A 56,165-nucleotide genomic window follows, 5' to 3' on the forward strand; every position below is an offset into this window, starting at 1 on the left:
ACCGGCCTGATGGCCCGTCTCAAGATCGCTGCTTGTTTTAGCAAGTGATGATTTCATAGCAGTCGCGTAAATACCATCATCGCCTTCATGCTGCCGCCTCAACGAAATCAGGCGGGGACACCGATTTCGCTTTGGTTAGATGGCGGCAACAAGGGAGCGCCAGCGGGCGTTGCCCAGACGAGCGTTCAAGCGATGGCTTGTATGAAACCGAGGAAATGCTGTGAGACGGAAAATAAACCGCCGAGCAGCCGCCAGATCGGTTGGGCTAATCTCAAATCGTCAAATGCGTGCAAGATCATGGGCCTCACCGCGGGACATGGGTTCAAAGACGCTGGACTTGCGTGGCTCGGATCACGATTTCCTCCTGATCGAAACGAGCCTCAAGCTGTTTTCGGTATGCCGCCCACCAAGTTCGGTCGAGACTTTCAGTCATGACTTCGGCAACAACGATGACGTCATGCTCAACCTCTCCATCGTCTTCCCACAAGCCTTCCGCGGGTGAATTCACATATAAGGTAACGCCGCCAAATTTTGCGGCGAGTTCATCACGGACAGTGCCAACGCTCACCAAGCTAGGGCGCTCGCGCGGGACTGGAAGAAGAAGTTCGATCACGTAGGGCATGGCGCGCCAACTCTGAGCGGCCCGGATTGTTCCGGACCGGTCAACCCAATTGCGATGTGCCATCCGTCGATCGCGCGCTTTAAATGAACCGTGGACATCCTTCGGAGGGCGCAGGCGGACCACGCCTCTCCACTACGAGGAACACACTGCGCCGGCCGGCGTTCCTAGAGTCCGGAGCATGCTGGATTCCGCCGTCGGAAGGGATCGTTGTGTGAACCACTGTCAACGACATCGCGACGCCAAAATTCGTAAGGTCACTGCGGAGGCAAATACGAGAACTTTACATGAGCACGATGAAACAGCATGACCTCTTTGGTGCAGTCCAACCGTCCCTGCCGGACGGATTTCGCTATTCGCCGGATGTGGTCCCCGACGATCTGCAGCAGTCCATCCTGGAAAAGATGCTACAACTGCCGTTCAAGGCTTTCGATTTCCACGGATTCGAAGGCAAACGCAGGACGGTCTCCTACGGCTGGAAATACGAGTTTGATACACAGCGTGTCCGAAAGAGCGAAGATATTCCGCTATTTCTTTTGCCGCTTCGCAAAATCGTATCTGCATTTGCTGGCCTCGACCCCGATCGGTTGGAACAGACTTTGGTAACCGAATATAGTCCCGGAGCTCCGATCGGCTGGCACAGGGATAAATTCGTCTTCGGTCGGGTCGTCGGAGTCTCGCTGCTATCTGCATGCACTTTCCGGCTAAGACGGCGGCAGGGCAGCAAGTGGCAGCGTAGCTCGATCACGCTCGAACCGCGATCGGCCTATGTGATGGCGGGCGAAGCCAGAACCGTGTGGGAGCATTCCATCCCGCCAGTCGCAGAGCTGCGCTATTCGATAACATTCCGTGAACTGAGCCCAGTAACCTGAGGGGGCGTCGCTCATTGTCGCCCAACCTGTTGTCAGCCCATTTGTTCCCGGGAACCTTGATCGCTTCAGCCGATAAAAAAGGGCCGGAAATCCATCCGGGTTCGATGTGAAACTAACGTGATGGCGCTGATCAGGGTTGTTCTCGACAGCATCGCGTGGATGTCAACGGCATCGCGAATGGTGTGAGCGGAGAATGGAGCCATCGTCGTTTCCCGAGGTCGGCAATGACGTCCAACATTCGAGTAATCCCGGTCGGGGCCAATAGGATGAGAATGGGATGATGACCACCGCATTTGGAGACGCACTAAAAGACTGCTTGGTCATCGGGGGCGGTCCGGCTGGCCTCACCGCGGCGATTTATCTGGCGCGCTACCATCTTTCGGTGACGGTCTTCCACGATAATTCCAGCCGGGCTTCCATCATCCCTATGTCACACAACCACGCCGGATTCCCGTGCGGCGTCAGCGGCACTGAGCTGCTGGCGAGAATGAATGCCCAGGCTCAGCTCTATGGGGCAGCCATTCGATGCCGCAAGATCACAGCGCTGCATAAAGTCGACAACCTGTTCGTGGCAGAATTCGAGAACGGCAGCATCCGCTCTCGGGCCGTACTCCTGGCAACAGGAGTCGTCAACCGACCGCCTGCGATGCCACAGGCAACTCATGATGAAGCCGTGGCTCGCGGCCTTCTGCGCTACTGCCCCGTCTGTGACGGTTATGAGGTGACAGACAAGCCCGTTGGTGTTCTCGGAACTGGAACCAAGGGGTTCAAGGAGGCCGTTTTCCTTCGAAGTTATACGAAGGATCTCACTCTGATATCGCCCGAGGGCGTACATGATCTGTCCGAAGCCGAGACGTCGTCCTTGGCCCACCTCGGAATAAGAATGGAGGTCGGCCCCATAGCCTCGAGCGATCTGGACAATGATATGATGCGCATCACGACGCCCACGGAAACCTATTCCTTCGCTTCCTTATATGCGGCTCTCGGATCCGACATATGTTCGGAACTGGCATCACAAGTTGGTGCCAGGCTATCGGAAGAAGGGTGCGTTACCGTCGATAGTCACCAGAGGACCACAGTGCGAGGATTTTACGCGGCAGGAGACGTCGTCGCCGGTCTTGACCAGATCAGCAACGCCATGGGGCAGGCCGGGGTTGCTGCTACGGCCATCCGCAACGACCTTGGTGAGCAAGCACCCCTGGTGCGTTGTTAACCTTCGGAAACATGACTCCGGCGCATTGACAGCAGGTAAAAAGTGACGTTGCGAGGAAGTTTGCGCTACCGCCAATCGCGTGGCGGATCGGCTGCGCCGGTTCGGGAAAGGGCAGCTCAGAGTCCGACCATCCAATGGCGCTTCCCCGGCGGCGAACCTGGGCTCGCTCGCGGGTTGGGCATCAGCATGGCGGCGGTAAAGGCGCTGATCCAAGTGTGGTAAAGACTCGTTCGCCAGTTTGGACCATGCCTATATCCCAGCACCGGTTGCACGTCGCAGGGGCCGGTGGCCATGGGTGAAGCGCACTGATCTTCTTTCGCTTTGGAGCACGCGTCCCCTTGGTACGCGATCGATTCCTTAGATTTTTAGAAAATCGGGGAACAGAACAGTGATCTGGATGTTGGAGGGCCGCAACGTAACCGACGAAGGAAATGAAAAATGAATATCAAGCTCATCGTCGCGTCTCTGCTAGCGGCTGGAATGGCCACGGGCGCTTTTGCTCAGTCCGGCATGGGAGCTGGGACCATGATGGAACCCAATGCCGTCGGTACCGATGGGGGTGCCAATGTCCAGACAATGCAGCCAATGACCTCCGATCCAACCCCCACCGGCAGCACGACCAACGGATCAATGGGGGCGACCACGCCGGGCGGTTGCAGCGGCGGAAGTGATCCTGCTAGCTCAACCGCTTCGGGCTCCGTCCAGACTCAGGGTGGCTTGAGCGACGCGACCCCACAAGGTCAGGCTTGCGCTCAGTAAGCAGATAGATTTTCCAAAGAGCGAAGAGGCGGCCGGCGTAGGGTGGAGCCTGTGGCAGCACCCTACGCCACCTCAGCGATTACTCGTAGCGTCCGGACCGAATGATGACGTTCGCCGCGCTGGAGGGCAAACAGCGCCTGGGAGAGCTGGCCGACCATGCCGGAATCCGGCGCTAACTGACTATCATCCCGCGCAGCACCGTCGTTGTGGCTCACTTTCGTCATGACAGTACGGCCCGGGGTTCGAGAAAAGCCTCGAGCCCGAAAACACCGAATTCTCGCCCGAAGCCCGACTGTTTAAAGCCGCCGAAGGGTGCCAGCGGATCATGCGGCGCGTCGTTGATGAACACGCGCCCTGCTTCGATCTGGTTTGCGATGCGTTTCGCCCGCTCGATATCGGAGGAAAAAACGTGCGCCTGCAGGCCGTACTCGGTGTCGTTCGCAATGGAGATGGCGTCTGCTTCGTCGTGGTAAGAGATCAGCGAGAGGACCGGCCCAAAGATCTCCTCGCGAGCGATGCGCATATCGTTGCGAACGCCGGTAAAGATCGTTGGCTGTACGAACCAGCCGCGGTGCAGCCCTTCCGGACGTCCTTCGCCGCCTGCCAGCAGTCTGGCGCCTTCCTCCTGTCCCAAACGGATATAGCTTTGTACGCGATCCCACTGCTTCTGGCTCACCATCGGGCCTACCTGGACCTGTTCGTCGGCGGGATTTCCAGCCCTGAAGCGCCTGACCGCGTGGCTGAGACGCTCCTCGATTTCGCCAAACCTGCTTTGAGGAGCGAGGATGCGGGTGCCGGCAATGCAGGCCTGCCCGCTGTTGCGGAATCCCGCCGCCAGCACCTGCGGGATGGCGATATCAAGATCGGCATCATCCAGAATGATGCTGGGGCTCTTGCCGCCGAGTTCCATCGTGACCCTTTTCATGGTGGGCGCTGCGGCCTGAACGATGCTGCGGCCAGTGGCCGTGGAACCAGTGAAGGTTATCTTCGACACGTCGGGGTGGGTCGTTAGCGCCGCGCCGACGACGTTTCCATACCCGGTAACGATATTGAAGATGCCATTGGAAAGACCGGCAGCATGCAGGCATTCAGTGATCACCTGCGTCTGGAGGGCGCTCATTTCGGATGGCTTGATCACCATGGTTGCGCCCGCTGCAATTGCGGCGGAGAGCTTGCCGCAGATAAAACTGTAATTGCTGTTCCAGGGCGTGATCGCCACCGCAACCCCCGAGGGCCGCATCTCCACGTCGGCGCTCCCGGCGCGGCGTCGGAATTCATAATCCTTGAGCGTTCTCGCCATGTCCAGAAAGACGGTACCTGCTCGTGGAGCGGAAAAGTCGATGAAACACGATGGCGCGCCGTATTCTTCGCGCATGGCGCAAGTGAGATCGTCGGTACGGGCTGACACGGCGGCATACAGCCGGTTCAGCATGTCGATCCGCTCTTCCTTGGTTGTATGTGAGAAGGCCGGGAAGGCGCGTTTGGCGGCGGCAACCGCGCGGTTTGCATCGACTGCGTCTGCAAGCCGCACAGTTCCGATCTGCTCCTCGGTTGCCGGATTGAAAAGCGGCGCCCATTGGTCGCCAGTGGGCTTGACGAACGCGCCGTCGATATAGATCCGATCGATGATATGCATGTTTCTTTTCCTTTGATGACTTCCCGGTAAAAGTGCCATGCGATAAGTGTTGCGAGTAGTAGGACAAAATCGGATGAGTTGATGAGCTGGATCGTGCAATGAGGGCAAGCCTGATCGAGCTTGAAGCGTTTGCCGGCGTCGCGCGTCATCGTGGATTCCGGGCTGCCGCGCGCGAGCTGGGGATGTCGTCATCGGCTTTAAGCCATGCGATCGCCGCGCTTGAGGAGCGCCTCGCCGTCAGGCTCTTTAACCGCACTACGCGGAGTGTCGCCTTGTCCGCGGCCGGAGAGCAATTCCTGTCTGAAATCGAACCGGCCCTGCAGACGCTCGAGAAAGCGATCGAGAATGTCGGCGAACACTCGGACCGGCCCACCGGGAGACTCCGGCTGAACATGGCGCCGGGTGCGGCGCGCATTCTGCTGCAGCCGATTATTCTTGAATATAGCTGCCGATATCCGGACGTCGATATCGAGGTCGTGACCGAGAATGCACTTGTCGACGTCATTGGCAAAGGTTTCGATGCGGGCATTCGTCTCACCGAGGCGATCTCACCGGACATGGTCGCCGTTCCGATCATTCCGGAAATGCGGTCTTTCGTCGTCGGATCCCCGCGCTATTTCGATGGTCGTCCAAAACCAATCGTCCCGGGCGATCTGGCCGGGCACGTCTGTATCCAAATGCGCATGACGAGCGGGAGACTCTATCGCTGGGAGTTTGAGAAACACGGCGAAACACGAGTGATTGATGTCACTGGTCACCTTACATTCGATGGGTCTGACCTTATCTTGGAGGCAGCTCTTGCCGGCTTCGGGCTCGCCTATCTGGGTGAACACGCGCTTGCGCCACATATTGCTTCAGGTAATCTCATACCCGTTTTGGAAGACTGGTCTCCCCATTATCCGGGGCTCAGCCTCTATTTCTCCCAACGCCGACACATGCCAGCCAAACTGCGTGTCCTCATCGAGCTAATCCGCCAGCGCGCGACTAGCGACAACTGATAACGACGGTGTCTGGCCTGTCGTGAATCGGCTCGTCACCGCCGACAAGGTCGACAGCGAGATCGATGTCATGCGTAAGCAGCTCGAAATGCTGGTTCTGATAGTCGATCACTTCAACTGCGCCGGGCGACCGTACATGCGGCAGGCTTTTCGTCGCGGCCGTGGCTCAGACGAGCAGCCTGCCTGATCATCGGATTGAATCCGCTGGCGATTTTGTTTGCCTTGCACCGTTGCGCCAGTCCGCTTGGTTGCCGATGAGGCGTCGGTACCAGCAATGGCCTGCACCAATTTTTTGCACCCATGGCATTTTTGAACTTTACAAATAATAAATAATCTGTGAAGTAGTGCACAACTTCACAGATTTGGAATGATCCTTTGAACCCGACACGCTTTGCCACCCGGCTAAATTCGTTCGCCTCCGCTTCCCATATCGCATGGCCCGGCCAGTCGTCGAAGCCCTCCGTCATGCAGATGGCCGAGCGCGCCGCCCAGGTGAAGGGCCTTACCGACCTCGATCTCAATTATCCGGATCACATGAACGAAGATCCGGCAGAACTGGCTCGAAAACTTGGCGATATCGGCCTTTCGATCAACGGCTTCGCTATGCGCTACTACAGCAACCCCGCCTTCAAACTTGGTGCTTTCACCCATCCCGACGAAACGGTCCGCCGTGAAGCGATCGACCTGACGAAGAAGGGCATCGATGCAGCGCGCGAAGCCGGTTCCAATCTGATGACCATCTGGCTTGGGCAAGATGGCTTCGATTATGCCTTTCAGGCGAACTACGCGAAGATGTGGCAACACGAAGTCGATGGAATCCGTGAAGTTTGCGCCCATGATCCGGATTGCCTGATCTCGATTGAGTACAAGCCGAACGAGCCGCGGTCCTACAGCCTGATGCCGGATGCGGCCACGACTTTGCTCGCTATCAAGGAGGTCGGCGCTGCCAATCTTGGCGTCACGCTCGACTTCGCCCATGTCCTCTATGCCGACGAGCAGCCCGCCTTTGCGGCAGCACTGATTGCCCGTCACAGCCGCGTGCTCGGCGTCCATCTCAACGACGGCTACGCCAAGCGCGATGACGGTCTGATGGTCGGCGCGGTGCACACGCTGCAAACGATCGAGCTACTCCGCCAGATACGCCGGGATGGTTACGACGGCGCGATCTATTTCGACACGTTCCCCGATATGACCGGCCTCGATCCGGTTCACGAATGCGAGGTCAACATCCAGACCGTACAACGGATGTTGAAGGTCGTCGACCGCCTCGAGCAGGACAATCGCCTCGCGAGCGCGATTGACCGACAGGACGCCGTATCCACGCAGGCCATCGTTCAGGAGCTGATGTTCGGCGCGGAGCACTGAACCACCCCAACTTTCCGGGAGGAAAACATGAAGACAATTCTTGCTGCGGCTCTCGCCGCAACCCTTTGCGCTGGCATCGCGTCAGCGCAGGAACTGAAGCCGCTCAATTCGGATTCAGAAGCGGACCGCATGGACTGGTCCGATCTCGACGCTAAACTCGGTGCGCTGCCGAAGCTGCCCGAAGGCCTCAAGGTCGGCGGCGTCTCCAAGACGCTCACCAATGAATATTGGCGCTCGCTCGGCGAAGGCTATCAGAAGTTCGCCGACAAGGTCGGCGTGACCGTCGCCTATCAGGCGGCGCAAAGCGAGGGCGACCAGCTCGGCCAGTTGACGATCGCCGAGGGCATGGTCACTCAGGGCTATAAGGTGTTGCTGGTCTCGCCGCAGACCGATGCCAACCTGCAGCCGGTCATCGAACAGGCGAAAGCCGCCAACGTACCGGTCGTCAACGTCAACGATGCGGTGATCCCGCAGGCCGAGCACTATGTCGGCAACGTCCAGCGTGACAACGGCGTTCGGGTCGCCAAGTGGTTCATGGAAAACCGCGCCAATGGCGGCAAGGTCGCGATCATCGAGGGCCAGGCCGGTGTCTATGCTGCCGTGCAGCGCACCGATGGCTTTAAGAGCACGATCGAACAGGGCGGCAAGTTCACGGTGATCGCCAGCGTTCCGGGCAACTGGGATCGCCAGATGTCCTATGACGCCGCAACCAACATTCTCCAGCAGCATCCTGATCTCGTCGGCTTCTACTGCAACAATGACGGCATGGCGCTTGGTGTTGTCGAGGCGGTGAAGGCCGCCGGCCTGCAGGACAAGGTCGTCGTCTTCGGTACCGACGGCATTTCCGATGCCTACAAGTCGATCGAAGCCGGCGAACTCACGGGCACCGTAGACAGCTTCCCGGTCCTGACGGGCGAGGTGGCGATGGAAGTCGCGTTGCGGCTCGTCTCCGGTCAGAAGCTGCCGCGCGTGGTCGCAACCCCGCAGGCCCTGATCACCAAGGACAACATCAAGGACTACCAGGGCGGCGACGTTCGCTCGGTGCTGATGAAGGCCGCAGGAAAGTAAACGCCTCCCAAGGCAGGATGGCCGGCCCAGCCGGCCGTCCGCACCTCAAAGGTTGGACTGTCATGGCACCTCCCAGACTGGCTTTCGAAGGCATCTCCAAGGTTTTCCCGGGCGTCAAGGCATTGTCCGACGTTTCGTTCAGCGTCGCCCCGGGTGAAATCCACGCGCTGCTCGGCGAGAATGGCGCAGGCAAGTCCACCCTGCTGCGCATTCTGTCCGGTGTCTTCCGTGCAACGGAAGGCGAAGTCAAAGTCGACGGCACGGTGCACCACTTCCGCAAGCCCGACAGCGCTCGCCAGGCAGGGATCGCCATGATCCACCAGGAACTTCAGCAAGTGCCGCATCTCAGCGTTGCCCAGAACATGTTCCTCGGCCATTCCCTGACCCGTTTCGGCGGCATGATCGTCAATCGCCGTGAGCAGGAACGGCGCGCGGCCGAGGCGCTTGCGATGATCGATCCGTCCATCGATCCGGCGGTTCCCATCTCGACGTTGAAGGTCGCCCAGCGGCAGGTCGTCGAGATCGCCAGAGCGCTTCTCGACAAGGCGAAGATCATCGCCATGGATGAACCCACCTCGAGCCTGACGCCGAGCGAATTCGAGAGGCTCGCCGAGATTATCGAGCGGTTGGCAGCGAGCGGCGTCTCGATCATTTACGTATCCCACAAGATGGACGAGGTCTTCCGGGTCTGCCAGCGCGCTACGGTGATGCGCGACGGCAAGGTCGTGGGCGTCGGCATCGATCTGAAAACGACCTCACCCGACGACGTCATCGCGATGATGGTTGGCCGCGAGCTGCTGACTGAAGAGCATCATTCCCACACCACAGATACCGTGAGTGTCGAGGTCCGCAATCTTTCGACGCACCGTATCCGCGACGTCTCGTTCGACCTTCACAAGGGTGAAGTCCTCGGCGTCGCAGGGCTCGTCGGCTCGGGCCGCACCGAACTCCTGCGCGCACTTTCCGGCGCGGACAAGCTTATCTCCGGCACGGTCAACGTCGATGGAAAGGCGTTGACGCTGTCCAATCCGCGTGCGGCGATCGCTGCCGGCATCGGGCTGCTACCCGAGGAGCGCAAACGCGAAGGCATCATTCCAGGCCGGTCCGTCAGCATGAACATGGCGCTGCCCTCGATGAACCGCTTCTCGAAAGCCGGGATCATCAACCATCGGAAACTCAAGCGGACGGCGGAAGACCTGCTCAAGCGCGTCAACCTGCGACCCTTCCAGCTCGACCGGCAGATCAGACTGTTTTCCGGCGGCAACCAGCAGAAGGCGATCATCGCACGCTGGCTGGCGGCCGGATCGCGCATCCTGCTGTTCGACGAGCCGACGCGCGGCATCGATGTCGGCGCGAAATCCGAAATCTATCACCTGATCGAAGATCTCGCTCACGAGGGACATTCGATTATCGTCGTCTCCTCCGAGCTTCCCGAGGTGATGCGGGTCTCCGACCGCGTGCTCGTCATGCGCGACGGCGCTGTTGTGGCTGAACTCGGCCACGAAGACCTCTCCGAAGAAACCATCGTTTCCCACGCCGTTGGGAAGGCCGACAACCGCCGTGGTGCGGCATGACCTACAGGAACATATCCATGTCTGACACGACCCAGAATGCCGGGGCGCCCACTTCCAAACTGTTCGGATCGTTCTCGGTACGCGATGCGGGCACCCTCATTGGATTGATCGCCATCGTCGTCATCTTCGGATTGCTGGCACCCGACTTTCTTTCGCAGAGAAACCTGCTCAACATCCTTCAGCAGTCGAGTATCAACGCCTGCCTGGCACTCGGCATGACGCTCGTCATCATCTCCGGTGGCATCGACCTCTCGGTCGGCCCGACGGCCGCGATCTCTGCCGTGATTACGGCCACGATGCTTGTCGCCGGCGTTCCCGTTCCGCTCGCCATCCTGGCCGGCCTCGCGATCGGCGCTATCTGCGGTCTCATCAACGGCGTACTCGTGGCCTATGCGGGCCTTCAGCCCTTCATCGTCACGCTCGGCACTCTCAGCACCTATCGCGCCATTGCGCTGATTTACACGGGCGGCAACCCGGTTCTCGGTGTGCCCGCGGGCTTCCGTTCGCTGTTCAACGGCTCCCTGCTCGGCCTTCCCATTCCGGTTATCATGGTCGCCGTCGTCGCCCTGCTCGCCTGGGTGCTGCTCAAGAAGACACCGCTTGGCGAATACCTGCTCGCTGTCGGCGGCAATGAAGAAGCGGCCTATGTCGCCGGCGTACCGATCGCCATCACTAAGATCACCGCCTATGTGATTTCGGGCGTCCTCGCTGCCCTGGCCTCGATGATCCTGGTCGGCCGCTTGGGTGCCGCCGAACCGATCCTCGGCAATCTCTGGGAACTCGACGCGATCGCGGCCGCCGCAATTGGTGGGGCCTCTCTGATGGGCGGCAAGGGCAGCGTCATCGGCACGATCCTCGGTGCGATCATCCTCGGCGCAATGCGCAATGGATTGACGCTGATGAATGTCCAGGCCTTCTACCAACTTCTGGCCACTGGTCTTATTATCCTGGTCGCGATGATGATCGATCGCGTCACAAGGGGTAGAGGATGAATTCTGCAAATGATCCCAAGGCGGTAGGCCCGCGCATCCGCATGATGATGCCGCAGCTCACCCCTTTGGAGGCGCGTGTCGTGGAGACGGTGTTCGGATTGAGGGATTTTTCCGAGGACACCGCTCTCAAGGATCTGGCGGCGGAAGCGGGAGTGTCCGAGGCCATGGTGGTCAAGATCACCAAGAAGCTCGGCTTCAGCGGCTATCGCGATTTCCGCACTGCAGTGTCGAATTACAACAGGCTTCCTACCGCTGAAATGCATCAGGAATTGTCAGCCGATGACAGTTCGAGGGAGATCATTCAGAAGGTCTTCCGGACGTCGATAAATGCGCTGGAGGAGACTCTCGCGATCCTGGACGTCGACGGTTTCGACCGCGCCGCCGATATACTCGCCAAGGCGGGGCAACGTGATTTCTACGGGGTTGGTGGTTCGGCACAGATTGCCAGGGACGTGGCTCACAAGTTCCTGAGGATCGGCGTGCGGGCCAATGTCCAGGACGATTCGCACATGATGCTGATGTCGGCGTCGCTGCTCGGAGCCGACGACATCGCGATCGGTTTCTCCCATTCCGGGAACACGACCGCTGTCATCGACGCCATCCAGCTCGCGCGGAAGTCGGGGGCGCGAACGATCGCCGTCACGAATTACGGTGGATCGCCGCTTGCGCAGATCGCCGACATCGTTCTGTGTTCCACCGCGCAAGGATCGCCTCTGATGGGCGAGAACGCCGCAGCCCGGATTGCCCAGCTCAACATCCTCGACGCGCTCTTCATGGCCGTCGCGCAGCGAAACTATCAGACGGCGGAGAAAAATCTCGAGAAGACGATGTCCGCCGTCGCATCCAAACGCAAGGACAGGCTTCCATGAGTTCCGCATCACCCTCCGTCGTCGTCTTCGGCAGCCTGCACTATGACATCATGGTGCACGGCCCGGCACGTCCTCGGAAGGGTGAAACCGTGACGGGGGATCACTGGCACCCGAAATGCGGCGGCAAGGGTGGCAATCAGGCAGTCTCGGCAGCGAAGACAGGGATACCGACGTCGATGATTGGTGCGGTCGCGGACGACGATTTCGGCCATGCCCTCACCGACAACCTGGCCCGCAGCAAGGTCGATCATCGCTTCGTCAAGAAAGTGACCGGGGTCGGTAGCGGCATGAGCGTCGCAATCTTCGACAGTGAAGGCGACTACGGCGCGGTCATCGTTTCCGGTAGCAATCTGATGTTGGGACAAGTGGATGTGGATGCAGCTTCGAAGGCGTTCGTCGACGGAGCGCTGCTGGTCCTGCAGAATGAGGTGCCTGATCACGCCAACGTCTCGGCGGCCAAGGCCATGAAGGTCGCGGGCGGAACAGTGGTTCTCAACGCCGCGCCCGCGCGACCTCTCTCGGCCGATTTGCAGCAACTGGTCGATGTCCTGGTGGTCAACGCCATCGAGGCCGAGCAGTTGGCCGAGCTTCCAGTTGTCGACACACTCGAGGGTGCCGCGAATGCCGCGAAACTGCTCGCGGCGAAATTCCCCGTCGTGGTCGTGACGGCGGGCGGCGATGGTGTCGCCTGCGCGACCCGGGAAGGTGATGCGTTCTCGATCGAGGCGATCAAGGTGGAACTGGTGAGCACCCATGGTGCCGGCGACGAATTCACCGGCGTTCTCGCCTCAGAACTCGCGCGTGGAAGTGGAATTCGTGCCGCAATCGAGGCCGCGAACCATGCGGCGGCGGTTCTGGTGAGCACGCCACGGGCAAACTGAAATCGTCTCGGCGAACATTGGCTTCGCGTCGGTCATTTCGGGGACATGCCGGATGTCGATTGGCATCGATCCACTTGTTCCGCGGGCTGATCTGCGCGCTTTCGCTCCATCCGCACGACAACGCTACCGCCATCGGCAGTCCGGCGCGCGCCAAGCGCCTTGACCGAAAAGAGCGCGTAGATGATCAGCGGAAGGCAGGCGAGATAGGATGTCCTGATGCCTGCATATTCGGCAATTAAACCGAGCAGAGGCGGCGCCAGGAAGAAGACGACGAAGGTCATCTGGCCGAGAGCGGCGACGTTGAGATATGCCGCGCGATCGGTACGCTGGGCGGCCGCCGAGACGGCGAGGGGGTAGACCGCGCTGCAGCCGGCGCCCATCAAGGCGAAGCCCGCCAGTGCGACATAGGAATGCGGTGCGCCCCCGACGGCGCAGATGCCAATCGCCGAAAGAACAAGCAGCATCGTGGCGACGGCGCGCGCACCAAACCGATCGACCAGCGGATCAACGAACAGGCGCGCCAGCGCCATGCAAAAGGTAAAGAGTGTCAATCCCAGTCCGCCGATGAAGGGCTCGACTGAAAACACGTCGCGCATATAGATCGCCGACCAGTCGATCCCGGCACCTTCGACGAGGAAGGCGGCGATGCCGATGACACAGAGCGGCATTAGTCCCCAGGTAGGAAGCGCTACCGGCGGCGCCTTGCCCTCGTCCTCCGTAATCCGCGCTGGCGCATTGCGCATGCCGGCGATCGCCCAGATGCCGATGACGAGGACCGCGACAAAGGTCACGGCGAGATGTAGCTGCATCGAAATACCGGCTTGGCGGACGACCGAAGAGACAAGCGCCGTGACGAAGAAGCCGAGGCTCCAGAAGCCATGGGCTCTGTTCATCACGCCGCGTCCCAGCTGCGCTTCGATGCGGTCGATCTCGACATTGAGATTGATCTCCAGCGCCCCGGCGAGCAGCCCTTCGACGAAAAGCAAACAGAACACGGCCGGCGCAGCGCCGATCCATGGCACGAGCGACAGCAGCGCAGATGTGCCGAGAACTGTAATGAACGCCGTCGTCCGCGCGCCGAGCCGGGCGATCAAGGGCGAAGACAAAGTCAACGAAATCAAGGCGCCGATCGCAGCCCCTATCAACGTCAACCCGAGCTCAGACTTATCGACGCCAAGCGCATCCTGCAAATCCGGCATCCTCGACAGCAGCGCCCCCAGCGACACGGCGAAGAGAAAGAAGCAGACATAGATCCGCTGTTGCGGCGCAATTTTCATGATGCAACTCCGGGGATTGACGCTTCGAAGCAGACGAGCGCTTTTAGATCTGTGATGAATACCTCACATGGCCGGAGATCAGAACTTGTTTCTGAGCGGATGCGACGGAGCACGCGGTTTGCCAGACATTCTTCGTGATCACTCGCCCGGTCGACTGCTCGATCCGGCGAAGGATATAGAAACTCGCAACTGACCGCGGCAGGCGTGCGCCCTGGATCCAGGAGAGGAGGCTGTCGAATGTCTCGTTCCATCGGAGGACGGCGCGGTCGAGCTGCCAATAGCTGTCGCCGAACCGGCGCATATGATAGAGCATCGCCTGTCGGGAACACATTGTTGCACTGGAGATAGGAAATCGACACGAAGACCGTGAGCGACGCAGCCGGCCGCATTATCGACCTCTATCGTCGCCATGCTGATGCGTGGACAGCGGCGCGCGGCACGGCACTGTTGGAGCGTGCATGGATCGACCGGTTTGCAGAGATGCTGCCACGAATGGCGGCGGTGCTCGATATTGGTTGTGGCTCAGGTGACCCAATCGCTCGGTACCTTGCTGGCGGAGGTCATCTGATTACAGGCGTGGACAGTTCGCCAGAAATGATCTCCATATTCCGGACCAATCTTCCCGGCGAGACAGCGCAAGTGGGGGATATGCGCTCCCTGAAACTGGATCGGAGATATGGCGGGCTGATCGCTTGGGACAGCCTGTTTCACCTTGCTCCTTCCGATCAGCGCATGATCTTCTCCATCTTCCGCGACCATGCTGAACCGGAAGCACCATTGCTGTTCACGAGTGGTCCCGCCTTCGGCGAAGTTATCGGCACGCTGGAGGGGGAACCTCTCTATCATGCCAGCCTCGATCCCGACGAATACCGCATGCTGCTCGACCGGAATGGCTTTGACGTTGTTGCCCATGTTGCGGAAGACCCAGATTGTGGCGGGCGCACGGTCTGGCTGGCGCGTCAGCGCTATGCGTAAAGCGTCGCGGAAATCCCAAGATCGCCCTGTCACTTTCTGCACCAACTGGAACAGCTGGGCGGGCCGGCAACAGATGGCCACCCGGAGCATACTCAGGCATATTCTGCGTTTTGCGAAGGCCGCCTTAATCCGGTAGAGAGCGGGGCGCCCGTCTCGATTGCCGCCGGCGCGATCAAGCTAGCCCCAGATTCGAACGACTCAAAACTGCTTGCACAGCCACCACCTTGAAAGGCTCACGGATGGTCAACCTTGTTGACGGACTGATTTTCGCAGGGTCGGCTTACGTGCACGGCAAGGCTTCGGGCAATGTTGTTGCAAGCGATCTGGAACTGAGTTTCTGGGGCGGGGTCGATCCCTGGACCGGCGAGGTGATCGATCGGCATCACCCCTTGAGCGGCCGCGGTCTCAAAGACCATATCCTCGCGATCCCGGGGGGCAGGGGGTCCTGCTCTGGTAGCGGCGTGATGTTGGAACTGCTGCTCAATGGCAATGGTCCCAAAGCGATGTTGTTCGAGCGAGAGGAGGATATCCTCACGCTCGGTGTCGTGATCGCCGAGGAGGTATTCGGTCAATCTATTCCCGTTGTAACGCTCGCGCCCGAGAATTTTCGCAAGGTGGTGAGTTCGGCATTTGTCGAGATCGACGGAAACGTTGTTGCCTGTTCCACCGACGGGCTGGCAATGGACGCCATTCCGTCGCATAGCAAAGACTCTGCCCCTCTTTTCGGTGAAGTCGCATTGTCGGAGCGGGATAGAGCTTATCTGGCTGGTGCTCACGGCAAGGCTGCACAATCGGCGATCCGCATCATCCTGCGAATGGCGAAACTGCAGGGCGCCACACAATTGATGGATGTCTCACAAGTCCACGTCGACGGCTGCATCTACACCGGACCGGGCTCGCTTTCGTTTGCCGAAAAACTGCGGGATCTGGGCGGGCGCGTTGTGGTGCCGACAACGCTCAACTCGATTTCGGTCGATCATCGACGCTGGCGCTCGCAAGGTATTGATCCCGTCCTGGGCGAGCCGGCCAGTCAGTTGGGTGACGTCTATGTCGAAATGGGTGCGCGGCCGACCTTCACCTGCGCGCCTTATCTGCTCGAGACGGCTCCCAAGATCGGCGAGCAGGTGGCCTGGGCAGAATCGAATGCCGTCATCTACGCCAACAGCGTTCTTGGTGCGCGGACAATGAAATATCCGGACTTTCTCGACATTTGCATCGCACTAACCGGCCGCGCGCCTCTGGCAGGCCCACATATCGACAGCAATCGCAAAGCCGGGCTGCTTGTCAGTGTCGCTAATATCGAAAACATCGACGATAGCTTCTATCCGCTGCTCGGTTATCACATTGGTGCGCTGGCATCGAACCTTATCCCTGTCGTCTCCGGTCTTGATCAGGCCGGTCCAACCAATGACGATCTCAAGGCCTTCGGCGCCGCGTTTGCGACCGTTTCCAGTGCACCGATGTTTCACATCGTGGGGGTGACGCCCGAGGCAAAGACGCTGGATGCCGTTGTCCCCTCAGCCATCAGCATCCCTTCGATCGATCTTCGGCTCGAGGAACTCGCGCCGAGTTGGGAGGAACTCAACAGCGCCGACGATGAGCGCGTCGATCTCGTCTCGCTCGGCAATCCGCATTTCTCGATCAGCGAAATCGAGAGGCTCGCGTCTCTGTGCAGCGGTCGAAAGAAGCATGTGGATGTGGCGATGGTGGTTACCTGCGGACGCGCAACGTACGATAAGGCCAACGAAGCCGGGCTGATAGCGGCCCTTGAACGCTTCGGGGTGGAGTTCGTGACGGACACATGCTGGTGCATGATCACTGATCCGATTATTCCCACCTTTGCGAAAACCATACTGACGAACTCGGGCAAATATGCCCATTACGGGCCGGGGATAACCGGTCGGCGCTTTTACTTCGGCGGCATTGCCGCATGCGTTGCGGCTGCATGTAGTGGGGTATACAGCAAGGCGGCGCCCAACTGGCTGAGGCAGGCCTAGCTGCCAGCACCAGGTGCGCAGACTTGCGTAACGAGACGGTTGCTGCCTGGGCGGTCGGGGTATCGCCAGCGTGCGCTCGTCTAGAATCTCGATGAAGCAGATGGATCCCCGCGCCGGCTGACATCCGCCTTTCCGATCCTGCGTACCGATGCAGAGGAATGGCGATGAACTCCGGTGCAAGCCGGCCGATCGTCGCCTGACATTTCTAAATAACCATCGCATATTTCGCCCCGAACAGCCACGAACAGATTGCTCGTCTCTCAAGGCGAATTCCCGATCGAGCTCGAACCTGTTTTCGACTTGCACTCCCCGAAGCGTATTGTTGACTGGCGGTCTCGTGCCCGAGCAACCTAGGCGGTGAAGGTTGAAATACACATCCACCATTCACCGCGATCAGCCAGTTACGATTTCGGTCTTGACACGCGGCTGGTTTAGGCTGGAGCTCAGCGGAAGCCGAAGAAGCTCAATATAGCCAGTACGATCACAACGGCGCCTACGAGCCAGATCAGGTTGTTCATCTGATTTTCCTTTCCCAAGTTGTTGTCATCGACCTCGATGAATGCGCCGGACGGCGCAATCTCGGCCACCATTACTGCTGCGGCAGGATGATTTTCTGTTCGGTCGTGTTCTTGACGGGCTTCTGGCCGGGCTCGTGCGACATCGTGCGGGTCGTGCTCTGGAGACTGTCGCCATCCGTGCTCGTCTTCGTCCGCGACTTGCTAAAGGTGCCTTTGTCCACGGCCTGGGCCTTCGTCTGAGACCTGAGCTTGTCGCCGTTGTCGTTGACATGGGTCTTGCTCATGGCCTTGCCGTTAGTGGTTGCAGCGCTCCCGCCTGAGCCGACGGAGGAGGTCGTCCCTTCGTCGGTCTGACACACGCCCGCCGTCCCGACGGAACTCGCAGACGTTGCGCCAGCCGCCGCACTTCCGCCCGTTCCGACAGTTCCAGCCGCGTTGCAGTCCTGTGCCGAGACGCCGGCCGTGGTGGACAAAACTGCGATACTGGCCGCGCCGATCAAACTCATGATCTTCATGTCTGGTCTCCTATTTATTGGGTTTCGTGACAGAGCAGGTGCCGTCCGAGCGCTTGGTGATGACGGTTCCGTCGGGCCGCGTGACACTTGCCGTCGAGTAGCTGTCGACGCTGCCCGCGCCTGCCGAGCTAGCTGACGACGAGGATGCCGCAGTCGACGAGCCGGCGCCGGTCGCACTCGAAGAAGACACCTTGCCGTTTCCGGCGGTGACGGTCGTAGACATATTGCCCGATGAGGTCCGGCCTTCGACCACCGTGCAGGTTGTCCCGTCGTCCAGTTTGATATCTTCCGAGGCAGCCTGACCGGCTACCAAGATCGCGGCTCCATAGATGACGCCTTTGACTGTGTTGATCATTTGCTTTCTCCGGTGAAAGGGCCGACGCCTTGTGGCGCCGGCCGGATGCCTCAGCATGAATGACTGGAGCCATTCTTCTTCATCTGGCCCGGAGCGCAGCCCTTCTTCCCATTGTTCTCATGGGATGAACCGGCTTGGCTTGCGCCGGTGCCGACGGTGCTGCCGGTTTTATCGCCGTCAGTCGACGATGCTCCCGTGCCGACTGAAGAGGCCGAATTGGCGTCACCTGACCCTGCGGCCGACCCACCGGTCCCGACAGAACTGCTCGACGTGCCGCCGCCCGCAGAGGAACCGCCTGTGCCGAGTGTCGATGCCGAACCCGAGCCGGAACCGGAGCCTGCAGCAGAACCACCGGTGCCCACGGTGCCGCTGGACTTGCCGCCGCCTGCCGACGATCCACCTGTGCCGATGGTCGAGGCGGAACCGGAACCGCAGTTTTTAGTTCCGGCAGGGCAGTCGCCACCGCCGGCGGAACTTCCACCAGTACCAACGGTGCTGCTCGAAGTTCCGCCGCCCGCCGACGATCCGCCCGTGCCGACGGTGCTGGATGACTGCGCGAATGCCGTCGCCGTCGTGCTTGCCAGCAAGGCTGCAGCGAACGCAATGTGGGTGAGCTTGATCATGTGATTTCCTCCGAATGTTTGTGTTTTGCCTTGGGTCAGTTTGACCGGCGGCTGTCTGGCAAACGAAGGGGAGTGCCGGCTGTTCCAAGGCTACGACCTCAGTCCGGGGTGGATCAGACCAAGGTCTAACCCACTGTAACGCATTGTGAATTTGCCCTTGTTTGGCAGCGGTTGATCGGGCTCGCAAGGTGCAGCATGCAGTTTCAAGGCCGGCTGAAGGTCTGCTCTTTAGCGAATTGGTGTCGCAAAGCAGCCTGTCTGATTCATGCCTACTTCATACCGCACACGCGTGCCGGCGGCCGCAATAAGAAGGCGATCGGAAGGCTCCGCCCTATGAACAACGGCAGGTCAGGTGAGGGATCAGCTCAGAGCGTGTCGATCAGCCCTCCGTCCACGCGCATGGAAGCTCCTGTCGTCGCGGATGCCAAAGGCGACGCCAGATAGGTTACCAGGTTGGCAATTTCCTCGACGCTTGCAGCTCGTTGGATAATCGAACCGCCACGATGCTTCTTGACGAAGTCCGCCGCGACCTCCTCGATCGGCTTGCCCGTCTTCGCACGCTCTTCGGCAAGCATCGCCTCGACGCCTTCGGACAGTGTCGGTCCGGGAAGAACCGAGTTCACAGTAACGCCCGTACCAGCCATGCGCTTGGCAAGCCCACGGGCAACCGCGATGTCCGCGGTCTTGCTGACGCCGTAATGAATCATCTCCACCGGTATGTTAAAGCCGGATTCCGACGCGATGAAGATGACGCGGCCCCAGTCGAGCTTCTGCATGCCCGGAAGATAGGCACGTGAAAGCCTGACGGCCGACATGACGTTTACCTGCCAATGGCGATCCCAGACCTCGTCGTCCGCATCGAAGAAGTCGAGCGGCTGGAAGATGCCCGCATTGTTGATCAGAATATCGACATGATGAACCTTGGCGACGAGAGCGTCACACCCTTCAGCGGTTGCGACATCGGCTGGTACGGCGCTCACGCTTCCCCTGGCACCTTCGCCTTTCAGGCGTTCGGCCGCCTTAGCGGTCTTTTCTTCAGACCGTCCGTTGACCACCACGTTCGCACCAGCCCTCGCAAGCTGGCGGGCGATCGCGTAGCCGATGCCTTCGGTAGATCCAGTAATCAGCGCGGTTTTGCCTGTGAGGTCGATCTGCATCTGCGGCTCCTTCTGAGGTTGGATCAGTGAAGGTATGATCTGGCGGTCGGTCTCGCAACAGCCCGCGACGTCGATGATCCTTTCGGGTGGGACCCGTGGCGGTGCCCTGGAAGCGGGTTTGCAAGCTGATCCAGAAGCAGATGACATTCTCTCAGAGTTCGAGCAGTGATCCGGCAAGCGCGACACTTGGAAAGAAGGCAACAGCTCGATTGGCAGACCTAAGGTGTCCGCCGTCCCTTATGAACCGTCCGGAAACCGGTAATTCATTCTCGTATAAATCTGCTCGAATCCGGCCACAATGAGATTGGCGTGAGAGATATTCGGCTCATCGGCCGACGGTTGGGCGGTTTCGACGACGAATGTCTGAACGCCCTGGCTGGCGCCTTGGTTTAGACGCGCGGCAATCAGGGCCCTCTGTGCCCCGCGATTGCAAAACTCGGGAACGGTCGAGCCACCGCCAAGCCAAGCACAGCCGTCTGCCGCATACATCGCGCCGGTCGCAATCGGCCTGCCGTCCAATTCCGCGAAAAAACAGCTCCAACCGTCCTTCCCGACGATCGCTGACCAAAGCGGGGTCAGGTTTGCCGGAAAGTGAAATCCGGCGCACATCATCGAACCGAAGATCTCGGCTTCGGTGACATTGACCTGCCGGGTCGCGACCTCTCCAGAATGGATGAGTGGCGTGGAAGGCGCTGTTCGCCGTAGTTTTGCCCATCCGTGACCTTGGGCAACAAGGCCTCGTTTCCTTATCCAGTCGTGTGTCCGTTGAGGAGCGGTGGCAGCGTTCATTTGTAAGTAGCGTCGGCCCGCCCTTTTGCTCATCCATTCACAGGCCATGTCGAGATCTTCAGGTGCCACGATGCCGAGCACCCGATTGAGACCGATGGCGGGCGCGCTTGGCAGCGATATTGCGCAACCTCCAGCCAATGGCATGCAGCGAAACTCAGCCTGGTCGACGAACGTCTGGGGCGCGATCATGAAGAGGTCGATAAATGCTTTCACTTCGATGATTTCTTCTTCCGGCACCATTTGGTGCGATGCTGACGGGCGATCCATGCTCGTGTCCTTAACGATCAAACGGCCAAACAGACTTCACCGCAGCGACGTCAGCAGCGGTGTAAGCCGGCGGTTGCGAGCGGGGTTAAGTCAGGAAGTCCGCTATCGCGGTGGCAATTTCTCGGGAATGCGTCTCCAACGCGAAGTGGCCGGTATTGAGGAGCTGGATCTCAGCGTTCGGGAGATCGCGTCTAACGGCCTCCGCACCTGCGGGCAGGAAGAAGGGATCCTTGTCGCCCCAGATTGCCAGGAACCTGGGTTGATGCCGGCGGAAATATGCTTGAAACATCGGATACAGGACCACGTTGCTCGCGTAGTCGAGCGCAAGGTCGAATTGGATTTCTTCACTATCCGGACGCGCCATGTAGAAGGCATCGAGCGAATAGCCATCGGGAGACACGTTCGATAAATCCGAAACACCGTGTTCGTACTGCCAGCGGATGGCGAGAGGTTTCATGATCTCGCGCAGGGCATCGCGGTTGGCGGTCGTGGGATCGGACCAGTATCGCCTGATCGGATTCCAGACGTCGCTCAACCCCTCCTCGTAGGCATTGCCATTTTGGGAAATGATTGCCGTCACCCGCTCGGGAAACTTCATCGCGACGCGGAAACCGATGGGCGCTCCGATATCGAAGGCGTAAAGAGCAAACCGCCCGATGCCCAGCGCCTCAATGAACCTCTGGATGATGCGGGCAAGATTGTCGTACGTGTAGGCAAAATTTGTGCGCGCAGGCGCTTGCGACTGGCCAAACCCTGTAATGTCGGGTGCGATGAGGTGAAATCGGTCCGCAAGCAGTGGAATAAGATCGCGAAACATGTGGCTCGATGACGGAAACCCGTGCAGCAGTAACAGGGCCGGTTTGGCTGGTTCTCCGGCCTGCCGATAAAATACATCACGACCGTCGATATCAACGCGGTGATGGGTGGTATGCGTCATGTCGTTCTTTCCCCATAGAAACCGAATCGCTGAGACCGGGAGTGCTCTCGCCGTTTATAAGCTCGGACCGGTTGCGCCACCGGCTGTCGTGGCCATAGGCCAGCGCGACCTTTCGGGATTGCTGTTGTTCCAGCCGTCCTCCGCACGCCGTTTCTGTTGCAGAAGCTCGTGAAAACTCCTGCAACTGGGTCTTGTGGCGTTCATTATCTTCCTCGCAAGGCCTCGAGCCGCGTATGCAATTCTGCATTCTCCGACTCCAGTTCGGCTAAGCGTTCACGCAACGCTGCCACCGCTTTCGCGACCTCCTCTTCGGTGTAACGCGGTGTGATATGTTGAGGGCAGTTCCAATCGAAGGCTTCCAGCCGCAGTCGAAAAATCCGCTCTGCTTTTGCTCGGTAGCCGGCGTCGAAAACCAGGTCGGCCAGCGCCGGGTCGGCATCGAGTGTCAGCTTCTCGACATGCATGTAGATCTTGAGGCGGGCTCGTCGCGGGTAATCCACCACAAAGAGACAGGCCCGGTCATTTGCGGCAAAGTTTCCGGTACTGATATATTGGCGGTTGCCCCTGTAGTCGGCGAACGCCAGTGTTTTCCTGTCGACGATTTTCAGAAAGCCCTTTGGACCACCGCGATGCTGAACATAGGGCCAACCGGTTTCCGACACAGAGGCAATGTAGAAGCTGTCCCGTGCAGAGATGAAAGCCAGTTCGCTGTCGGTGAAGCTGTCGGATTCCCGATGGTGGTCGCCTAACCAGATCTGGTCGGCACCCATTTCAGCTTGTGCCAGCCGCACATTCGGAGTGACTGCAACTTCCAAAAAATGGTATGGCATGGGGATCTCCAAAATCTGGAATTTGGTAACGGCTTTTCAGCGGTGCGACCTCGACTTGACGGAAACCTTCGCCACACCGCCGGCAACCATGCCTGATCGTCACTTCTTTGCGACGCGGCGATCCAGGAAATCGTTGATTAGCGGAGCAGCGACGTCCAACTTTTCTTCGAGCAGGAAGTGACCTGAGTTCAGGATATGAAGTTCGGCATCCGGAAGATCCTTGAGATAAGGATGAGCGCCGGCCTCAGGAAAGATGTAATCATTCTTGCCCCAGACGATGAGCGTGGGCGGCTTGCGCTCACGAAAGAAACTTTGGAACGCGGGGTAAAGCGGAACGTTGGTGCGATAATCATACAACATGTCGAGCTGGATATCCTTATTGCCAGGTCGGTCCAGAAGAGCCTGGTCGTGAACCCAGTTGTCAGGGCTGATGCGCGACACGTCTTCCATGCCATCGGTATACTGGAACCTGGTCGTTTCGAGCGTGACCAGACCGGAGAGCGCCCCGCGGCTCTTCTCCGACCCATCGGACCAATAGGTCTTGATGGGATCCCAGAATTCCTTCAGCCCTTCATCATAGGCGTTGCCGTTCTGGATGATCAGCGCACTCACCCGTTCCGGATGTTTCAGCGCCAGGCGGTAACCCACCGGTGCACCATAATCCATGACGTACATTGCGTAGCTTTTGACCGCCAAATGGTCGAGTAACTTGTCTACGATATCGGCGACGCCGCCAAACGTGTAGGCAAACTTACCACGGTCGGGAGACGCGCTTTGGCCATAACCGGGATAGTCCGGCGCGATGACGTGGTATCGGTCTGCAAGAAGCGGGATCAGATTCCGGAACATGTGGGAGGACGTCGGAAACCCATGGAGTAGCAGCACGACCGGAGCGTCGGCCGGGCCAGCTTCCCGGTAGAAGATATCGAGGCCCTCGATCTTTGCGGTTCGGTAGTGGATGGGAACCGGAGCTTCGCGAAGCTCCGCCGTGGCGTGCGCAGGAAGTGCGCTTACCATTGTTGCCGTGGCCATGCTGGCGGTCGCCAACATCAGGCACATGATCAAACTACGCATGATAGTCTCCCCATAGGTCGAGATGAAACGAAAGTTGGTTTCGAGTAAGGGCTGCTTTGGGCCGTTCGGGTCGCGATAAACCACGTCACCGAATGCTGTTGCATCAGTCAGGAAATGGCAGTGATGCAGAATTCCAATGCACGTAGATGTTTGAGTGAGGGCAACGACGGATCAGCCGACGTCGCCATTCGTCAAGGGCTTCTATGCGTAGGAGTAAGCGGGTTTCTGATCGCTCTCAATTGCGATCTAGGTCGCCTGCAACTAGACGGTGGCATTGCAACCATAGACCTTCGTATATCGATTTGTCCTTACGCAACACCTGGAAATCCCGTAACTATTTCCGTCGGACGATCGGCCACCCTTCTCTACTTCCTGACATGAGTCGGAACTTCTAGGCTCGCGAACGTCTCAAACTCTGAACGGAGAGTGCGGTGGAACGAGAGCCGGAAACCGATCCCATTATTGATCTAATCCCCGCCATGGTGTGGTCCGCAACGTCGGAAGGCATGCTCGATTTTGCCAACCAGCATTTTCTCGAGTTCATCGGGGCGCCGCTTGAGGAAATCTCCGGAGTGGGATTCTACAAGCTATTTCATCCTGACGACACGTCACATCTCGCTTCGGAATGGCATGACATCATGGCCTCGAAGCATGCCAGGGAGGTCGTGGGCAGACTGAGGCGCGCAGATGGCCAATATCGTTGGTGCACGCTCCGCCAGAAGCCGCGGCTCGATGCAGAAGGAAATGTCCTGAGATGGTATGGTGTGGTCCTCGATATCGAGGACCGCAAACAGGCCGAAAACGCATTGAAGGAAACGAAGACTGCGCTCGCGGCCAGCGAAGAGAACCTCAGCCTCATCATCAATTCGCTGCCGGTTCTCGTATGGTCAGCGCGACCGGATGGCAGCGCCGATTTTGTCAATAAAAGCTGGCTGGACTATGCGGGTCGTCCTGCCGACCAAATCCTCGGCTGGGGCTTCCTGGACCTTTATCATCCAGACGATATTCCCGGCATGGTGGACATCTGGAAGAGAGACCTCGAGCATTCCGACCACACTGTTTTGAAAGGACGTATTCGCGGAGCAGACGGCAAATACCGTTGGTTTTACTTCTCCGGACGCAAGCTAGTCGACGCCAACGGCGTCGTTCGTTGGTTCGGCGTCAATATCGATATCGAAGACCTGCAATATGCGGAGAACGCTCTTCGACAAAGCGAAGCTGCGCTCAGGGAAAGTGAACACAAGCTCAATCTAATCATCAACACGATACCCGCAATGGCTTGGTCGTGTACCTCGGATGGCCGGCTTGAATATTTTAATCGAAACTTGATCGATTATGTCGGCCTGCCTTTTGAAGAGATCGTCGGCTTCGGTTTTTATCGCATGTTTCATCCTGATGATGTCGAGCCGATGCGTATGGCCTGGGACGATATCGTAGCTTCAAAAAAAAGTCGTCCGGTAGACGCCCGCATCAGACGCGCCGATGGCGAATATCGGTGGTTCAACCTACGGCAAAGCCCCCTTCTGGATCCAGATGGAAACGTTGTCAGATGGTACGGCGTCGTCGTGGATATCGAGGATCGCAAACGGGCGGAAGAGTCCTTGCGACAAAGCCAGAGCGAACTCGCGCATGTGACCCGGATGACGGCAACAGGTGAACTTGCCGTTTCAATTGCCCATGAAGTCAACCAGCCGCTGATGGCAATCGTCACGAATGCGGGCACATGTCTGCGATGGCTACAGCCGGGTCACACCGATCTGGAGCAAGCGCGGCTGGCAGCCGAAAGGATCGTCAGGGACGGGCATCGCGCCGGCGACATTATCACCAGTATCCGGGCAATGGCACAAAAGCTGCCTGCGAAAATTGAGCAAACCGACCTCCGACCTGCCGTGCGCGAGGTGCTGAATCTGTTGACTGGCGAACTTCAAAGGCGCGGGATAGACGTTGTTCTTGATATGGCGGAAGTGCCTATTGAAGTCGTAGGAGACCGGACACAACTGCAGCAAGTCGTTCTAAACTTGATCATGAATAGCGCGGAAGCGATGGCAGCTTCTTGCGAGGCACGACGCATCGTCATCCGATGTACTATAGATGAGGAACTTGTGAAAATGAGTGTTTCGGACACGGGGCGCGGGGTAGCTGTTCACCAGTTGGAGCGCGTTTTCGAAGCATTCTACAGCACGAAGGCCGAAGGCATCGGAATGGGCTTGTCGATATGCCGTTCCATCGTCGAAGCGCATGGCGGCCGGATTTGGGCTACGGCTGCGGAGAACGGGGGAGGGGGACAGTTCACGTTTACCTTGCCTCTGGCAGAGGGCGTGAGCGTCCATGATAGATGATCGCAAAAGAGGCCGGCCGACAGTCATTATCATCGATGACGACCAAAGTGTCCGCGAAGCATTGAGAGGATTGTTCGAGTCTGTCGGACTTGTGGCTGAAACCCATTGCTCTGTGGCCGAGTTTCTTGCTGTGGATGATCCTGATCGTGCAGGCTGCATTGTACTGGATATCCGCTTGCCAGGTCAGAGCGGCCTGGAGTTCCAAGAGGCGCTCGCAAGAGGCGGGCGCCCAAGGTCTGTGGTGCTGATCAGCGCTCATGTGGACGTCGCGATGGCTGTCCGCGCCATGAAGGCCGGAGCTATCGATGTGCTTACCAAGCCAGTGCGGGAGCAGGACCTGCTCGAAGCGGTGAACCGCGCCTTGGCAAGCGATAGCGCTCGCCGGGAAGAGGCAAGCCAAACGGCTGCATTGCGCCAAAGGTATTCCAAACTTACCGACCGTGAGCGGCAGATTATGACACTGGTTGTCGCCGGGAAGCTGAACAAACAAATTGCGGCTGAAGTTCAGCTCGCTGAGGCCACCGTGAAGCTTCACCGCGGTCACATGATGCGAAAAATGCATGCATCGTCAGTTGCAGATCTGGTCAGGATCGCGGGCATTCTGGAGGTGTGAAAGCAGCTCTTGGAGGAGCGGGCTTCGATCCCTTTCAATCCGCTATCGACGTGGACCGATATCGTTCTTGCCCATTTCAAATCCCTTGAAATCTGGCATCGTTCTGCGTACTTTGATATCAAAGTCATCGTTCGTACGGAGGTGATATCAGTGCCGGCGGTCACCATTCGAAATCTTTCTGACGAAACACATCGTGCTCTGCGGGTGCGAGCGGCACATCATGGCCGCAGCACCGAGGCCGAGATCCGTGACATTATCGAAGCCGCTGTCCGTCCCTCTGAACGCGTGAAGCTAGGTTCCTTACTGGCAGCTATTGGCCGTGAAGCTGAGCTTTCCAATCTGGATGTCGAAGCGCTTCAGAATAATCGCGATGACACTCCTGCTGTACCGATGCCCTTCGAATGATCTTGTTGGACACCAACGTCTTATCCGAACCGTGGAAACCGGCTCCCGATGAGCGAGTGGTCGCCTGGCTAGATGCCCAAGCCATCGAGACGCTGTTTCTTTCCGTAATGACGATTGCTGAACTTCGCTTCGGGATTGCGGCCATGCCGCTAGGGAAGCGACAAACCATCCTTCACGATCGACTTGAGGGCGAAGTGTTGCCGCATTTTTCCGAGCGCATCCTGTCCTTCAATCTGGCGAGTTCGCAGTTCTACTCGGAACTGATGGTGCGCGCGCGAGTCTCTGGGAGGACTATCGGCACGTCTGATGGCTACATTGCAGCTACAGCAGCAGCGAACGGCCTCGCGGTCGCAACTCGCGATACAAGCCCGTTCGAGGCTGCCGGGTTGAAAGTGATTAATCCCTGGGCCCGATAACGATAGTCTGAATCCACCTATGGTTGGTTCACTTCGCTTCAAGTGCTTCCGGTTCGACGAATCTTCCAAGAGGGCTGGTCTGGATCAGGCGTTACGCCGCCAATTGCCAGGCGTGGTGCCGACCATAGCTGCAAAGACGCGCGTGAAATGGCTTTGGTCCGCGAAGCCGCAGGCGATGGCCACTTCGGCGAGTGGAGTGTCCAAGTTCCGCAGGAGGTTGCGGGCCCGGTCTATTCGCTCCCGTAGGACCCATTGATAGGGCGTCATGCCAGTCGTCTCGCGAAAGGCACGAATGAAATAGCCGCGCGACAGGTTGCAGACCTGGGCAACCTCTGAAATCGACACGTTGCCGTCGAGGTTTTCGAGAAACAGGCTTTTTGCCAGATCCTCATGCGCACGCGAAAGGCTACCCGTCCTGTTGCAGGCTTTCGCGGGCCGGCCTCCGTAGCGCTGAACGAGGTAGGTGCCGATGGCAGTCGCCATCTGGTCGACGAACAGCGCGTTCGCCTCGTCTGGCTTTTCCAGTGCCGGGATCAGCGCCCGAGCGAGATTGGCAAGTACGATATCTTTTGATGCAGTTTCAGCTGATAGCGACGTCACGCCGGGCATTTCAGCATCATCGGCGATTTTGGCGAGGGACGCCGGCGAAATTTCAAACAACACGAAATCGAAAGGACCGCGGAGATCCGCCTTGTAGGCGTTCGAGAGATCGCGAATATAGATCGAGTTGTCGGCAAATTCGTGGAAAGTCGCATGATGTTCGTGGAAGATGCGCCGCGTGTGGCCACCGAGCGAGGAAACCCCGACCACGAAACCTCGGTCGCTCGCCGGCGTCATGACCTGATCGAGTTTCGTGTTGTCTGTCGCCTTCCGAAAGATATCGATGTCTGAACCAGGTAGGCTTTGGTTGACCGACAACTGCTTCAACGAGCACCCGAACCCGTCAGTCGAGTTTCCAGTGGAAGATGGGTGGCGGAGGGGGAGAACTTGGACCACGACGCACTTCTTTCATTTTTTAAACACGCGAACACCGGACCTGCCAGCCTTGGCAGCTTTCTAAACCATGTCTACCTCATAATAATTTGCAAAATCTGCCCCGCGAGGATCCTTTTATTCAAGATGGACAGTCGAGACCCGTGTAGGAAAATATCAAGCGCGGCATCTCGTCGGTAGGGCTATATAGTCCCCAGTCAGGATGATCGAGACACATATGAGTGAAGCGTTGACGGTCAGTGAGAAAATTGCGGCGTGTTTTGGGATCAATGCCGCAAGGGCGCTGGCGATCAGGCCTCTTTACGAAGAAACGCTTACTGTCGTCCATCTCGAGCACTCCTATGACAACAGCGAACATACAGTCTTACTGCCGGCCGATGATGCTTTTCTGGTCGTGCTCTATCTCGTCGACGTCGATCATTGTGACATCCTGCCGGACGGGGCACGGACGCCTCTGAAGACCTATTCCAGAGGTTCCATGTGTCTCATCAGTCTGAGGAATGGCGCGGCAATTTCGGTTCGTGGCCGCTTCGAAGCGCTCGCATTTCATATCCCAAGCGCGCTGTTCATCGAGCTCGCCGAGGAAGCCGGCGAGCCGCGTATCGATGACCTTACAACCTGCCGCGGGATTGACGATCAGGTGGTCCGCAACATAGGCGGTGCGCTGATGCCGATGTTCGACATGCCGGACGAGGTCAGGGACACACTGCTTCCTCATATAGGATTAGCGCTAAGCGCCCATCTTGCGCATCGTTACGGACGGTCTCCCATCCAGCACCTTTCAGGCACCGGTCAACTGTCTCCGCTTCAGGAAAAGCGTATCAAGGCGTACATCGCCGCGAACCTGTCGGGCGGCACGCCGGTGGATAAGATCGCCGAAGCGTGCGGGTTTTCAGTCGATGCGCTCTGTTCCGGATTTTTGCGCACGACCGGGCAGTCCGTTTCGGAATGGATTGCGTCATATCGAATGAGCAGAGCCCAGTCGCGGCTGAGCAGAACCGGTGAAACGATTGCCCAGATCGCTGAAGAGTGCGGGTTTCCGAATGAAGATGAATTCGTCGCAAGCTTCACGAAGGCCGAGGGAGTGCCTCCCGCAGCGTGGCGCTTGCGCAACCGGCACTGACAAAAAGCCATCGAGCAGCACTGCGCTTGAGCGAAGAATCAGAAAAGGAAACGCACGGTGACCCACTATAGGCCGAGCTTCTGCAGCCGGATCCGGGTGCGGCGAAAATGGCCCCACCCGGACGGTCCGATTAAGCCTGGATAAATGCCAGGAGGTCGGCGTTCAGGACGTCGGCATGCGTTGTCAGCATGCCATGCGGATAACCCTGATAGACCTTCAGGGTGCCGTTTTGCACGAGCTTGACGGATAGCTTGCCGGCGTTGTCGATCGGCACGACCTGGTCGTCGTCGCCGTGCATGACGAGGGTCGGAACAGTGATTGCCTTCAGGTCGTCGGTCTGGTCGGTCTCGGAGAAGGCCTTGATCCCATCGTAATGGGCCTTGGCGCTGCCCATCATGCCCTGTCGCCACCAATTCTGAATGACCCCGGGATAAACCTTGGCGTCGGGACGGTTGAAGCCGTAGAACGGACCGGTGGGGAAATCGACGAACAGCTGTGCGCGGTTCTCGGCTACCCCCTTGCGAATGCCGTCGAAGACCTCCATCGGAAGGCCGCCCGGATTTGTCTCGGTCTTGAGCATCAAGGGCGGAACGGCTGAAACCAGGACGGCCTTGGCGACGCGGCCGGCCGGCTGGCCGTATTTTGCCACATAGCGAGCAACTTCGCCGCCGCCGGTTGAATGGCCGATATGAACGGCGTTCTTCAGGTCAAGCGCTTCAACCACGGCGAATGCGTCGGCAGCGTAGTGATCCATGTCGTGACCGTCGGAAACCTGTGCAGAACGACCGTGGCCTCGGCGGTCATGGGCGACGACGCGGTAACCCTTTGCCAGGAAGAATAGCATCTGTGCATCCCAATCGTCCGACGAGAGCGGCCAGCCATGGTGGAAGACGATCGGCTGGGCATCCTTCGCACCCCAATCCTTGTAGAAGATTTCGACGCCGTCCTTGGTGGTGATGTAGCCCATTCTATTGTCTCCTTCGACTGGGGTGGGGGTGGAAGAAATGTTGGCGGCAAACCCGAAAGATGTGGGAAGTGCCATGGTAGCTGCGGCGGCAGCTCCGGACAGCAAGGCGCTGCGGCGGGTGATGGAGGGGAAGTTCTCGGTCATTTCGCGTACCGTTGTCCTTTCAAGGCAATGATTTGCGGGCAGCGGTGGATGCCGGTCTGCCGCGTTGTTAGGCGGCTCTCGGCCGGTTGATTGTCAGGAAATGCCGCACGACCGGCTTGTCCGTCCCTGAGTGATAGGCGAGGAGGTGGGCTTGCAGGTCGGCATCGGCATTGGAAACCCTCTTGTGCTGGCGAAGATGCTCGGCCCAGGATTCGACCATGAACCATTCGACAATCTTTTGCGGATCGGCGGAGTCCTCCGTCACCCCCCATCCGTAGGCGCCGTCCCGCCGCCGCTCGTGAGACATCTCATCCAGCGCATGCAGGAAGGCTGCGCGATGATGTTTTTCGACAAGGTATTCTATCAGGATCAGAACAGGTCCACGGTCATGGGCCACAGGCTCGGCGACCAAGGGTTCTGGCCAGTGATTGGAGGGCACCATATCCGCGTCGCCGGCCGGCAGCTTCAAGCGATGCATGACGAAGCCCGCAACGATCAGTCCCACCGCGCCAATCAGCAGCGCTCCCGGCACCCCGGCAGCTTCACCAACGGCACCCCAGCCAAGGCTACCTGCCGTCATCGCGCCATTGAAGACGGTGAGATAGACCGCCAGGCCGCGACCGCGGACCCAGTTCGGAAGCACGGCCTGCGCTGCGCCGTTCAGGGTGGTCAGGGCAGTGATCCACGCGCCCCCGAGAAAGAGCAGGACGATGATGGCAACCGATTTTGGCGGTGAGAGCGACAAAGCGGCCATGACGAGTGCCGTGATAACAGCGGCACCGAGAAGCAGGCCATCGGCATTGAAGCGTTCGCGCAGTTTAGGCATGATCAATGCGCCGCCGATCGCGCCAGCGCCGACAGCGCCAAGCAGGATGCCGTAGAAGCCTGCGTCACCACCGAGCAATTGTCGGGCGACGAGCGGCAGGAGTGCCCAGATGGCACTGGCAAAGGCAAAGAAGATCGCCGCGCGCAAAAGGACGACATGCAAGGGTCTGCTGGCGCGGGTATAGCGCAGGCCCGCACGGAACGCGCCGAAGAAGCCTTCAGCCAGCGCATCATTGGCGTTCTTTGCCCGCGGCCACCAGACGAGCGCCGCGATGACGACGAGATAGCTCGCAACGTCCGCGCCATAAGTGACGCCGGCGCCGAAGGTGGCAAGGAGCAGGCCGCCGGCAGCGGGCCCAATCGACCGGGCGATATTGATGCCGAGCGAATTGAGCGCGACGGCGCTCTTGACGTCCTCTCTCTTCACCAGTTCCGGCACGATAGCTTGCCAGGTCGGTCCCATTAACGCGGCGCCGATACCACCAAGGAAGGTCAGGCCGATCAGCGCACTGACTGAAAGCATGCCGGTATTTGCCAGGATCATGAGGCTTACGCTGACCGACGCGAGCAGGATTTGCACGGCAATCAGGAACCTGCGGCGATCGAGAATATCGGTGAGCACACCCGCAGGTATTGCCAGAAGGAAGATCGGCAGGGTTCCGGCCGCCTGCACCAGCGCGACGGCGGCCGGCGAGGCCGACAGGTCGGTCATCAGCCAGGAACTGGCGACATCACGCATGAAGCTGCCGGTATTTCCGAGGACGGTTGCAGCCCAAAGAACTGCAAAGACTGGCTGCGCAAGGGGAGCAAAGCTGCCCCCGGAGGATTTGAGAGTGCTCATTTGCAAGCTCCCTTGGTCAGATCGTTTGCGGCGACAATGATGAAGGCGCCAGCCAGCCCCAGATGTTCGAAGAAGGCGTTGGTTGCCATGATGCGATCCATTCCCGGGGGCATTTCCCAGAACCGGAGGGCGATAAGGGTGGCAAAGAGCGTGAAGCCGGCGAGCGCCAGCGCTGCCAGCCAACGCAGGAAACCGGACAGGATCATCGCGGAGGCCGTGAGTTCGAACACGATCACGGCGACCGCGAAGAAGGCAGCCGGATGAAGGCCGAAATGCTCCATCTCGCCGATTGCACTCTGGAAGTCGAAGAGCTTGGTCAGCGGCCCCTGGATATAGGCCGCGCACAGGGCAAGCAGCGCAAAGGTTCGGGTGACGGGTGCGGCAACGATCCCGGCAATACGCGGGCGCCAGCTTTTGGTGGAGAGAATGTCGTTCGTCATGTCGGTTCCTGCAATGTTGGCCGCTCCGGCCATGCGGCGGCGTTGTTTCCATCTGATGGAACGATATTGGCCGCAAAGATTAGCGCCAACAATTGCATCAAAAATTGAGATTCTCTTGCGATATTCGCAACAGTCTGCGGGGCAGCGACCTGATGCTGCCCCATGGAAGACATTGGAAAAATCACACAGCCCAACAGGCACAACCAAGCGCGCCGAAGAAGCCCTTGAGATCGGCGATCGGCAGTTTCGATGTCCAGGCACCGGCGTGGTCGTGACCGTGGACGTTGCAGGAAGTGGCGCAACCGCATGTCGAGATCGCAGTCCGGCGCAAGGAATTCATGCCGGCGCCTTGCGGTTCGCCCCATGCCGCATAGCCGCCGAATGTGCGAACGGGTGACCAGTCCGGCATGGCGGGCGGGACATCGTTCTCGTCCAGCCCCGAGAATTCGCCCGCAGCGTAGACGATCTTGCCGCCGACCATGGTCAACTGCGAGGTGAGGTACGAGATCTCGTCTTCCGCGCAGGAGAAGAAGTCCTTGTCCGGGACGACGACGTCGGCGAACTGGCCGTTTTCGATCCGCCCCTTCTTGCCTTCCTCGTTGGAGAACCAGGTGACCTTCTCCGTCCACATGCGCAGTGCCGTCTCGCGATCGAGGCAGTTGGCGCGCGGGTAAAGTTGCATCCCGCCAACCGTCTTTCCGGTCACCATCCAGGCAAGGGAAACCCATGGATTATAGGAGGCGACACGGGTCGCATCGGTCCCTGCCGAGACGTTGACACCCTTCTCGAGCATGCGCCTGATCGGTGGCGTGGCCTCTGCGACGCCATGGCCGTAGCGCTCCACGAAATATTCGCCCTGATAGGCCATGCGGTGCTGGGTGGCGATGCCGCCGCCGAGCGCCGCGATGCGGTCGATCGAACGATCCGAGATCGTCTCGGCATGGTCGAAGAACCAGTTGAGACCTTCGAGCGGAATGTCCTTGTTGACCTTCTCGAAAACGTCGAGCGAACGGGAGATGGTCTCGTCGTAGGTGGCGTGAAGCCGCCAAGGCCAGCGGTTTTCGGCCAACACCCGAACGACGTCCTCCAGTTCGCCCTCCATTTCCGGCGCCATTTCGGGCCGTGGCTGGCGGAAGTCCTCGAAGTCAGCCGCGGAGAAGACCAGCATTTCGCCAGCGCCGTTGTGGCGGAAGTAGTCATTGCCCTGCTTGTATTTGACCGACTGCGTCCAGTTGAGGAAATCCTGCTTCTCTTCCTTCGGCTTCTGCGTGAACAGGTTGTAGGCCAGACGCACCGTCAGTTGATCCTCACCCGAAAGCTTCTGGATCACCGCATAATCGTCCGGATAGTTCTGGAAACCGCCGCCGGCGTCGATCACGCCGGTAATGCCCAGCCGGTTGAGTTCGCGCATGAAATGGCGGGTGGAGTTGACCTGGTATTCGAACGGAAGCTTCGGCCCCTTCGACAAGGTCGAATAGAGAATGCCAGCATTCGGCTTGGCGAGCAGAAGGCCGGTCGGATTGCCGTTGGCATCGCGGGTGATCTCGCCGCCAGGAGGGTTCGGTGTATCTCTGCCATAGCCGACGGCGCGGAGCGCTGCGCCGTTCAGCAGCGCGCGGTCATAGAGATGGAGCAGGAAGACCGGGGTATCGGGCGCGATGGCGTTGATCTCGTCGATCGTCGGCAGGCGCTTCTCCGCAAACTGGTGTTCGGTAAAACCACCGACCACGCGAACCCATTGCGGAGCCGGCGTGATCGCCACCTGTCGCTTCAGCATGTCCATCGCATCGGCAAGCGACCGGACACCATCCCAGCGGAGTTCCATGTTGAAGTTGAGGCCGCCGCGCACGACGTGGGTGTGGTTGTCGATCAGACCGGGCAGCATGCGCTTGCCTTTCAGGTCGATGATCTTCGTATCCGGTCCGGCGAGCGTCATCACCTCGCTGTCGGTTCCCACCTCCAGAAACACGCCGTCCTTGACGGCGACGGCGGTGGCGTTCGGATTTGCGCGATCAAGCGTCGTGATCAGTCCGTTGTGAAGAACGATATCGGCGTGCATGGAAGCAGCTCCCGTCTTGATGGGATCGGCGGCGTTCGCCGGTGAAAAAAGATTTGAAAAGGCAAAGCTCGACGCTGCGCCCAGGAATGTGCGGCGCGTGGTCATCAGCTTTTCCCCGACGTCGGATCTTCACGAGGCAGGGTCAGGTTTGTGCCGCCCTTCGGAAGGTGCCCGAACATGTGCGGCTTGACCTGGTGAAGCCAGGAGACGGCGGCGGGCTCGCGTGCCCAGATGCTTTTTGCCAAGGGCACCAGCTGCTCACCGACGAGGATGCCGAGCAGGCCGATGAGGGCGACAACGGGCGGGGCGGGCGAACGGACATTGAGCAGGCTGTATATTACGCCCACCAACAGGCCGGCACCGAGGGACAGCAGATAGATTTTCATCGCGGATCACCTTCGCTTGGAGAGAAGCAGTTCACCCCGGCTGGCGACCGCCTGCCGGGGTGATGACGGTTTTACTTCGCAGGGTTCGGGCCGATCCGCTTGCCATGGCGGACCCGCTCGGCGCCGCCGTGAACGTGAGTGACCGCATAGTCGATACCCATGCCGTAGGCGCCGGAATGCTCCTTCACCAGCGACGTGACCGCGTCATAGGTTTCCTTGCGTGCCCAGTCGCGCTGCCATTCAAGCAGGACCTGCTGCCAGGTGACCGGAACGACACCCGCCTGCACCATGCGGTCCATTGCATATTTGTGCGCGTCGAGCGACGTGCCGCCGGACGCATCGGCGACCATGTAGATCTCATAGTCTGTGTCGTTCATGCAGGAGAGCGCAAAGGTCGTGTTGCAAACCTCCGTCCAGAGGCCGGCGACGACGATCTTCTTGCGGCCATCGGCGGCATTCTTGGCAAGCGCGTCGCGGACGTTCTGGTCGTCCCAGGAATTCATCGAGGTGCGCTCAAGGATATCATTGTCCGGGACGACGGCGAGCAGTTCCGGGAAAGTGTTGCCCGAGAAGCTGTCGGTCTCGACGGTGGTGATGGTGGTCGGGATGTTGAAGATCCTGGCAGCCTTGGCCAGACCGACGACGTTGTTCTTCAAGACCTGGCGGTCGATCGATTGGACGCCGAAGGCCATCTGCGGCTGCTGGTCGATGAAGATGATCTGACTGTTCTGCGGGGTGAGGACCTGAAGCTTGCTGGACATCTCGTGTCTTCCTTTGACTGGGTTGAAGCTAGGTAATGGGGCAGGAAAGGCGGCACGTCTTGAAAGTTATGCCGCCTTATTGTTGGAAAGCGACGTCAGGCGGCGAGCGGTGTCAGCCCGGCCTCGATCTGGTCACGATAAGGCTCGTAGCGAGCCGGCAGTTTCAAAGCCTCGCCGAGGTGTGCCGTGTCTTCGTCGCGGTCGAAACCGGGTTCGTTGGTGGCGATTTCGAACAGGACGCCGCCGGGTGTCCGGAAGTAGATCGCCCAGAAGTAATCGCGGTCGATGACAGGCGTCACCTGGTATCCTGTATCCATCAGGGCCTTGCGGACTTCGAGCTGCTTTGCGCGGTTCTCGACGGCGAAAGCGATGTGATGCACGGAACCCGCGCCCTGCCTTGCGAAAGGCGTTTTCGGAAGGACTTCGAGGTCGATCGTGTCGGCACCATTGCCGCCGGGGATGATGAAGCGGGTGACGTCACCATCCGTTTCAGTGCGCTGGTAGCCCATGAAACCGAGCAGTTCGGACGTGGCAGCGGCGTCATGCAGGCGGAATCTGGCACCGGTGAAGCCGTGGATGCCGACGCTTTCGTCGATGCCGGCGCCAGTCCAGGCCTTTCGGCCATCGGTTTCGGTTTCGACAAGGGCAAACCCTTCGCCGTCCGGCCCTTTGAACAGGAGGCGGGGAGCGCCAAAGGCAGTGTCGGTCTGCAGACTGCCGCTTCCCTTTGCCGATAAGCGATCCTGCCAGAAGGACAACGAGCCCTTGGGCACCGCGAACTGTGTGTCACTGACTTCGCCGACGCCGGGACGGCCGCGCATCACGTCGGGAAACGGGAAGTAGGTCATGACGGAGCCGGGGGTACCGGCCTCATCACCGTAATAGAGGTGGTAGACGTTGGGATCGTCGAAATTTACGGTCTTCTTGACGCGGCGCAGGCCAAGCGTGCCCGTGAAGAACGCGTTGTTCTGACGGGCATCCGATGCCATCGACGTGATGTGATGCAGTCCTTTGATATCCTTGATCATAATCCTCGCCCTTCCGCGGCTGTGTTGGTTTGTCTGGTGTGATTGAAAATCTACGTCGGTTGATCAGGCGTGGAAATTGCAATAATAGTTGTCAGTGAATTGCCATTGGTGAAATAATCGATGAACGACTACAAGCTGCTCCGAACCTTCCTGCTCGCTGCCGAGAAGCGGAGCTTCGCGCAGGTCGCGCGCGAGCTCGATATGACGCCCGCAGCCGTCACCCGGGCGATTGCGGCCCTGGAAGAAGATCTGGGCGTGCAACTCTTCGTGCGCACCACGCGCCAAGTGTCGCTGACGACGGATGGCGCGATCTTCGCCGCCCAGATACAGCCGGCGGTGCAGGCGCTCGACAACGCGCGCAAGGACGTGATGAATTCCCACAAGGCGGATCATGGCCGCCTTCGCATCAGCGCGCCGACCTGGTTCGGCCAGCAGGTCCTGCCGCCCATCCTCTCGGCATTCAGGGAGCGCTATCCCAAGATCAGCTTCGAAATCTCGCTCGCCGATGGACTCGTCGACATCATCGACGACGATTATGATCTGGCGATCCGCATTTCCGCGGCACCTTCGGACAAGTTCACGATCTGGCGCAAGATCAGCGTCGTGCGCCGTATCCTCGTCGCAGCGCCCGGCAGCCGGTTTTGCGACATGAAGCACCCGAACGAGCTCATTCCCGACGATTGCCTGGCCTATAGCGGCGAAAGCAAACGGGAGACCTGGTCACTGTCGGACGGCAGTGGCAGCGCCACGATTTCTGCAGGCCGTGCATTCAGCGCCAATAGCGGAGAGGTGCTGGCGAGCATGGCGGCCGACGGCGTCGGGGTCACCATGCTGCCCAAGTTCCATGTCGCCGAGCATCTGCGGACCGGACGGCTCGTCCACGTCCTGCGGGACTGGTCGCCGCCAGACTTATGGCTGACCCTGTACTACCCCCCGTACCAGGCCCTGCCGCCGCGCATCGCCTCGTTCTCGAAGTTCTTCGAGCAACAGATCCCGGCGTTCCTCTCGGCGATCGAATGAGCTTTGCCGATAAAGCAGGTGCGGTTGCTCCAACGAGGTCTTTCGAAAAGGAATTTGCAGAATCTTAGGCGGCGCACCAAGGGGCTTCCGGTCCATCTCGGTGGCCGGTCGCTCGATCCCGTTCAAGGCGACAATTTGGAAGTTCGGCGACATCTTCTCCCAATCCAGTCATCTGCCGGGCTTCCACATCAAAATACGCCCAAGAGCCGGACGACGGAAGGTCTGTGGTTGACACGAACTCGGCCCAGGACATAGTCTTTGCGACATTCACCAGGGGGGTCCCGGCAAGGGGCTGAGATACTGCTGGACAATATGGCTTTGCCTGTTGTGGCGCAGTGACCCGTTGAACCTGATCCAGTTCATACTGGCGTAGGGACGGTGCAAGCGCTCGAAGGCTTCGGATTCCCGCGTGGATTCCATGCCGGCGTCTTTCCATCATTCCGGCTGATTGACTGGGTCTCCAATTGCAACTTGGAGCCTCAAACCATGACCATTGCCGCAAAGAACGTCACACCCACCGTCACCACCGGCCCGCTACCGGCGTCGCGGAAAATCTACATCCCCGGAGATATGCACTCCGACATCCGCGTGCCGATGCGCGAAATCAGCGTCCATCCGACATCGGGAGAGCCGCCCGTCGTCGTCTATGATTGCTCCGGCCCTTACACTGTCGAGGGCGCCGATATCCGTATCGAGCAGGGCTTGTCACAGTTCCGTCGCGGCTGGGTGATCGCCCGCGGAGATGTCGAGGCCTATGAAGGCCGCCATGTGCGTCCCGAAGACAACGGCTTTGTCAGCGGCGAACGGCTGACACCGGAATTTCCGGCCAAGCGCCAGCCGCTGCGGGCGAGGGGCGACAAGGCCGTAACCCAACTCGCCTATGCACGCGCCGGCATCATCACTCCGGAAATGGAATTCATCGCTATCCGCGAAAATCTCGGCCGCAAGGCACAGGCGGAGGCCATGAGCCGCGATGGCGAAAGCTTCGGCGCCCATATTCCCGATCATGTGAGCCCGGAATTCGTCCGCCAGGAGGTCGCCGCCGGCCGGGCGATCATTCCCGCCAACATCAATCATCCGGAAAGCGAGCCGATGATCATCGGCCGGAACTTCCTGGTGAAGATCAATGCCAATATCGGCAATTCCGCCGTCACCTCCTCCATGGCGGAGGAAGTCGAGAAGATGGTCTGGGCGATCCGCTGGGGTGCCGACACGGTCATGGACCTGTCGACCGGCCGCAACATCCACAATATCCGCGAATGGATCATCCGCAATTCGCCGGTACCGATCGGCACCGTGCCGCTCTACCAGGCACTCGAAAAGGTGAACGGCATTGCCGAGGACCTCACCTGGGAGGTCTATCGCGATACGCTGATCGAACAGGCCGAGCAGGGCGTCGATTACTTCACCATCCATGCGGGCGTGCGGCTTGCCTATATCCCGCTGACCGTCAATCGCGTCACCGGCATCGTTTCTCGCGGCGGCTCGATCATGGCCAAGTGGTGTCTGCACCACCACCGGGAGAGTTTTCTCTACGAGCATTTCGAGGAGATCTGCGACATCTGCCGCGCTTACGACGTTTCCTTCTCGCTCGGTGATGGCCTGCGGCCAGGCTCGATTGCCGATGCCAACGATGCGGCGCAGTTCGCAGAACTGGAAACGCTCGGCGCGTTAACGAAAATCGCCTGGGCGAAGGATTGCCAGGTGATGATCGAAGGTCCCGGTCATGTGCCGATGCACAAGATCAAGGAAAACATGGACAAGCAACTCGCGGTCTGCGGCGAGGCGCCTTTTTATACGCTCGGGCCGCTGACCACCGATATCGCGCCGGGCTATGACCACATCACGTCCGGCATCGGGGCTGCGATGATCGGCTGGTTCGGCACCGCCATGCTCTGCTACGTGACGCCCAAGGAACATCTCGGCCTGCCGGACCGCAACGACGTCAAGGTGGGCGTCATCACCTATAAGATCGCGGCACATGCCGCCGATCTGGCCAAGGGTCATCCGGCGGCGCGGGTGCGCGACGATGCGTTGTCGCGCGCCCGTTTCGAGTTCCGATGGGAGGACCAGTTCAACCTCTCGCTCGATCCGGAAACCGCCCGCTCCTTCCACGACGAAACGCTGCCGAAGGAGGCGCATAAGGTGGCGCATTTCTGCTCCATGTGCGGTCCGAAATTCTGCTCGATGCGGATTTCGCACGATATCCGCGCCGAAGCGCAGAAGGAAGGGCTGGAAGCGATGGCGGCGAAATATCGGGAGGGTGGCGACCTGTACATGCCGATTGAAAACCTTCCGGGTAACGCATAATGCCTACGTTTCTCGTCAAAGGGGCTGGTGTTGCCGGCCTCGCGGCAGCCCATGAGCTCGTCAGGCGGGGCTTTTCGGTCGAGGTGATCGAGAAGGCCGGCGCGGCGGGACTTGGCGCCTCGCACTTTGCTGGAGGAATGCTCGCGCCCTATTGCGAACGGGAAGCGGCCGAAGAGATTGTCCTGACATTGGGCCTGGGCGCGGCCGGATGGTGGGAGGAGGTCGTGCCCGGCGAGGTTCGTCGCCGCGGTACTCTGGTCGTGGCGCAGCCGCGCGACCTCCCCGATCTCGTCCGGTTTGCCGCGCGCACCACCGGTCATGTCTGGATCGATCGCAAGGGTGTGGCCGACCTCGAGCCTGCACTAGCCGGCCGCTTCGAAAAGGCTCTTTTCTTCGAGCAGGAAGCGCATCTCGATCCACGCCGCGCACTGGCCAGACTAGCCGGCAGGCTCCGCGAGCGTGGCGTCGTCTTCCATTTCGGCGGATGCCAGCCGCAGGACCGGCGGTTTGCCGGCGTGCTCGATTGCACCGGGCCAGCGGCGATACCGCGACTTTCCGGCCTGCGCGGCGTGCGAGGCGAAATGCTCTATCTGGAAACTGCGGATATTACCCTTTCCAGGCCGGTTAGGATGCTGCATCCCCGCCATCCGATCTACATCGTGCCCCGCGACGATCACCGTTTCATGGTCGGGGCGACGATGATCGAGGCTGACGATGACGGACCGATTACCGCGCGTTCGCTCATGGAATTCCTGAACGCGGCCTATGCGCTGCATCCGGCGTTTGGCGAGGCACGCGTTGTCGAGACCGGGACTGGCATACGTCCGGCGTTTGCCGACAACATTCCGCAAGTCATCGAGACGGAGGAGGGGCTCGCGATCGCCGGCATGCATCGGCATGGCTTCCTGCTGGCGCCCGCCATGGCGGTGCGGGCCACCGATATTCTCCTCGAGCGGCATTCACTTCTGAAAGGCTAACCTCATGAAACTGATAATCAATGGCGAAACCCAGGTCTGCGAGGCCGTAACCCTGGCCGAACTCCTTCATGTTCTGGAATACGAGGGCGACTGGCTGGCAACCGCCGTCAACGGAGATCTCGTGCATCGCGAGGACCGAGCCGATCACCGGCTCGACGATGGTGACCGTATCGAAATCCTGTCCCCGATGCAGGGAGGTTGATCCATGCTTTCTCTTTATGATGCTGCACTGTCTTCGCGGCTTCTGCTCGGCACCGCGCGTTATCCGTCGCCGGCCGTCCTTGCCGAGGCGGTCAGCCGGTCCGGCGCGGAGATTGTCACCGTCTCGCTTCGCCGCGAAACGGCCGGCGGAAAGACCGGTGGAGCCTTCTTCGAACTCATCCGCCAGCTCGCGGTCCGCGTCCTGCCAAATACCGCGGGATGTCACAGCGCGTCCGAAGCGATCCTGACCGCCAAGATGGCGCGCGAGATATTCGGTACCGACTGGATCAAGCTCGAGGTGATCGGCCACCACGACAGTCTCCAGCCGGATGTATTCGAACTGGTCGAAGCCGCACGCATTCTTTGTGCGGAAGGGTTTTGCGTATTTCCCTATACGACGGACGATCTGGTGGTGGGTGAAAAGCTGGTCTCCGTCGGATGCCGGGTCTTGATGCCCTGGTGCGCGCCGATCGGTTCTGCGGCCGGTCCGCGCAACCCTTCCGCGCTCACCGCCATGCGGAGCGCCTTTCCGGACATACCGCTGATCGTGGATGCGGGGATCGGGAGACCGTCGCATGCGGCAACAGTGATGGAATTCGGCTACGACGCGGTGCTGCTCAACACGGCGGTCGCCGTCGCAGGCGATCCGCCTGCCATGGCTGAGGCGTTTGGCAAGGCGATCGAGGCCGGAAGGCTCGCTTATCTTTCCGGCATGCTGGAGCCACGCGACATGGCGGTACCGTCCACCCCGGTTGTCGGAAAGGGCGTTTTCGCATGAGACTTGATCCCTTCTATCTCATTGTCGACAGTTCCAAATGGATCGAACGTCTCGTGCCGCTGGGCGTCAAACTGGTGCAACTGCGGGTGAAGGATCGCCCGGACGAAATCCTGCGCCAGGAAATCCGGCGTTCGAAGGCCGTTTGCGCAGCGGCGAAGTGCCAGCTGGTTGTCAACGACTACTGGAAACTGGCGATCGAGGAGGGATGCGATTTCATCCATCTTGGCCAGGAGGATCTTGGGGAAGCCGACCTTGATGCCATTCGCAGCGCCGGCCTGAAATTCGGCCTTTCCACACATAACGCGTCAGAGCTCGAAACGGCTTTGGCTGCGAAACCTGACTATGTGGCGCTCGGTCCGGTCTATCCCACCATTCTCAAGCAGATGAAATGGGCGCCGCAAGGCCTGGAACGGATCACAGACTGGAAGAGGCGTGTCGCGCCGTTGCCGCTGGTGGCGATCGGCGGGTTGAATGTCGACAGGCTACAGGGCGTATTCGACGCGCGCGCCGACACCGCGGCCGTTGTCACCGACATTACCTTGAACGTCGATCCAGAAGCGCGGACGCGCGAATGGATCGAACGCACGGCACCGTGGCGTTAGGGAGGTGCCGCCACGCGATGCGAGCTTTTGGAAGGATATACAAGTAGATAGCATCCCTAGTGCTAATGTATCTCTTCACTGGCGGGTAGTAAAATGCTCTACAGTGAGCGCCGTTTAAAGGCAAACCACCTGACCCTGCATGGGCTCCTTTGCCGCCGCGGGGATGCGGGCCTTCTTCCTCTGCCGAGTTGCTGACTAGCGTCGCGGGCCTCGCAGATCCAAGAGCCGCCGAGCAGTCACATCTGACAGACCGCTCACAATCGACGAAAGTCGTTACCGCACCCGGAGGCAGTACACGATGGCAGCGCAAAGATATAGCCGTCGCAAGAACCTCAATATTTACTGGACGGTGTTCGATAAAGTCGTCGGACAGCCGGCCGTCGTCAATGGGTTTGTCATGGACATGCTGACCGCCGAGGAGGCGGATAACTTGGTAGATCTGCTAAATCGCGGCAACCAAGCGAGCCTCTGGTGTTACGCTGAATGGTTCTAGAGGCAACCGGCTGCCGCACATTGCGGTGCAACTCGCGCTGGAACGCGGCTACTTCGTCGGAGCATCAATACGGAACGGCGATGGTTTACAAGGTGGGAATATCGTTGTGAAGTTCCAGTCGGACCATCGAATCCTTCGACGTCGAATGCCGGCGAAGTTGTTTGTCGCAACCGCAAAGGAAAATCTATGTGGCGGTGGGTTCTGCTGTGCAGACTATTCCACACCAAAATTCCTGCGCCATGATCGTGCCGCTGGATAATCCCTCGTCGGATCGATTCGCGTTAGAACTTTGCGAAGCCTTCCATCTCGTTCGGTCGTTTGGGCGGGGTCGATATGCTGGACCTCAATTCCCGCCAAGAATATTGAGGGCGTCTTGCAATCTAAGCGCAGCCAGCGCCCTCGTTGCCTCGTCGACGGGCCATCCGGCCCCCATTGCCGCCGACAGCAGGGTGACCTCGGTGTGAAGCTCCAGTCTCTCATAGAGGGGCTCAAGCGCCTCTCTGGCGGTGACAAGATGCTCGTCTGGAGGCGTGATAGGAGTCGGAGATACCGTTGGCATTCTGCGTCCCTTCCTAACGGTTTTGGAACCTGATTGGCCATGGTTCCAAGTGAATGGCTGCCGACGCCGATGCGAACATGACCAATTTGGAGGGGCCAGCACTCAGGAGTAAAAGGTAAAACGAAGAGTGTAGGTCCGCCATCATACTTGTGTATGCGCAAATTATACGGAGGCAGCACACAGGCGGGCTGCTAGGGAGCTATGCCCGGCTCAGCCACTCATTTCGAGCATGAAGGGTGCCCACGTTGCTCCGTGCTCTCCTAGCGGCGCAAACGGCTTCCAAGGTAACGCAGTCCGGGACGACGTTCTATCTGGTTGATGTCATCGACGTGGGAAGAGGAGCGCGCCGAAGGCATCTCATCGCGAGGAGCGGGTGGTGGTCTGATTTCTGGTAGCCGGCCCCGATGAACGGCTAAACCCCCGTATAAGTCGTCTCCTCCTCTTCGCTACTCGATCCTTCCTCGAGATCAATAGCAGGTCGAGCGGCGTCCTGTTACGGTCAGGGTACTTCTCCCGCGCGGCAATGTCATCGAGCTCACGAAGGCGTTCAACACGCCTCCTGATGCCTGCATCAATGACAGACTTGAGGCCATTCACCAACGATAGGTGCCGGCGAGCCGATGGGTCGGACCGTTTGCCTAAGGATTGAGACCATGACACATGAACTCCACCGCATCCAAATCGAACTGGTCCCATTGACGCTGTTTCCCAGCGCATATGGGGAAGCTGGGCCTTGCGCTCCGGGCTCTCCGCTCCACACACCGCCCGATATTTCATCATGGCCGCCTACGGACTTGGAGGCCCATTTGATGATGTTCTCCGTCATGCCATTCGAAACGATCAAGTCTCCCTGGGGACAAGCGCTGCACGCCCAGAGATCTGCCTTTACCCTATATGTTACTGGAACCCAGTTCGGTCTTCTGTGCTACTCCGTCGGGCTTGTCCGTCTGTTAGACGGCTTCGGGATCTCTGCCCTTCAGTGATTTCCGCGACATGCCGTAAGCCGGGTTTGGGTCCAGAATTGAGGATCATCGAGCTTGGTGCCTAGCACCTTTTAGCTCGTGCAGGCATCTCCGTTGCCTCGTCCAGTTTCCTGGCGCACGATTTCGCGGCACGATCGATGCGCTTGTTGTTTTCGCCACTGCCGCCCCCGTTGGCCCGAAGACTGCGACGTGGACGTGAAAGCTTCGGCCGTACCTCAGTCGTCTCGTGACGGAGAAGCGGGCCAGGTCGACGGCCTTCAGCCTGAGACCTGCCCAGGCTGCGAGAGCTTCAGCCCGTTGTTGGTCCTATCAGTTTCCCAACATTGCCATTTGGTCGGCATGCTTTGCGCCAGCGGTTTCGTCTCGTTCGAGAGGCAGGGTGAACAGAAACACTGCCCCACGTGGTTCACCAGCGGTGGCCCACATTCGACCCCCGTGAGCCTCGATAATCGAACGGCAGATCGCCAGGCCCATGCCCATGCCGCTCGATTTGGTCGTGTAGAAAGCCTCAAAGAGACGATCCACTGTCTGCGGGTCAAGGCCCGGACCCTTGTCGCGTATCCTGACGACAACGGTTCCTGAGGCATCTGCCCCGGTGCTGATCAGCAGTTCGCGCTCTTCCTCGTTGATGCTGCTCATCGCCTCGATTGCGTTCATGATCAGGTTTAGGATCACCTGTTGTAGCTGGACGCGGTCTCCTTCCACCAACGGGAGGCCCGCCGCGAATTCTGTCTGCAGCGTGACGCCGTGGCGGAGCACTTCACTGCTGGTCAAGGCAATCACGTGACGAATGGCTTCATTGAGGTCGAACAGCTCCTTGCGAGCCGGCTCCTTCTTGATCAAGGCACGGATCCGGCCGATGACATCGCTGGCTCGATTGGCGTTCTCGACGATCCGGCCCAGCGCCTGAGTCGTCTCCTCCAAATTGGGCGGATGGGTTCCGAGCCAGCGCAACGCCGCCTGGGCGTTGGTGAGCGATGCGGCGAGCGGCTGATTGACTTCATGGGCGATGGACGCTGTGAGCTGGCCCATTGTGGCGACGCGATTTGCATGGGCCAGTTGCCCTTGCACCTCGCGCAAGGCTTCCTCGCTCTCCCGTAACGCCTCTTCGGCCTGCCGCCGCTCCGTCAGATCGAGGACGAAAGAGACACCTTCGTTCCTGCCTTCTTCTAGAAGTGCACCGCCGATCAGCACGGGCAGGCGGGTGCCATCTTTCCGAAAATACTCCTTCTCGAACGGCTGGACTGCCCCCATCATCTTCAGCTCTGCGACGGTCCGTGCGTCGCGGTCGCGCCATTCGACCGGCGTCAGGTCCGTCCAGGATAGCCGACCCGAGGCAAGATCCTCTCGGTCGTAGCCCAACATGCGGAGAAACGCGTCATTGGCTTCAAAAATGCGACCTTCGATATCCCAGATGATAATGCCGATGATGTTGGCCTTGACGAGGCGACGGAACTTGGCTTCGCGTTCAGCGAGATCGCGGTACAACCGGGTATTCTCCAGTGAGATTGCTGCCTGCGAGGCGAGCAACTTCAGCACCGCGATCCGAGCTGGCGCGAAGACCCGAGGGGCGAGGTTATTTTCAAGATAGAGTACCCCGGTCAGTTGGCCCTGATTGAGCAACGGCGCACAGACGATAGAACGAGCACGGTGCCGACAAATATATGGGTCCGCGGCAAATGGATTCTGAGCTGCTGCGTCGTCGAGGACCACGGTTTCGTTCGTGCGCAAGATATAACGAAGGAGCGATTGTGGCAGCGTAAACTCTGTGACGATCGCGTCGAGCATCTGCACCGCGACTGCTTCACCGCAAGTCGTGGCCTCCGCCGCGATCCGTGACTCACCGCCGCGCGGCAGGATCAGCAGGCCGCGCTCGGCGCCCGCCTGCTCAACGGCGGTGCGCAAGATCGTGTCGATCAGCTTTTGAAGGACGATTTCGCCTGACACGGCTTGTGAGATTTTGATGACGGTTGCGAGGTCGAGTTGCTCGACCGGGGCACCAATAGTGCTTGTTGGAGCGGGACTGCGTTCGTCCCCTCTCAGGTCCGGATAGAGCTGGTCGAGTTGCCGCACCTTACCGTCGGCACCCCAGCGTAAATAGCAGCCTCGCGCGTTGCGGAGATAGAGACGAGTGAAGTCTTCGAAGCCTCCCAGCGCATAAAAGCGGGCGGCGAGTTCATATGCGAGGGCTTCATGATGAAGGAAGCCGTTGGCGCGCGCTGCGCGGATCGCTTGTTCGTATAGGCGCACGGCGTCGATTTCGCGGCCTTCAAGGCGCGCTATCTCGGCGCCGACAAGTGCGGCGCGATTCTCGAAGTTCTCCGGGCAATTCTTCGCATAGATCTGAAGCTGTCGGTGGTGGAGAACCAGAGCCTCCGTATGCCGCGCCCGCTGGTCTGCCACAGCATCGTCGCAGCACGCGGCGCGGGCCAGGGCACCGTAGAAATGATGCTCCGGCGTCTCTTCGAAATGCGCTACGGACGACCATGGCAGCCTCTGCGCCCGCAACGACGCATCGACGGCCGCCTCATAGTCGCCGGCGAAGAACCGGGCCTGGAGTTTTCTGACGAAGTAGCAGATTTCCGCAAGATTCGGATTTTCCGAAAACCGGCGTTCGATCTCGAATTCGTCAAATCCGTCGTCGTCAAAGGAACCGAATTTCCGGGTCAACCCGCGCAGCGTCCGGACGAGCCCGAGCTGCGCGCTGGTGAGATCTACGACGAACTGGAACTGCACCTTTTGCGCAAATGCGAGGCCGGTCTCCGCTTGGTGTTGCACTTCCATAAGCGGATCTCCTGCTGCCAGCAGATTCGAATTCAAACTGGCATAGCTGTATCCGGCAAACGTCAGGTCACCGCTCTGATCGGCAATTTCAAGGGCTCGCCGCAACATGTCGCGGCCGATTCGGACATGTCTCGTCCACGGAATGACGTGAGCCCCGAAGTCTTTGTAAGTCCTGGCCTGAAAGCGTTTCAGGTCGCGCTTTTCGACCAGTTGGCAGCCTAGCTGACCGAAGCGGAAACCGGCCTCATAGTCACCGAAGCGCGGCCCAGCAATATAGCCAAGCGACACGTAATGGTAGCAGGAGCCGTCGCTGTTGCCGCGCTCGAGGCTCAGATTCACAGCCAGGCAGATTGCCATACATGCTAGGTTCGCGTCGGTATGCCATACCGCCCCCACGAGCCGGGCGAGAATATCCAACGTCGCGGAGGATGCTGGGTCGCTCATCAATGGCAGATCAATGAGATCCTTGATCGCGCGGCTCCCGAGCTGCAACCAGATCCGGTCGTATTCTCGTTGCACCTCCGCGTCGGCCGGATGCGGCGACCAGTCGACGCCGAGATACCGCCTCAGATATTCGAGACCGACGTCTGCGGAGCGGCTGGTTTGCCCGAGCGCAGCATAGAGATCAATGCGCAGGCAGGCGACAGCAGCCTGGTCGTCGGCGCCGACAGCACAACTGGAAAGCTGGGCTAACCGGCCCTCCGCATCCGGCAGAGCGCCAAGCAGGAACTCGCATTCGGCCCGGTTCAGTTCAAGCGCAAACGCCAGTTGGTGCTGGCGCTGCCACCGGTCTTTCGAAAGCATCATCGTGCCAGCAACGAAATAGCTCAGAGCGGAAGCGTATGCCGTCGAGGCCTTGGCGCGCTTGCCGGCCATCAGATTAAACTCTGACAGTTGCTCGCGCTCCTTAGCCGAGTTGATCAGTGCGGCTCCGCGATTAAGCTGGCTGACAATCTCGAAGACATGATCGTCAATCCGCTCCGGCGTAGTATTCGCCGCAAGTCGTCTGCCTATGCGAAGGTGTAACTCGCCGCGTCGATCCTCCGGGATCAGCGAATAGGCGGCTTCCTGAACGCGATCGTGGACGAACCGGTACGTGCCTGCCAGACGCTCGAGCAGTTCATGAGCGACGGCAGGCCACAAGGCCCCGGCGACTTGCTCCTCCGGGATCCCGAGCACGAGTGAAAGCACCCTGATATCTGCGGTGTTTCCAAGACAGGCGATCTGCTGCAACGCCTCCCGCGTTTCGGGCGGCTGACGCGCGAGCTTGCCGACCATGAGATGCACGACGTTGTCGGTGTATCCCATGGAGTGAATGCGGCTGAGATCCCAGGACCAGCATGCCGCGCGATAGTCGAAAGCGAGCACTCCCTCTTCGGCGAGCGAAAACAGGAACTGACGGACGAAGAACGGATTGCCGCCGGTCTTGTCGTGCATCATTCGGGTGAGCGGGGCCGCACGATCAGGCTGACAGTGGAGCGTATCCGCGATCAACTGCTGGAGATAGTCCTCAGTGAGCGGCGCAAGCGTGATCTCCGCGACCTTGCCGCCCGCGGTCTTGATCACGTCAAGCGTCCGCATCAGCGGATGGGCGGCAGTGACTTCGTTGTCGCGATAGGCACCGATCAGCATGAGGTGTTGCAGATCCGACCGGGTCAGCAGATCCTTAAGCAGATCGAGCGTCGCTCCGTCAAGCCATTGGAGATCGTCGAGGAACAGCGCCAGCGGATGTTCGGGCCGGGCAAAGACACTGATGAACCGCCGGAATACCAGTTGGAATCGTCGTTGCGCGTCCTGTGGTGGAAGTTCCGGGACCGGCGGCTGGTCGCCGATGACGAGCTTCAATTCGGGGACGAAATCGACCATCAGCTTTGCGTTCGGTCCCAGCGTCTCGCTCAGCGCCTCGCGCCACGGTGCCAAATCCGCCTCGCTCTTGGCGAGGAGCCCTTTCAGCAGACCCTGAAAGGCCTGCGCCAGGGTCGCGTAGGGGATGTCCCGTTTGTACTGGTCGAACTTGCCGGACGCAAACAGCCCGCGCGGCGGCACCAGTACCTTGTGGAGTTCGTTGACCACAGCCGACTTTCCGATGCCGGAATAGCCAGAGACCAGCACTAACTCCGGCGCCCCGCCCAGCACCACACGGTCGAAGGCAGCGAGCAAGGTTTCGACCTCATGCTCCCGCCCGTATAGCCTTTCGGGGATCAGCAGCCGGTCTGCGATATCGCGCTCGCCGAGCGGGAACGCCTCAATCCGCGATTCCATTTCCCATTGGCTGAGACAGCGCCTCAGATCGTGCTCGACGCCGCCTGCCGTCTGGTATCGTTCCTCGGCCGTCTTGGCGAGCAGCTTCATGACGATGGCCGAGACTGCCGGTGAAACGTCCGCCGTCCGCTCCTTGGGCGACATCGGCTGTCGTGCAATGTGGCAATGCACCCATTCCATCGGGTCGGAAGCGGCAAAGGGCAGGCTCCCGGTCAGCATTTCGTAAAGTGTCACGCCGAGCGCATAAAGGTCGCTGCGGGAGTCGATCGAGCGGTTCATGCGCCCGGTCTGCTCGGGGGCCATATAGGCAAGCGTTCCCGCAACCACTTCGGGCGGCTCGAGCGCTTGCCGCTCGCGGGATAGGCGTGAGGCAATGCCGAAGCCGGTTAGCCGCACCTCGGCGCACGTGCCCGCTACCAGGATATTGGCCGGTTTGATGTCCTTATGGACCAGGCCGCGCTGGTGGACTCTGCCGAGCGCAGCGGCGATGCTGATCGCTAGGCGCAAGAAAAGTCCGGTTTCCATTGCCGCTCCGAGCCGGCGGGCGAGCGGCTCGCTGCCCGGATCTTCAAGCACCAGCATGGTCCGGCCGCCCTCGCGCACCAACTCAAGCGGTCGCACCGCCCACGCGCTATCGAGCTCATCCTTCAATCCGTATTCATGGTCGAGGCGGCCGAGGCTTGAAGGCGTCGGATACTCGAGGGCCGAAATCACGACCAGAACCGGGTTCCACGTGCCGTCGGCACCCAGGCGCCGTTGCCTGTGGAACACGCGATCACCGTCCTCCCAAAGAACCTCCAAACTCCCATCTCCACCAACGCGTTTCGGAGATCCGTCCGGTCAAATTGGCCAAAGCGAGCACATATGACGAACCGCAACCACTTCCTCACTTCTTACCACATCTCGCCTGCCCGTCCCAACAACGAGGCCATCACCCGCCCGGTCGATACGTGGTCCACCTCTAGGAAAGACCGCCCAGCGGCTGCTGGGCGGTCGGGCGGGTCGTGGACCCGTAGAGCTTCGGATGGAGGGAGCGCCGAAGCTTGGTGGTAGCAACGGGGGGATTCGCTACCTGTCTCGCGAGGCAACGACTAGTCTAGCGATGGAAGGGACGACGCGACATTATACTGTGGTTTCGCTTTGCGATACCTTGGAATACCGGCACGGACACCCCTCAGCAGAACTTCTGCTCAGCGACTCATGTCGGCGAAGTCATCCTGGCCCGCAATGACTGGGGCGATGGTCTGCTCCTCTAACCCCGCGCATGGGTGCCGTCAGTTCGATTCGGTGTCGGTTTCCGTGTTGGAGTCGAAAGTGTCTTGCAGGGACTGAGGCCAAAAAGAAGCCTCCCGCGGGTGGGAGGCCAAGGCGGGCCGATCGGTAGCGATCCGGCCTGGGAGGAGGGGGAAATGAACGCGCACCATAGAGGAGGGCTTCCGCAGGGGCTATTGGCCACCAGGAAGGATCGATTACCAATGAGCGGGGGATGACCTATACGCGCAGCCAAGACCTTTATCAGTTCGTTTGAGTCTTTCCTGGCGCGAGCATCAGCTTGTCAGCCATACGCGCGAGTTCGGGCAGGGATCTGGTGCCCATCTTCTGCATGACCTGGCTGCGGTGAACCTTCACGGTAATCTCGCTGACGCCTAGAGCGCTGGCAATCTGCTTGTTGAGCCGTCCTGTCACCACCAAAGCCATCACCTCGCGCTCCCGTGGGGTCAGGCTAGCGAAACGAGTGCGCACCGTCGCCAGCGCCTTTTCATTTTCAAGCCATTCGCGGTCGCGCGCCAGGCCGATGTGAATGGCGTCGAGCAAGTCCTGGTCTCGGAACGGTTTCGTCAGGAACTCGACCGCGCCCCCTTTCATCGCTTTGACAGACATGGGGATGTCGCCGTGCCCGGTGATGAAGACAATCGGCAACTGAATGTTTTCTCTCGACAGCTCGAGCTGAAAATCAAGACCGCTTTGTCCCGGAAGCCGGACATCGAGTACGAGACAGGTCGGTCCATCGGGTCGCCCGGACGTGAGGAAGTCGCCCACGGAAGCGAGGAGGTTGACGGCAAAGCCGACCGAACGCAGCAGACTCCCAAGCGCCTCCCGGACCTCGGGGTCATCATCGATAACAATGATGGTCGCTAGCGCCTCGGTCAATCGTCAGAACCCGCAATGTGAATCGACGTTGGCATAATTTACTATCTACGCCTATTGGCCACGAGATGAGTAAACGAATGCCGAAATCGGGTTTCCTTTCGCACGCCACCATGCGCGATAATCACCCCGGCCACAAGGGTGGATGCCGGCGGCCGCAAACGGCGTTTTGCGCATCGTGGAGCGGCCAGCGTCGCCGGCGAACGAACCTTCTGTCGGGGCGCGTCGGTTGGTTCGGGTAGAGTAGGCAGCCTGCAGGACGGCTCTCCACCCTTTCGGCGCGGGCACATTCGAGATGACCGTCCTCCAACCCACATTTTATGCATTAACGAACTTGCCACGCGTATGGCTCTGTTTTCGCAGCGCGCGTCGGTCTCCTCATTTCCATGTTCCGCGCGTTCACATTCCCAATCCGTCGCAGAACTGTTTAGACAGCGTATACGAGCGTATAGCTTGCGGTGCCTTTGTCGCCGCCCGATAATAAGTCCATCCAGCAATTTGCCATAACGCCATTTAGGCGCGACGCCCATCGGCGAAGTCGGGAGGCGGCGGTGCCAACCAAGAAACCTCTGATTGCGATCGTCGACGACGACGAGTCGATGCGGGAGGCTATCAAGGGGCTCATAAGGTCGATGGGATTTGACGCCGAGACCTTTTCATCCGCGGATGATTTCTTGAGATTCCCTGATATCCGCCGCACGGCCTGCCTTGTGACTGACATCAATATGCCCGGAATGAGCGGGCTCGATCTGCACCACCGGCTGGTCGCGCTGGGCAAGAGCGTTCCGACTGTTCTGATCACCGCCTTTCCGGAAAAGAATGTGCGCGCGTCTGCGTTGGGCGCGGACGTCGTCGGCTGCCTGACAAAACCGTTTGGCGAACAGATTTTGCTTGATTGCATCCGTTCTGCGCTAGTTCTCAATAGCGAGGGCGAAAGCGGTTCGTGAGGTCGGAAATTCCAACGGAATTTCACATCAGACGGCTTCGACGAAACTCCGACCTCTCAGCTTCGATCTGCCGCAAGCAGGTCAAGGGAACTTAGGCGAGGGGCGGTACCACTGGCAGGCGCGGGAACGCCGGTGCGGAGCGCATCCAATCTAAAACCGACCGCGTCACATCTAATGTGACCTAAAACGCGAGCTGCAACTGCGGCGTCGCTTCAGATCTGCGCCGCTCCAGCGAAGACAGCGACACGCCGAGCAGACGGATGCCTTTTCGCGGCGGGAAGATTGGCGCGAGAAGCATATCGACCACCTCCTCAAGATTGGCAATTGCTGGCAGTGCTGACGGAACTGTCTTGCTACGGGTGATCTGGCTGAAGTCGGCATACTTGACCTTGAGCGTCACCGTCTTGGCGCCGATTTCATTGGCCTCGCAATAGCCCCAGACCTTTTCGATCAGCGACTGAAGCCCGTCGCGCGCGGGTTCATAAGAATGGATGTCGGCAGAGAAAGTGTCTTCCGCACCGACGGATTTCCGCACCCGGTCCGGTCTGACCTGGCGATTGTCGATGCCGCGGGCGATGCCATAAAAATACGGCCCTGACTTTCCGAAATGTTCGACGAGGAAGTCGAGCGTTTTCTCCTTCAGGTCCGCTCCCGTTTCGATCGCGAGCCGATGCATCTTCTCGGCCGTTGCCGGTCCCACGCCATGGAATTTCTTGACGGGAAGCTGTTCGACGAAGGCGGGGCCGTTCTTGGGGGTGATGACGGCCTGGCCGTTCGGCTTGTTGAGGTCGCTTGCCATCTTGGCCAGAAACTTGTTGTAAGAAATTCCCGCCGACGCGTTGAGCCCCGTCGCCGCCTTGATCCTCGCTCGGATCTCTTCGGCGATCTCGGTCGCAATCTCCATGCCCTTCAGGTTTTCGGTGACGTCGAGATAGGCCTCGTCGAGCGACAGTGGCTCGATCATCGGCGTGTATTCGGCGAAAATCGAGCGGATCTGCAACGACACGGCTTTGTAAACATCAAAGCGCGGCTTGACGAAGACAAGGTCCGGGCATTTCCGCTGGGCGGTCACCGAAGGCATGGCGGAATGGACGCCGAATTTGCGTGCCTCGTAACTGGCGGCCGCCACGACCCCGCGGGCAGCAGGACTGCCGACAGCAACCGGCACACCTCGCAGCTCCGGATTGTCGCGCTGCTCGACCGATGCGTAGAAGGCATCCATGTCGACATGCACGATCTTGCGCGGCCGTTCGCGGTTGTCTTCGCCTGTCATTATCTAGCTTCCATCAGCAAGACCATCACTCAAACATGGGAAGTGTGCTCCACACTTGTCACCTCGCGGCGTCTGCATCCGCTCGCAGCCCATGGCCATGCGCCGGCGGATTTCCGCGAAGGTGACGCTTGCGCCAAACGCTTTGACCAACAGTTTGCGCTCATGTGTACAATGGCGATCGCAGAGGAGGCATATGAGTTCGACCACCGGGACCTGGTGATCTTGCAGTCTCGGGATCGTATCTTCCACAAGCCGCGTTCGGCGCATCCAAAAATATTCCTGTCTCAACATCCGATTGAATCCGCTGGCGATTTTTATCTTTTGTACCGGCGCTCAACTTCAGCGGGTCATATGCGCATTGACTCATTTATCTCTTCGGAACAAATACAGAACATATTGCTGTTACTCAAGCCGAAAACGGGTTGCCCGAGATCATGAAGTCAGCCGTCGCCCCAAACGCCGTCCTCGACGGGCTGCGCGAGCAGATCGCGCACCTGGAAGGCGCCGGTCGGCGCAGCCGAGGCGTTTTGCCTTTCGGTGTCGCGCAGATCGACGAGCGGCTTCCGGGTGGTGGATTGGCCTATGGCGCGCTGCACGAATGCGCCGGCGGCGGGACCGGCACCGTCGACGGGGCGGCGGCCGCCCTGTTCGTGAGCGGGATTGCCGCCCGTACCAAAGGCAAGGTCGTCTGGTGCCTGACACGTCCTGACCTGTTCTTCCCGGCCTTGGCGCAGGCGGGTCTTCATCCGAACCGGGTCGTCTTCGTCGAGTCCGACAAGGAGGAGGACGTCCTTGCCAATATGGAGGAGGGCCTTTCATACGGCGGCCTCGGGGCGGTGATCGGCGAGATCGTCCGGCTGCCGATGGCCGCGTCCCGGCGGCTGCAACTCGCAGCCGAGAAGAGCGGCACGATGGCGCTTGCAGTGCGGCGGTGGCGACGGCAGACCGAGGCCAGCGACTTCGGCCAGCCGACGGCGTCGACCACGCGCTGGAGGGTGAGCGTCATCCCGAGCGAGGAACTGCCGGTTCCGGGCGTCGGGCGGGCGAGATGGCTTCTGGAACTGATGAGGGTGAAAGCGGGTGAGTGCGCCGAGTTCGAAGTAGGAGCCTGCGATGCCGAGGGTCGTATCGATATTTTTTCCCGATCTGGCGACGGACAGGATCAGGCGGGCCGATCCCGCCATTCCCGTTGAGGAGGCGATCGCCGTCATTTCGAAGAGCGGTTCCAAACGCTGGGTGTCGGCCGCCGATCCCGCGGCCAGAAAGGCTGGCGTTCACGTGGGCATGCCGGCCGCCAAGGCGCAGGCGCTCTTCCAGGGCCTCCGGAT

Annotated in this window: 55 protein-coding genes, 1 pseudogene and 1 riboswitch (2 of these 57 cut by a window edge); of the genes and pseudogenes, 27 read left to right on the forward strand and 29 right to left on the reverse strand. The window is 59.6% G+C overall.

Annotated features, from left to right (window positions below):
* Positions 1-10: the 3' end of a DUF72 domain-containing protein gene (locus EEQ99_RS02820; RefSeq protein WP_127430003.1), read on the forward strand. Its footprint begins 875 nt before the window's first position; the window shows 10 of its 885 coding nt (coding positions 876-885); the start codon falls outside the window, past its left edge; its stop codon occupies positions 8-10.
* Between the two features lie 312 nt (positions 11-322).
* On the opposite strand, the gene EEQ99_RS02825 is transcribed toward EEQ99_RS02820, so the two are convergent.
* Entirely contained in the window at positions 323-622 is a 300-nt protein-coding gene (locus tag EEQ99_RS02825; RefSeq protein ID WP_097623368.1) for a hypothetical protein, read from the reverse strand.
* Positions 623-906: 284 nt separating this feature from the next.
* On the opposite strand from EEQ99_RS02825, the gene EEQ99_RS02830 reads away from it, so the two are divergent.
* Entirely contained in the window at positions 907-1,491 is a 585-nt protein-coding gene (locus EEQ99_RS02830; RefSeq protein WP_097623369.1) for an alpha-ketoglutarate-dependent dioxygenase AlkB, read from the forward strand.
* 65 nt (positions 1,492-1,556) lie between these two features.
* Here EEQ99_RS02830 and EEQ99_RS34435 read toward each other — a convergent pair whose 3' ends face one another.
* Complete coding sequence (locus tag EEQ99_RS34435; protein WP_164735893.1) at positions 1,557-1,694, reverse strand: hypothetical protein; 138 nt, start codon at positions 1,692-1,694, stop codon at positions 1,557-1,559.
* 77 nt (positions 1,695-1,771) lie between these two features.
* Between EEQ99_RS34435 and EEQ99_RS02835 the strand changes: the two genes are divergently transcribed.
* Positions 1,772-2,704, forward strand: a complete 933-nt coding sequence (locus EEQ99_RS02835; protein ID WP_127430153.1) for an NAD(P)/FAD-dependent oxidoreductase — start codon at positions 1,772-1,774, stop codon at positions 2,702-2,704.
* 979 nt (positions 2,705-3,683) lie between these two features.
* Here EEQ99_RS02835 and EEQ99_RS02845 read toward each other — a convergent pair.
* Entirely contained in the window at positions 3,684-5,099 is a 1,416-nt protein-coding gene (locus tag EEQ99_RS02845; RefSeq protein WP_097623371.1) for an aldehyde dehydrogenase family protein, read from the reverse strand.
* A gap of 98 nt (positions 5,100-5,197) precedes the next feature.
* On the opposite strand from EEQ99_RS02845, the gene EEQ99_RS02850 reads away from it, so the two are divergent.
* Positions 5,198-6,097 carry a LysR family transcriptional regulator gene (locus EEQ99_RS02850; protein WP_097623372.1) on the forward strand — a complete coding sequence of 300 codons (900 nt, stop codon included), beginning with the start codon at positions 5,198-5,200 and terminating at the stop codon, positions 6,095-6,097.
* A gap of 113 nt (positions 6,098-6,210) precedes the next feature.
* On the opposite strand, the gene EEQ99_RS34440 is transcribed toward EEQ99_RS02850, so the two are convergent.
* Positions 6,211-6,564, reverse strand: a complete 354-nt coding sequence (locus tag EEQ99_RS34440; protein WP_164735874.1) for a hypothetical protein — start codon at positions 6,562-6,564, stop codon at positions 6,211-6,213.
* On the opposite strand from EEQ99_RS34440, the gene EEQ99_RS02855 reads away from it, so the two are divergent.
* From EEQ99_RS02855 to EEQ99_RS02880, 6 genes are all read left to right on the forward strand, one after another.
* A complete protein-coding gene (locus EEQ99_RS02855) occupies positions 6,473-7,462 on the forward strand; it encodes a sugar phosphate isomerase/epimerase family protein (protein ID WP_049812550.1) in 990 nt (329 codons plus the stop codon). The genes EEQ99_RS34440 and EEQ99_RS02855 overlap by 92 nt on opposite strands.
* A 27-nt stretch (positions 7,463-7,489) precedes the next feature.
* Entirely contained in the window at positions 7,490-8,530 is a 1,041-nt protein-coding gene (locus EEQ99_RS02860) for a sugar ABC transporter substrate-binding protein (protein WP_028757180.1), read from the forward strand.
* Positions 8,531-8,592: 62 nt separating this feature from the next.
* Positions 8,593-10,104: a sugar ABC transporter ATP-binding protein gene (locus EEQ99_RS02865; RefSeq protein WP_097544238.1), complete on the forward strand. Its 1,512-nt coding sequence runs from the start codon at positions 8,593-8,595 to the stop codon at positions 10,102-10,104.
* Positions 10,105-10,121: 17 nt separating this feature from the next.
* Entirely contained in the window at positions 10,122-11,096 is a 975-nt protein-coding gene (locus EEQ99_RS02870; protein ID WP_028757178.1) for an ABC transporter permease, read from the forward strand.
* A complete protein-coding gene (locus tag EEQ99_RS02875; RefSeq protein WP_028757177.1) occupies positions 11,093-11,965 on the forward strand; it encodes a MurR/RpiR family transcriptional regulator in 873 nt (290 codons plus the stop codon). Before EEQ99_RS02870 ends, EEQ99_RS02875 begins: the two co-directional genes overlap by 4 nt.
* Positions 11,962-12,846: a ribokinase gene (locus tag EEQ99_RS02880; RefSeq protein ID WP_028757176.1), complete on the forward strand. Its 885-nt coding sequence runs from the start codon at positions 11,962-11,964 to the stop codon at positions 12,844-12,846. The genes EEQ99_RS02875 and EEQ99_RS02880 overlap by 4 nt, the downstream gene beginning before the upstream one ends.
* A 32-nt stretch (positions 12,847-12,878) precedes the next feature.
* On the opposite strand, the gene EEQ99_RS02885 is transcribed toward EEQ99_RS02880, so the two are convergent.
* Positions 12,879-14,123 (reverse strand): MFS transporter, encoded by a 1,245-nt coding sequence (locus tag EEQ99_RS02885; protein WP_244604754.1) that lies wholly within the window; start codon positions 14,121-14,123, stop codon positions 12,879-12,881.
* Between the two features lie 366 nt (positions 14,124-14,489).
* Between EEQ99_RS02885 and EEQ99_RS02895 the strand changes: the two genes are divergently transcribed.
* Positions 14,490-15,098: a class I SAM-dependent DNA methyltransferase gene (locus EEQ99_RS02895; RefSeq protein ID WP_028757174.1), complete on the forward strand. Its 609-nt coding sequence runs from the start codon at positions 14,490-14,492 to the stop codon at positions 15,096-15,098.
* A 239-nt stretch (positions 15,099-15,337) separates the two neighbouring features.
* Positions 15,338-17,095 (forward strand): cis-3-hydroxy-L-proline dehydratase, encoded by a 1,758-nt coding sequence (gene lhpI / locus EEQ99_RS02900; protein WP_028757459.1) that lies wholly within the window; start codon positions 15,338-15,340, stop codon positions 17,093-17,095.
* Between the two features lie 26 nt (positions 17,096-17,121).
* On the opposite strand, the pseudogene EEQ99_RS35570 reads toward lhpI, so the two are convergent.
* The 11 genes and pseudogenes from EEQ99_RS35570 to EEQ99_RS02945 form a co-directional block, all read right to left on the reverse strand.
* A pseudogene (locus EEQ99_RS35570) lies at positions 17,122-17,401 on the reverse strand (pyridoxamine 5'-phosphate oxidase family protein); the annotation flags it as partial.
* Between the two features lie 137 nt (positions 17,402-17,538).
* Positions 17,539-17,685 (reverse strand): hypothetical protein, encoded by a 147-nt coding sequence (locus EEQ99_RS34445; RefSeq protein WP_164735894.1) that lies wholly within the window; start codon positions 17,683-17,685, stop codon positions 17,539-17,541.
* Positions 17,685-18,128 (reverse strand): hypothetical protein, encoded by a 444-nt coding sequence (locus tag EEQ99_RS02905; RefSeq protein ID WP_028757460.1) that lies wholly within the window; start codon positions 18,126-18,128, stop codon positions 17,685-17,687. The genes EEQ99_RS34445 and EEQ99_RS02905 overlap by 1 nt, the downstream gene beginning before the upstream one ends.
* 10 nt (positions 18,129-18,138) lie before the next feature.
* Entirely contained in the window at positions 18,139-18,483 is a 345-nt protein-coding gene (locus EEQ99_RS02910) for a hypothetical protein (RefSeq protein WP_028757461.1), read from the reverse strand.
* A 50-nt stretch (positions 18,484-18,533) separates the two neighbouring features.
* Positions 18,534-19,106: a hypothetical protein gene (locus EEQ99_RS02915; protein WP_127430004.1), complete on the reverse strand. Its 573-nt coding sequence runs from the start codon at positions 19,104-19,106 to the stop codon at positions 18,534-18,536.
* 365 nt (positions 19,107-19,471) lie between these two features.
* Complete coding sequence (locus EEQ99_RS02920) at positions 19,472-20,263, reverse strand: SDR family NAD(P)-dependent oxidoreductase (protein WP_097596310.1); 792 nt, start codon at positions 20,261-20,263, stop codon at positions 19,472-19,474.
* 237 nt (positions 20,264-20,500) lie between these two features.
* Positions 20,501-21,319: a GNAT family N-acetyltransferase gene (locus EEQ99_RS02925; protein ID WP_097544239.1), complete on the reverse strand. Its 819-nt coding sequence runs from the start codon at positions 21,317-21,319 to the stop codon at positions 20,501-20,503.
* An 85-nt stretch (positions 21,320-21,404) separates the two neighbouring features.
* Positions 21,405-22,256, reverse strand: coding sequence for an alpha/beta fold hydrolase (locus EEQ99_RS02930; RefSeq protein WP_127430005.1), 852 nt, complete (start codon positions 22,254-22,256; stop codon positions 21,405-21,407).
* Complete coding sequence (locus EEQ99_RS35575) at positions 22,228-22,503, reverse strand: DUF1348 family protein (protein WP_244653192.1); 276 nt, start codon at positions 22,501-22,503, stop codon at positions 22,228-22,230. The genes EEQ99_RS02930 and EEQ99_RS35575 overlap by 29 nt, the downstream gene beginning before the upstream one ends.
* Positions 22,460-23,086, reverse strand: coding sequence for a pyridoxamine 5'-phosphate oxidase family protein (locus tag EEQ99_RS02940; protein WP_028757558.1), 627 nt, complete (start codon positions 23,084-23,086; stop codon positions 22,460-22,462). The genes EEQ99_RS35575 and EEQ99_RS02940 overlap by 44 nt, the downstream gene beginning before the upstream one ends.
* Before the next feature lie 99 nt (positions 23,087-23,185).
* Positions 23,186-24,160: an alpha/beta fold hydrolase gene (locus tag EEQ99_RS02945; RefSeq protein WP_127430006.1), complete on the reverse strand. Its 975-nt coding sequence runs from the start codon at positions 24,158-24,160 to the stop codon at positions 23,186-23,188.
* 431 nt (positions 24,161-24,591) lie between these two features.
* On the opposite strand from EEQ99_RS02945, the gene EEQ99_RS02950 reads away from it, so the two are divergent.
* The 4 genes from EEQ99_RS02950 (at position 24,592) to EEQ99_RS02965 (ending at position 27,933) form a co-directional block, all read left to right on the forward strand.
* Positions 24,592-26,499, forward strand: coding sequence for a PAS domain-containing sensor histidine kinase (locus EEQ99_RS02950; protein ID WP_028757556.1), 1,908 nt, complete (start codon positions 24,592-24,594; stop codon positions 26,497-26,499).
* Positions 26,489-27,112 carry a response regulator transcription factor gene (locus EEQ99_RS02955; RefSeq protein ID WP_028757555.1) on the forward strand — a complete coding sequence of 208 codons (624 nt, stop codon included), beginning with the start codon at positions 26,489-26,491 and terminating at the stop codon, positions 27,110-27,112. Before EEQ99_RS02950 ends, EEQ99_RS02955 begins: the two co-directional genes overlap by 11 nt.
* A 150-nt stretch (positions 27,113-27,262) precedes the next feature.
* The gene (locus EEQ99_RS02960) at positions 27,263-27,517 is read left to right on the forward strand and encodes a FitA-like ribbon-helix-helix domain-containing protein (RefSeq protein ID WP_097544240.1); all 255 of its coding nucleotides are present in this window, start codon (positions 27,263-27,265) and stop codon (positions 27,515-27,517) included.
* Positions 27,514-27,933 (forward strand): type II toxin-antitoxin system VapC family toxin, encoded by a 420-nt coding sequence (locus EEQ99_RS02965; protein ID WP_097544206.1) that lies wholly within the window; start codon positions 27,514-27,516, stop codon positions 27,931-27,933. Before EEQ99_RS02960 ends, EEQ99_RS02965 begins: the two co-directional genes overlap by 4 nt.
* A gap of 84 nt (positions 27,934-28,017) precedes the next feature.
* Here the strand turns inward: EEQ99_RS02965 and EEQ99_RS02970 are convergent, their stop codons facing one another.
* On the reverse strand, positions 28,018-28,851 hold the full coding sequence (locus EEQ99_RS02970) for a helix-turn-helix domain-containing protein (protein WP_127430154.1): 834 nt from the start codon (positions 28,849-28,851) through the stop codon (positions 28,018-28,020).
* 292 nt (positions 28,852-29,143) lie between these two features.
* Between EEQ99_RS02970 and EEQ99_RS02975 the strand changes: the two genes are divergently transcribed.
* Positions 29,144-30,049: a helix-turn-helix transcriptional regulator gene (locus EEQ99_RS02975; protein WP_244604755.1), complete on the forward strand. Its 906-nt coding sequence runs from the start codon at positions 29,144-29,146 to the stop codon at positions 30,047-30,049.
* Positions 30,050-30,179: 130 nt separating this feature from the next.
* Here the strand turns inward: EEQ99_RS02975 and EEQ99_RS02980 are convergent, their stop codons facing one another.
* From EEQ99_RS02980 to EEQ99_RS03010, 7 genes are all read right to left on the reverse strand, one after another.
* Positions 30,180-31,016 (reverse strand): alpha/beta fold hydrolase, encoded by an 837-nt coding sequence (locus tag EEQ99_RS02980; protein WP_373289066.1) that lies wholly within the window; start codon positions 31,014-31,016, stop codon positions 30,180-30,182.
* A 211-nt stretch (positions 31,017-31,227) separates the two neighbouring features.
* On the reverse strand, positions 31,228-32,826 hold the full coding sequence (locus EEQ99_RS02985; protein WP_097623383.1) for an MFS transporter: 1,599 nt from the start codon (positions 32,824-32,826) through the stop codon (positions 31,228-31,230).
* Positions 32,823-33,266, reverse strand: a complete 444-nt coding sequence (locus tag EEQ99_RS02990) for a DoxX family protein (protein WP_097544243.1) — start codon at positions 33,264-33,266, stop codon at positions 32,823-32,825. Before EEQ99_RS02990 ends, EEQ99_RS02985 begins: the two co-directional genes overlap by 4 nt.
* 181 nt (positions 33,267-33,447) lie before the next feature.
* Positions 33,448-35,430 (reverse strand): amidohydrolase, encoded by a 1,983-nt coding sequence (locus tag EEQ99_RS02995; protein WP_127430007.1) that lies wholly within the window; start codon positions 35,428-35,430, stop codon positions 33,448-33,450.
* Positions 35,430-35,711, reverse strand: coding sequence for a XapX domain-containing protein (locus EEQ99_RS03000; RefSeq protein WP_097544210.1), 282 nt, complete (start codon positions 35,709-35,711; stop codon positions 35,430-35,432). The genes EEQ99_RS02995 and EEQ99_RS03000 overlap by 1 nt, the downstream gene beginning before the upstream one ends.
* A gap of 71 nt (positions 35,712-35,782) precedes the next feature.
* Entirely contained in the window at positions 35,783-36,472 is a 690-nt protein-coding gene (locus tag EEQ99_RS03005) for a hydrolase (RefSeq protein WP_097544211.1), read from the reverse strand.
* Positions 36,473-36,567: 95 nt separating this feature from the next.
* Positions 36,568-37,500 carry a ring-cleaving dioxygenase gene (locus tag EEQ99_RS03010; RefSeq protein WP_127430008.1) on the reverse strand — a complete coding sequence of 311 codons (933 nt, stop codon included), beginning with the start codon at positions 37,498-37,500 and terminating at the stop codon, positions 36,568-36,570.
* A 120-nt stretch (positions 37,501-37,620) separates the two neighbouring features.
* On the opposite strand from EEQ99_RS03010, the gene EEQ99_RS03015 reads away from it, so the two are divergent.
* From EEQ99_RS03015 to EEQ99_RS03045, 7 genes are all read left to right on the forward strand, one after another.
* Complete coding sequence (locus EEQ99_RS03015; protein WP_097596370.1) at positions 37,621-38,520, forward strand: LysR family transcriptional regulator; 900 nt, start codon at positions 37,621-37,623, stop codon at positions 38,518-38,520.
* Positions 38,521-38,782: 262 nt separating this feature from the next.
* Positions 38,783-38,914: riboswitch (TPP riboswitch) on the forward strand.
* Between the two features lie 92 nt (positions 38,915-39,006).
* Positions 39,007-40,830, forward strand: coding sequence for a phosphomethylpyrimidine synthase ThiC (gene thiC, locus EEQ99_RS03020; RefSeq protein WP_127430009.1), 1,824 nt, complete (start codon positions 39,007-39,009; stop codon positions 40,828-40,830).
* Positions 40,830-41,807: a glycine oxidase ThiO gene (gene thiO / locus EEQ99_RS03025; RefSeq protein ID WP_127430010.1), complete on the forward strand. Its 978-nt coding sequence runs from the start codon at positions 40,830-40,832 to the stop codon at positions 41,805-41,807. The genes thiC and thiO overlap by 1 nt, the downstream gene beginning before the upstream one ends.
* Before the next feature lie 4 nt (positions 41,808-41,811).
* Entirely contained in the window at positions 41,812-42,009 is a 198-nt protein-coding gene (thiS, locus tag EEQ99_RS03030) for a sulfur carrier protein ThiS (protein WP_018245349.1), read from the forward strand.
* A gap of 3 nt (positions 42,010-42,012) precedes the next feature.
* Positions 42,013-42,786, forward strand: a complete 774-nt coding sequence (locus tag EEQ99_RS03035) for a thiazole synthase (RefSeq protein ID WP_097544216.1) — start codon at positions 42,013-42,015, stop codon at positions 42,784-42,786.
* A complete protein-coding gene (locus EEQ99_RS03040) occupies positions 42,783-43,388 on the forward strand; it encodes a thiamine phosphate synthase (RefSeq protein WP_127430011.1) in 606 nt (201 codons plus the stop codon). The genes EEQ99_RS03035 and EEQ99_RS03040 overlap by 4 nt, the downstream gene beginning before the upstream one ends.
* A gap of 298 nt (positions 43,389-43,686) precedes the next feature.
* On the forward strand, positions 43,687-43,881 hold the full coding sequence (locus EEQ99_RS03045) for a hypothetical protein (RefSeq protein WP_097544218.1): 195 nt from the start codon (positions 43,687-43,689) through the stop codon (positions 43,879-43,881).
* A gap of 343 nt (positions 43,882-44,224) precedes the next feature.
* Here EEQ99_RS03045 and EEQ99_RS03050 read toward each other — a convergent pair whose 3' ends face one another.
* The 3 genes from EEQ99_RS03050 to EEQ99_RS03065 form a co-directional block, all read right to left on the reverse strand.
* The gene (locus tag EEQ99_RS03050) at positions 44,225-44,440 is read right to left on the reverse strand and encodes a hypothetical protein (RefSeq protein WP_097544219.1); all 216 of its coding nucleotides are present in this window, start codon (positions 44,438-44,440) and stop codon (positions 44,225-44,227) included.
* Positions 44,441-45,732: 1,292 nt separating this feature from the next.
* Positions 45,733-51,270, reverse strand: a complete 5,538-nt coding sequence (locus EEQ99_RS03060) for a trifunctional serine/threonine-protein kinase/ATP-binding protein/sensor histidine kinase (protein WP_127430012.1) — start codon at positions 51,268-51,270, stop codon at positions 45,733-45,735.
* A gap of 714 nt (positions 51,271-51,984) precedes the next feature.
* Positions 51,985-52,620, reverse strand: a complete 636-nt coding sequence (locus EEQ99_RS03065; protein ID WP_097596365.1) for a response regulator transcription factor — start codon at positions 52,618-52,620, stop codon at positions 51,985-51,987.
* 548 nt (positions 52,621-53,168) lie between these two features.
* On the opposite strand from EEQ99_RS03065, the gene EEQ99_RS03070 reads away from it, so the two are divergent.
* The gene (locus EEQ99_RS03070) at positions 53,169-53,564 is read left to right on the forward strand and encodes a response regulator transcription factor (protein ID WP_097544222.1); all 396 of its coding nucleotides are present in this window, start codon (positions 53,169-53,171) and stop codon (positions 53,562-53,564) included.
* Between the two features lie 181 nt (positions 53,565-53,745).
* On the opposite strand, the gene dinB is transcribed toward EEQ99_RS03070, so the two are convergent.
* Together dinB and EEQ99_RS35030 are read right to left on the reverse strand one after the other, a co-directional pair.
* Positions 53,746-54,837, reverse strand: coding sequence for a DNA polymerase IV (gene dinB / locus EEQ99_RS03075; RefSeq protein ID WP_097544223.1), 1,092 nt, complete (start codon positions 54,835-54,837; stop codon positions 53,746-53,748).
* Positions 54,838-54,840: 3 nt separating this feature from the next.
* The gene (locus tag EEQ99_RS35030; protein WP_097596376.1) at positions 54,841-55,104 is read right to left on the reverse strand and encodes a hypothetical protein; all 264 of its coding nucleotides are present in this window, start codon (positions 55,102-55,104) and stop codon (positions 54,841-54,843) included.
* A gap of 167 nt (positions 55,105-55,271) precedes the next feature.
* Here EEQ99_RS35030 and EEQ99_RS03085 point away from each other — a divergent pair, with 167 nt between their 5' ends.
* Both EEQ99_RS03085 and EEQ99_RS03090 read left to right on the forward strand, forming a co-directional pair.
* Positions 55,272-56,030: an ImuA family protein gene (locus EEQ99_RS03085; protein ID WP_097596375.1), complete on the forward strand. Its 759-nt coding sequence runs from the start codon at positions 55,272-55,274 to the stop codon at positions 56,028-56,030.
* Positions 55,951-56,165: the 5' portion of a Y-family DNA polymerase gene (locus tag EEQ99_RS03090; protein ID WP_097596364.1), read on the forward strand. 1,297 nt of this gene lie beyond the right edge of the window; 215 of the gene's 1,512 nt are visible here — the first part of the coding sequence; the start codon lies at positions 55,951-55,953; the stop codon falls past the right edge of the window. The genes EEQ99_RS03085 and EEQ99_RS03090 overlap by 80 nt, the downstream gene beginning before the upstream one ends.

It is taken from the genome of Rhizobium anhuiense, from assembly GCF_003985145.1.
GTDB classification, from domain to species: domain Bacteria; phylum Pseudomonadota; class Alphaproteobacteria; order Rhizobiales; family Rhizobiaceae; genus Rhizobium; species Rhizobium anhuiense.

Coding starts and splice junctions, on each gene's coding strand:
- EEQ99_RS02880 (WP_028757176.1), top strand. CDS start 11,962: ATGAGTTCCGCATCACCCTCCGTCGTCGTCTTCGGCAGCCTGCACTAT.
- EEQ99_RS02825 (WP_097623368.1), bottom strand. CDS start 622: ATGCCCTACGTGATCGAACTTCTTCTTCCAGTCCCGCGCGAGCGCCCT.
- EEQ99_RS02975 (WP_244604755.1), top strand. CDS start 29,144: ATGAGTGAAGCGTTGACGGTCAGTGAGAAAATTGCGGCGTGTTTTGGG.
- EEQ99_RS02845 (WP_097623371.1), bottom strand. CDS start 5,099: ATGCATATCATCGATCGGATCTATATCGACGGCGCGTTCGTCAAGCCC.
- EEQ99_RS02945 (WP_127430006.1), bottom strand. CDS start 24,160: ATGCGTAGTTTGATCATGTGCCTGATGTTGGCGACCGCCAGCATGGCC.
- lhpI (WP_028757459.1), top strand. CDS start 15,338: ATGGTCAACCTTGTTGACGGACTGATTTTCGCAGGGTCGGCTTACGTG.
- EEQ99_RS02905 (WP_028757460.1), bottom strand. CDS start 18,128: ATGAAGATCATGAGTTTGATCGGCGCGGCCAGTATCGCAGTTTTGTCC.
- EEQ99_RS02830 (WP_097623369.1), top strand. CDS start 907: ATGAGCACGATGAAACAGCATGACCTCTTTGGTGCAGTCCAACCGTCC.
- dinB (WP_097544223.1), bottom strand. CDS start 54,837: ATGACAGGCGAAGACAACCGCGAACGGCCGCGCAAGATCGTGCATGTC.
- EEQ99_RS02850 (WP_097623372.1), top strand. CDS start 5,198: ATGAGGGCAAGCCTGATCGAGCTTGAAGCGTTTGCCGGCGTCGCGCGT.
- EEQ99_RS03015 (WP_097596370.1), top strand. CDS start 37,621: ATGAACGACTACAAGCTGCTCCGAACCTTCCTGCTCGCTGCCGAGAAG.
- EEQ99_RS02860 (WP_028757180.1), top strand. CDS start 7,490: ATGAAGACAATTCTTGCTGCGGCTCTCGCCGCAACCCTTTGCGCTGGC.
- EEQ99_RS02990 (WP_097544243.1), bottom strand. CDS start 33,266: ATGACGAACGACATTCTCTCCACCAAAAGCTGGCGCCCGCGTATTGCC.
- EEQ99_RS02915 (WP_127430004.1), bottom strand. CDS start 19,106: ATGATCAAGCTCACCCACATTGCGTTCGCTGCAGCCTTGCTGGCAAGC.
- EEQ99_RS02835 (WP_127430153.1), top strand. CDS start 1,772: ATGACCACCGCATTTGGAGACGCACTAAAAGACTGCTTGGTCATCGGG.
- EEQ99_RS34440 (WP_164735874.1), bottom strand. CDS start 6,564: ATGACGGAGGGCTTCGACGACTGGCCGGGCCATGCGATATGGGAAGCG.
- EEQ99_RS02870 (WP_028757178.1), top strand. CDS start 10,122: ATGTCTGACACGACCCAGAATGCCGGGGCGCCCACTTCCAAACTGTTC.
- EEQ99_RS03085 (WP_097596375.1), top strand. CDS start 55,272: ATGAAGTCAGCCGTCGCCCCAAACGCCGTCCTCGACGGGCTGCGCGAG.
- EEQ99_RS03040 (WP_127430011.1), top strand. CDS start 42,783: ATGAGACTTGATCCCTTCTATCTCATTGTCGACAGTTCCAAATGGATC.
- EEQ99_RS03035 (WP_097544216.1), top strand. CDS start 42,013: ATGCTTTCTCTTTATGATGCTGCACTGTCTTCGCGGCTTCTGCTCGGC.
- EEQ99_RS02940 (WP_028757558.1), bottom strand. CDS start 23,086: ATGCCATACCATTTTTTGGAAGTTGCAGTCACTCCGAATGTGCGGCTG.
- EEQ99_RS02910 (WP_028757461.1), bottom strand. CDS start 18,483: ATGATCAACACAGTCAAAGGCGTCATCTATGGAGCCGCGATCTTGGTA.
- EEQ99_RS35575 (WP_244653192.1), bottom strand. CDS start 22,503: ATGCAGAATTGCATACGCGGCTCGAGGCCTTGCGAGGAAGATAATGAA.
- thiO (WP_127430010.1), top strand. CDS start 40,830: ATGCCTACGTTTCTCGTCAAAGGGGCTGGTGTTGCCGGCCTCGCGGCA.
- EEQ99_RS02885 (WP_244604754.1), bottom strand. CDS start 14,123: ATGAAAATTGCGCCGCAACAGCGGATCTATGTCTGCTTCTTTCTCTTC.
- EEQ99_RS02965 (WP_097544206.1), top strand. CDS start 27,514: ATGATCTTGTTGGACACCAACGTCTTATCCGAACCGTGGAAACCGGCT.
- EEQ99_RS03010 (WP_127430008.1), bottom strand. CDS start 37,500: ATGATCAAGGATATCAAAGGACTGCATCACATCACGTCGATGGCATCG.
- EEQ99_RS03050 (WP_097544219.1), bottom strand. CDS start 44,440: ATGCCAACGGTATCTCCGACTCCTATCACGCCTCCAGACGAGCATCTT.
- EEQ99_RS02920 (WP_097596310.1), bottom strand. CDS start 20,263: ATGCAGATCGACCTCACAGGCAAAACCGCGCTGATTACTGGATCTACC.
- EEQ99_RS03045 (WP_097544218.1), top strand. CDS start 43,687: ATGGCAGCGCAAAGATATAGCCGTCGCAAGAACCTCAATATTTACTGG.
- EEQ99_RS02985 (WP_097623383.1), bottom strand. CDS start 32,826: ATGAGCACTCTCAAATCCTCCGGGGGCAGCTTTGCTCCCCTTGCGCAG.
- EEQ99_RS34435 (WP_164735893.1), bottom strand. CDS start 1,694: ATGGCTCCATTCTCCGCTCACACCATTCGCGATGCCGTTGACATCCAC.
- EEQ99_RS02865 (WP_097544238.1), top strand. CDS start 8,593: ATGGCACCTCCCAGACTGGCTTTCGAAGGCATCTCCAAGGTTTTCCCG.
- EEQ99_RS34445 (WP_164735894.1), bottom strand. CDS start 17,685: ATGGTGGCCGAGATTGCGCCGTCCGGCGCATTCATCGAGGTCGATGAC.
- EEQ99_RS35030 (WP_097596376.1), bottom strand. CDS start 55,104: ATGCGCCGAACGCGGCTTGTGGAAGATACGATCCCGAGACTGCAAGAT.
- thiC (WP_127430009.1), top strand. CDS start 39,007: ATGACCATTGCCGCAAAGAACGTCACACCCACCGTCACCACCGGCCCG.
- EEQ99_RS03000 (WP_097544210.1), bottom strand. CDS start 35,711: ATGAAAATCTATCTGCTGTCCCTCGGTGCCGGCCTGTTGGTGGGCGTA.
- EEQ99_RS02925 (WP_097544239.1), bottom strand. CDS start 21,319: ATGGATCGCCCGTCAGCATCGCACCAAATGGTGCCGGAAGAAGAAATC.
- EEQ99_RS02980 (WP_373289066.1), bottom strand. CDS start 31,016: ATGGGCTACATCACCACCAAGGACGGCGTCGAAATCTTCTACAAGGAT.
- EEQ99_RS02875 (WP_028757177.1), top strand. CDS start 11,093: ATGAATTCTGCAAATGATCCCAAGGCGGTAGGCCCGCGCATCCGCATG.
- EEQ99_RS02930 (WP_127430005.1), bottom strand. CDS start 22,256: ATGACGCATACCACCCATCACCGCGTTGATATCGACGGTCGTGATGTA.
- thiS (WP_018245349.1), top strand. CDS start 41,812: ATGAAACTGATAATCAATGGCGAAACCCAGGTCTGCGAGGCCGTAACC.
- EEQ99_RS02955 (WP_028757555.1), top strand. CDS start 26,489: ATGATAGATGATCGCAAAAGAGGCCGGCCGACAGTCATTATCATCGAT.
- EEQ99_RS02995 (WP_127430007.1), bottom strand. CDS start 35,430: ATGACCACGCGCCGCACATTCCTGGGCGCAGCGTCGAGCTTTGCCTTT.
- EEQ99_RS03005 (WP_097544211.1), bottom strand. CDS start 36,472: ATGTCCAGCAAGCTTCAGGTCCTCACCCCGCAGAACAGTCAGATCATC.